The 57,671-nt window shown below is 40.6% G+C and carries 52 protein-coding genes (1 of these 52 cut by a window edge); 5 read left to right on the top strand and 47 right to left on the bottom strand.

Annotated elements, in window-relative coordinates:
- Nucleotides 1-21: 21 nt before the first annotated feature.
- The 5 genes from BN1080_RS04830 to abc-f form a co-directional block, all read right to left on the bottom strand.
- Complete coding sequence (locus BN1080_RS04830) at nucleotides 22-786, bottom strand: IclR family transcriptional regulator (protein ID WP_052650809.1); 765 nt, start codon at nucleotides 784-786, stop codon at nucleotides 22-24.
- A gap of 87 nt (nucleotides 787-873) precedes the next feature.
- Complete coding sequence (locus tag BN1080_RS04825) at nucleotides 874-1,776, bottom strand: sugar phosphate isomerase/epimerase family protein (RefSeq protein WP_052650808.1); 903 nt, start codon at nucleotides 1,774-1,776, stop codon at nucleotides 874-876.
- A 1-nt stretch (nucleotide 1,777) separates the two neighbouring features.
- Complete coding sequence (locus tag BN1080_RS04820) at nucleotides 1,778-2,602, bottom strand: sugar phosphate isomerase/epimerase family protein (RefSeq protein WP_052650807.1); 825 nt, start codon at nucleotides 2,600-2,602, stop codon at nucleotides 1,778-1,780.
- A 184-nt stretch (nucleotides 2,603-2,786) separates the two neighbouring features.
- Complete coding sequence (locus tag BN1080_RS04815) at nucleotides 2,787-3,782, bottom strand: GNAT family N-acetyltransferase (RefSeq protein ID WP_052650806.1); 996 nt, start codon at nucleotides 3,780-3,782, stop codon at nucleotides 2,787-2,789.
- 280 nt (nucleotides 3,783-4,062) lie between these two features.
- The gene (abc-f, locus tag BN1080_RS04810) at nucleotides 4,063-5,691 is read right to left on the bottom strand and encodes a ribosomal protection-like ABC-F family protein (RefSeq protein WP_052650805.1); all 1,629 of its coding nucleotides are present in this window, start codon (nucleotides 5,689-5,691) and stop codon (nucleotides 4,063-4,065) included.
- 372 nt (nucleotides 5,692-6,063) lie between these two features.
- Between abc-f and BN1080_RS04805 the strand changes: the two genes are divergently transcribed.
- The 4 genes from BN1080_RS04805 to BN1080_RS04790 all read left to right on the top strand — a co-directional run bounded on the left by BN1080_RS04805 (nucleotide 6,064) and on the right by BN1080_RS04790 (nucleotide 9,380).
- Nucleotides 6,064-7,041, top strand: coding sequence for an ATP-binding cassette domain-containing protein (locus tag BN1080_RS04805; protein WP_052650804.1), 978 nt, complete (start codon nucleotides 6,064-6,066; stop codon nucleotides 7,039-7,041).
- A 15-nt stretch (nucleotides 7,042-7,056) separates the two neighbouring features.
- Nucleotides 7,057-7,899 (top strand): ABC transporter permease, encoded by an 843-nt coding sequence (locus BN1080_RS04800; protein WP_052650803.1) that lies wholly within the window; start codon nucleotides 7,057-7,059, stop codon nucleotides 7,897-7,899.
- Nucleotides 7,900-7,999: 100 nt separating this feature from the next.
- Entirely contained in the window at nucleotides 8,000-8,398 is a 399-nt protein-coding gene (locus BN1080_RS04795; protein WP_052650802.1) for a DUF2512 family protein, read from the top strand.
- Nucleotides 8,399-8,555: 157 nt separating this feature from the next.
- Nucleotides 8,556-9,380 carry an aldo/keto reductase gene (locus tag BN1080_RS04790; protein ID WP_052650801.1) on the top strand — a complete coding sequence of 275 codons (825 nt, stop codon included), beginning with the start codon at nucleotides 8,556-8,558 and terminating at the stop codon, nucleotides 9,378-9,380.
- A gap of 51 nt (nucleotides 9,381-9,431) precedes the next feature.
- Here BN1080_RS04790 and BN1080_RS04785 read toward each other — a convergent pair whose 3' ends face one another.
- The 8 genes from BN1080_RS04785 to BN1080_RS04750 all read right to left on the bottom strand — a co-directional run bounded on the left by BN1080_RS04785 (nucleotide 9,432) and on the right by BN1080_RS04750 (nucleotide 18,118).
- Nucleotides 9,432-10,883, bottom strand: coding sequence for an amidase family protein (locus BN1080_RS04785; protein ID WP_052650800.1), 1,452 nt, complete (start codon nucleotides 10,881-10,883; stop codon nucleotides 9,432-9,434).
- Between the two features lie 485 nt (nucleotides 10,884-11,368).
- On the bottom strand, nucleotides 11,369-13,744 hold the full coding sequence (locus BN1080_RS04780) for a UvrD-helicase domain-containing protein (protein WP_234398930.1): 2,376 nt from the start codon (nucleotides 13,742-13,744) through the stop codon (nucleotides 11,369-11,371).
- 418 nt (nucleotides 13,745-14,162) lie between these two features.
- On the bottom strand, nucleotides 14,163-14,705 hold the full coding sequence (locus tag BN1080_RS04775; RefSeq protein WP_110925574.1) for a DUF2179 domain-containing protein: 543 nt from the start codon (nucleotides 14,703-14,705) through the stop codon (nucleotides 14,163-14,165).
- Nucleotides 14,706-14,884: 179 nt separating this feature from the next.
- Nucleotides 14,885-15,217 (bottom strand): hypothetical protein, encoded by a 333-nt coding sequence (locus BN1080_RS04770; RefSeq protein WP_052650799.1) that lies wholly within the window; start codon nucleotides 15,215-15,217, stop codon nucleotides 14,885-14,887.
- Between the two features lie 165 nt (nucleotides 15,218-15,382).
- A complete protein-coding gene (locus BN1080_RS04765) occupies nucleotides 15,383-16,105 on the bottom strand; it encodes an amino acid ABC transporter ATP-binding protein (RefSeq protein ID WP_052650798.1) in 723 nt (240 codons plus the stop codon).
- On the bottom strand, nucleotides 16,102-16,758 hold the full coding sequence (locus tag BN1080_RS04760) for an amino acid ABC transporter permease (RefSeq protein ID WP_052650797.1): 657 nt from the start codon (nucleotides 16,756-16,758) through the stop codon (nucleotides 16,102-16,104). The genes BN1080_RS04765 and BN1080_RS04760 overlap by 4 nt, the downstream gene beginning before the upstream one ends.
- Nucleotides 16,759-16,851: 93 nt before the next feature.
- Nucleotides 16,852-17,673, bottom strand: coding sequence for a transporter substrate-binding domain-containing protein (locus BN1080_RS04755; RefSeq protein WP_052650796.1), 822 nt, complete (start codon nucleotides 17,671-17,673; stop codon nucleotides 16,852-16,854).
- Nucleotides 17,674-17,908: 235 nt separating this feature from the next.
- Nucleotides 17,909-18,118 (bottom strand): hypothetical protein, encoded by a 210-nt coding sequence (locus BN1080_RS04750; RefSeq protein ID WP_052650795.1) that lies wholly within the window; start codon nucleotides 18,116-18,118, stop codon nucleotides 17,909-17,911.
- 222 nt (nucleotides 18,119-18,340) lie between these two features.
- Here BN1080_RS04750 and BN1080_RS04745 point away from each other — a divergent pair, with 222 nt between their 5' ends.
- Nucleotides 18,341-19,030 (top strand): SDR family NAD(P)-dependent oxidoreductase, encoded by a 690-nt coding sequence (locus BN1080_RS04745; protein WP_324607151.1) that lies wholly within the window; start codon nucleotides 18,341-18,343, stop codon nucleotides 19,028-19,030.
- 75 nt (nucleotides 19,031-19,105) lie between these two features.
- On the opposite strand, the gene BN1080_RS04740 is transcribed toward BN1080_RS04745, so the two are convergent.
- The 34 genes from BN1080_RS04740 to BN1080_RS04585 all read right to left on the bottom strand — a co-directional run.
- Nucleotides 19,106-19,483 carry a hypothetical protein gene (locus BN1080_RS04740; RefSeq protein WP_052650794.1) on the bottom strand — a complete coding sequence of 126 codons (378 nt, stop codon included), beginning with the start codon at nucleotides 19,481-19,483 and terminating at the stop codon, nucleotides 19,106-19,108.
- A gap of 85 nt (nucleotides 19,484-19,568) precedes the next feature.
- On the bottom strand, nucleotides 19,569-20,630 hold the full coding sequence (locus tag BN1080_RS04735; protein ID WP_052650793.1) for an S-layer homology domain-containing protein: 1,062 nt from the start codon (nucleotides 20,628-20,630) through the stop codon (nucleotides 19,569-19,571).
- A 259-nt stretch (nucleotides 20,631-20,889) separates the two neighbouring features.
- On the bottom strand, nucleotides 20,890-21,801 hold the full coding sequence (locus BN1080_RS04730) for an aminopeptidase (protein WP_052650792.1): 912 nt from the start codon (nucleotides 21,799-21,801) through the stop codon (nucleotides 20,890-20,892).
- Complete coding sequence (locus BN1080_RS04725) at nucleotides 21,798-22,658, bottom strand: DMT family transporter (RefSeq protein WP_052650791.1); 861 nt, start codon at nucleotides 22,656-22,658, stop codon at nucleotides 21,798-21,800. Before BN1080_RS04725 ends, BN1080_RS04730 begins: the two co-directional genes overlap by 4 nt.
- Before the next feature lie 41 nt (nucleotides 22,659-22,699).
- Nucleotides 22,700-23,368, bottom strand: a complete 669-nt coding sequence (locus tag BN1080_RS04720; RefSeq protein ID WP_052650790.1) for an AroM family protein — start codon at nucleotides 23,366-23,368, stop codon at nucleotides 22,700-22,702.
- Nucleotides 23,365-24,306, bottom strand: a complete 942-nt coding sequence (locus BN1080_RS04715; RefSeq protein WP_052650789.1) for a DUF1177 domain-containing protein — start codon at nucleotides 24,304-24,306, stop codon at nucleotides 23,365-23,367. The genes BN1080_RS04720 and BN1080_RS04715 overlap by 4 nt, the downstream gene beginning before the upstream one ends.
- Before the next feature lie 13 nt (nucleotides 24,307-24,319).
- Nucleotides 24,320-25,369: a DUF917 domain-containing protein gene (locus tag BN1080_RS04710; RefSeq protein ID WP_052650788.1), complete on the bottom strand. Its 1,050-nt coding sequence runs from the start codon at nucleotides 25,367-25,369 to the stop codon at nucleotides 24,320-24,322.
- Nucleotides 25,370-25,381: 12 nt separating this feature from the next.
- On the bottom strand, nucleotides 25,382-26,944 hold the full coding sequence (locus BN1080_RS04705; protein WP_052650787.1) for an OPT/YSL family transporter: 1,563 nt from the start codon (nucleotides 26,942-26,944) through the stop codon (nucleotides 25,382-25,384).
- Nucleotides 26,941-27,588: an aspartate/glutamate racemase family protein gene (locus tag BN1080_RS04700; protein WP_052650786.1), complete on the bottom strand. Its 648-nt coding sequence runs from the start codon at nucleotides 27,586-27,588 to the stop codon at nucleotides 26,941-26,943. Before BN1080_RS04700 ends, BN1080_RS04705 begins: the two co-directional genes overlap by 4 nt.
- Nucleotides 27,589-27,715: 127 nt before the next feature.
- The gene (locus tag BN1080_RS04695) at nucleotides 27,716-29,308 is read right to left on the bottom strand and encodes a PucR family transcriptional regulator (RefSeq protein ID WP_052650785.1); all 1,593 of its coding nucleotides are present in this window, start codon (nucleotides 29,306-29,308) and stop codon (nucleotides 27,716-27,718) included.
- Nucleotides 29,309-29,548: 240 nt separating this feature from the next.
- Nucleotides 29,549-29,683: a hypothetical protein gene (locus tag BN1080_RS17445; protein ID WP_267882904.1), complete on the bottom strand. Its 135-nt coding sequence runs from the start codon at nucleotides 29,681-29,683 to the stop codon at nucleotides 29,549-29,551.
- A gap of 91 nt (nucleotides 29,684-29,774) precedes the next feature.
- The gene (locus tag BN1080_RS04690) at nucleotides 29,775-30,380 is read right to left on the bottom strand and encodes a competence protein ComK (protein WP_199876589.1); all 606 of its coding nucleotides are present in this window, start codon (nucleotides 30,378-30,380) and stop codon (nucleotides 29,775-29,777) included.
- Between the two features lie 503 nt (nucleotides 30,381-30,883).
- A complete protein-coding gene (locus BN1080_RS04685) occupies nucleotides 30,884-31,090 on the bottom strand; it encodes a hypothetical protein (RefSeq protein ID WP_052650783.1) in 207 nt (68 codons plus the stop codon).
- 628 nt (nucleotides 31,091-31,718) lie between these two features.
- Complete coding sequence (locus BN1080_RS04675; protein WP_052650781.1) at nucleotides 31,719-32,789, bottom strand: M42 family metallopeptidase; 1,071 nt, start codon at nucleotides 32,787-32,789, stop codon at nucleotides 31,719-31,721.
- A gap of 17 nt (nucleotides 32,790-32,806) precedes the next feature.
- On the bottom strand, nucleotides 32,807-34,444 hold the full coding sequence (locus BN1080_RS04670; RefSeq protein WP_052650780.1) for an ABC transporter substrate-binding protein: 1,638 nt from the start codon (nucleotides 34,442-34,444) through the stop codon (nucleotides 32,807-32,809).
- A 409-nt stretch (nucleotides 34,445-34,853) separates the two neighbouring features.
- On the bottom strand, nucleotides 34,854-35,003 hold the full coding sequence (locus BN1080_RS17165; RefSeq protein WP_199876588.1) for a hypothetical protein: 150 nt from the start codon (nucleotides 35,001-35,003) through the stop codon (nucleotides 34,854-34,856).
- A gap of 235 nt (nucleotides 35,004-35,238) precedes the next feature.
- Nucleotides 35,239-37,143: a dynamin family protein gene (locus BN1080_RS04665; RefSeq protein ID WP_199876587.1), complete on the bottom strand. Its 1,905-nt coding sequence runs from the start codon at nucleotides 37,141-37,143 to the stop codon at nucleotides 35,239-35,241.
- Between the two features lie 172 nt (nucleotides 37,144-37,315).
- Entirely contained in the window at nucleotides 37,316-37,711 is a 396-nt protein-coding gene (locus tag BN1080_RS04660) for a hypothetical protein (protein ID WP_052650778.1), read from the bottom strand.
- Nucleotides 37,704-39,485: a dynamin family protein gene (locus tag BN1080_RS04655; RefSeq protein WP_052650777.1), complete on the bottom strand. Its 1,782-nt coding sequence runs from the start codon at nucleotides 39,483-39,485 to the stop codon at nucleotides 37,704-37,706. The genes BN1080_RS04660 and BN1080_RS04655 overlap by 8 nt, the downstream gene beginning before the upstream one ends.
- Entirely contained in the window at nucleotides 39,485-41,431 is a 1,947-nt protein-coding gene (locus tag BN1080_RS04650; protein WP_052650776.1) for a dynamin family protein, read from the bottom strand. Before BN1080_RS04650 ends, BN1080_RS04655 begins: the two co-directional genes overlap by 1 nt.
- Nucleotides 41,432-41,446: 15 nt before the next feature.
- Nucleotides 41,447-44,356 carry a TcaA NTF2-like domain-containing protein gene (locus tag BN1080_RS04645; protein ID WP_052650775.1) on the bottom strand — a complete coding sequence of 970 codons (2,910 nt, stop codon included), beginning with the start codon at nucleotides 44,354-44,356 and terminating at the stop codon, nucleotides 41,447-41,449.
- A 251-nt stretch (nucleotides 44,357-44,607) separates the two neighbouring features.
- Nucleotides 44,608-44,862: a DUF7713 domain-containing protein gene (locus BN1080_RS17360; protein WP_456107063.1), complete on the bottom strand. Its 255-nt coding sequence runs from the start codon at nucleotides 44,860-44,862 to the stop codon at nucleotides 44,608-44,610.
- Nucleotides 44,814-45,206, bottom strand: coding sequence for a DUF7686 domain-containing protein (locus BN1080_RS17355; protein WP_456107068.1), 393 nt, complete (start codon nucleotides 45,204-45,206; stop codon nucleotides 44,814-44,816). The genes BN1080_RS17360 and BN1080_RS17355 overlap by 49 nt, the downstream gene beginning before the upstream one ends.
- An 853-nt stretch (nucleotides 45,207-46,059) precedes the next feature.
- Nucleotides 46,060-46,944: a UTP--glucose-1-phosphate uridylyltransferase GalU gene (gene galU, locus BN1080_RS04635; protein WP_052650774.1), complete on the bottom strand. Its 885-nt coding sequence runs from the start codon at nucleotides 46,942-46,944 to the stop codon at nucleotides 46,060-46,062.
- 76 nt (nucleotides 46,945-47,020) lie between these two features.
- Complete coding sequence (locus tag BN1080_RS04630; protein ID WP_052650773.1) at nucleotides 47,021-48,052, bottom strand: SDR family NAD(P)-dependent oxidoreductase; 1,032 nt, start codon at nucleotides 48,050-48,052, stop codon at nucleotides 47,021-47,023.
- A complete protein-coding gene (locus tag BN1080_RS04625; protein WP_052650772.1) occupies nucleotides 48,027-49,403 on the bottom strand; it encodes a UDP-glucose dehydrogenase family protein in 1,377 nt (458 codons plus the stop codon). The genes BN1080_RS04630 and BN1080_RS04625 overlap by 26 nt, the downstream gene beginning before the upstream one ends.
- A 30-nt stretch (nucleotides 49,404-49,433) precedes the next feature.
- A complete protein-coding gene (locus BN1080_RS04620; RefSeq protein ID WP_052650771.1) occupies nucleotides 49,434-50,756 on the bottom strand; it encodes a nucleotide sugar dehydrogenase in 1,323 nt (440 codons plus the stop codon).
- Nucleotides 50,757-50,784: 28 nt separating this feature from the next.
- Nucleotides 50,785-52,299 (bottom strand): lipopolysaccharide biosynthesis protein, encoded by a 1,515-nt coding sequence (locus tag BN1080_RS04615; protein ID WP_052650770.1) that lies wholly within the window; start codon nucleotides 52,297-52,299, stop codon nucleotides 50,785-50,787.
- A gap of 63 nt (nucleotides 52,300-52,362) precedes the next feature.
- Nucleotides 52,363-53,778: a hypothetical protein gene (locus BN1080_RS04610; RefSeq protein WP_052650769.1), complete on the bottom strand. Its 1,416-nt coding sequence runs from the start codon at nucleotides 53,776-53,778 to the stop codon at nucleotides 52,363-52,365.
- Entirely contained in the window at nucleotides 53,779-54,306 is a 528-nt protein-coding gene (locus BN1080_RS04605) for an acyltransferase (protein ID WP_199876586.1), read from the bottom strand. It lies immediately after the preceding gene.
- Nucleotides 54,299-55,474 (bottom strand): glycosyltransferase family 4 protein, encoded by a 1,176-nt coding sequence (locus BN1080_RS04600; RefSeq protein WP_052650767.1) that lies wholly within the window; start codon nucleotides 55,472-55,474, stop codon nucleotides 54,299-54,301. Before BN1080_RS04600 ends, BN1080_RS04605 begins: the two co-directional genes overlap by 8 nt.
- A 90-nt stretch (nucleotides 55,475-55,564) precedes the next feature.
- The gene (locus BN1080_RS04595) at nucleotides 55,565-56,677 is read right to left on the bottom strand and encodes a glycosyltransferase family 4 protein (RefSeq protein ID WP_052650766.1); all 1,113 of its coding nucleotides are present in this window, start codon (nucleotides 56,675-56,677) and stop codon (nucleotides 55,565-55,567) included.
- Nucleotides 56,652-57,308, bottom strand: a complete 657-nt coding sequence (locus BN1080_RS04590) for an acetyltransferase (protein WP_052650765.1) — start codon at nucleotides 57,306-57,308, stop codon at nucleotides 56,652-56,654. The genes BN1080_RS04595 and BN1080_RS04590 overlap by 26 nt, the downstream gene beginning before the upstream one ends.
- Nucleotides 57,301-57,671, bottom strand: partial view of a sugar transferase gene (locus BN1080_RS04585; RefSeq protein WP_052650764.1) — the 3' portion only. The gene runs 265 nt beyond the window's last position; the window shows 371 of its 636 coding nt (coding positions 266-636); its start codon lies beyond the right edge, outside the window; its stop codon occupies nucleotides 57,301-57,303. Before BN1080_RS04585 ends, BN1080_RS04590 begins: the two co-directional genes overlap by 8 nt.

The raw sequence follows: 57,671 nt of genomic DNA, 5'->3' as shown, positions 1-57,671 counted from the left end.
AATGAATATTTTGAATTTTCTTTATGCCCCTAATAATTTTGAAAGTTCATTAGAAACGCGCAGTACTTCTCTAGCCATCATCTCTAATTTTTCTTCTGTTACCCTCATGATCGGACCAGCCACACTAATTCCGGCAATCACTTCTCCATGATGGTTAAATATCGGTGCTGCAGCGCATTTAATGCCCGCCTCATGTTCTTCGTCATCAATCGAGTAGCCTCTTTTGCGAATCAGTTGAATATTTTCTAACATTTTTTCTTTGGTCGTTAAAGTCTTTTCCGTAAATTGGCGAAGGCCGGCTTCATTGATAACTTCTTCGATTTTCTCATCAGGCAGAAAAGCAAAAATGGATTTGCCGATCCCCGTACAATGAATCGGGGCTCGCTTGCCAATATTTGAAAACATGCGTATTGTCGCGTTGCTTTCCAACTTATCAATATAAACGATTTCGTATTTGTCCATAATTGCCAAATGGGCAGTTTCTCCTGTGATTTCAGTCAATTGATGCAAATACGGAGAAGCAAGTTTTCGAATATCCAAATTATCCGTGACCACTTGCCCGACCTCAATAAACTTCAAACCAAGCATATACTTTTCCGTCTGATGATCTTGTTGGACAAACCCTTTGTTGTATAAAGACATTAACAAACGGTGTGCTGTACTCTTAGAAACGTCCAGGCGATGTGATAATTCAGTTACCCCGATCCCTTGTGGAATTTGCTGCAAAATCTCAATAATTTGTAAAGCCCGGTCAACAGACTGAACGGTAATTGCCTCTTTTTTCATATATTTTCCTCCTGCAATATAACAATCATCTAATAAAGATTCTTCCTAAATTCTATAGGATAGCCTCCTAAATTCATACAATAAACTCTATCCGTTTGTTTCGGTAAGTAACCTCTTTAAAAATTGTTTAGCTTGCAGCTCGGTAGAATGGGCATTTTCATTCTCGTTTGTCCGTACTTCTATAGAAATCCGAAATGGCTTTGCAACAAAAAGCCCCTGCATTTTTACTTTTTCGAGAATGCTTACAGCTCGTTCATAAGTTAAAAAACCAGGTGCCCCTAAAGGAATATGATGATCTCCATAAAGCGGATCTACCGGATTTAAAACAGCATTCGATAGATGCAACTGGTTAATAAGCGGACCAGCCAACTCAATTGCTGTTTCAATTTCTTCTTCATTTAATGCGGCATGGGCCGTATCAAATGCGTAGCCAATATTGGGATGATTTTTTTTAACAGTTGATAAAATGTTATAAGTGTCTTCTGTAGGGCCAAGAAACATTTTTTTATGGGCATGCCGGTCCAAAGGTTCTACAAGCACTTCTATGCCATAAGATTTCGCTTCTACACAAATTGATGAAAGGCTTTTTATCAAGTTTTCTCCTGCCTTTTTTCGCAGTTCCTCTCCTGGATCCGGTCCAGTTACCAATGCGATATTCGAGGCTCCCGCTTCATTAGCCCATTCAATATTTTTTATGATTTCTTCCACCGCATACTGTCTTTCTTTTTCATCAACAGCAGATAAGTTCAATCCTTGCTCCGTAATAATAGCCGTCATCCATTGCGTAACAATTAATTGTGAAGCAGAAGTGACTTCACGAATTTGCTTTCTTTTTTCTTTATCATGAATGCTTGCAATTTCAATTCCTCGATAGAAACCTTCTTCTGCAATCTCCTCGATTTTTGAAACGAAAAAACTTTCATCTCCAGTAAATGGGCGATAAATTTCTGGCATAAGAATGGTTGGCAAAAAATTCATCGACTTTTCCATATTATTTCTCTCCTCGGCTTATCGGTTTTAGATTCGACTTTACGTATTTGCTGATATCGACTACTGCCTGTTTCGGGTTTGCAGTAGATTCTTCAGTTTCTTCTTCAACCATGATCCATCCGTCATATTCCGAATCCGTTAGCAGTTGGACAATGGCCGGAAAATCAATGTCCCCAGTCCCCATCTTTTTCCATTGAAAATCTTTAGCAGCATCTTTGAAATGGACATGCTTGATGAAAGGCAAATACTTTTTAAAAATTTCCAATGCATCCATCCCGCCGAATACAATATGTCCGGCATCAGGCGTATAGCCAATATAATTAGTATCCAGCCCTTCAAATAGAATTTCATAATCTTCCTTTAAACGGAATACAGAGCCTGCTGGTGAATTTGGGTGAAACGAACAAAGCACTCCTTGTTCATGCGCTCTCTTAGCTAACTGATTTGCACAACGAATGATGTTTTGCTGCCGCGCCACTAAGTTTTCCCTCAAGTTCCCTGTTCTTGGCGCCACATTTAATAAGGCATTAGGAAAATGTTTTATGTATTCGATATAATAATCGGCCAATTCTTTTTCATCATCTGTTTCTTGCGGTTCCAACCAACTAAACGGAATCGTTAAAGCAGCCAATTGAAGGCCACGCTGATCTAGTTCTTTTTTTAATGCACTTGGATTCTCTTTAAATCTCCCCAGTAAAGAGACTTGAATGTCCACTCCCTGAAATCCCGCATATTCAACTACATCTGCTATTTCAGGGAAATAATCCGATTCTTTATCGTAGTCCAATTCCCAAGTTGATCCATGACAACCATATTTAATAGCCATTATTTCGCCTCCTAAATTTTCAGCATTGTTCCGCTATAAGGAACGATGTTTCATTAATTGAATCTTTCATCAATTGTAGGCAAAAAAGAAAGCGTTGTCAATTTCATTTAATTATTATTTTTCTCTTAATGCTTTCATAAAAATAAAAAAACCAGACACAAAGTGCCTGGCAAAGAACGACAGATTAACTTGTAGTAGGGGCAAATCGATAGGCCGGAAAGGATTCGGCCGTTTCTTCCACGTGCAGCATACGGCATAAGCGGCGGTAAATTTCCGGATTCCAAATTTTGCGGCTGACATAATAGCGGAAATCCGTATTCCTGCCGAACTGTTTTTTCAACAAGTAGAGAGGATCATCCAAACCTTGGCCTTTTCCACCGCCTTCGTGGATCAGTTCCGTTCCCTGCTCTTTTGCCCATAATGCCAGTGCATACCGCATAACAAAGGCAGGAGAAAGATGGCGGTAGTCAAAATCCATTCCGGACAAATGCGTATGAATCAGCTTGCCATAGACAAAATTCAAACTCATTCCAATCACTTGGCCATCGTAGAGAACTTCAACAAGCAAAATGTGTTCGCCCAAGTCCCGGAGCAGCTGGTCAAAATACGCCTCGTCAAAATAATAGACGGCGTCCGCTTCTTTCCGATCCATCGTCCGTTCATAAATCGCTTTAAAACCTGTCAAGCTCGAAGGGTTTTGAGTGATGCGGTATTCTACACCGGCAGCTAAAGCCTTCTGAATGCTTTTCTGTTTGGATTTCGAGAACTCGGCTTGGATCGGGTTTTCAAAATCCCGTAAATTGGTGCCGGTCGTATAGCGCTGCAGGGTCAACTCATAACAATTGCAAAAATCCTCGGCATTCATTAAAATCGGATGGAAACGGACGAACTCACAAATGATGTTCTGGTCCAGGCAATGCTCCTGGAAGGCACGTTGAAAAGCCTCCACAAGACGTGCTTTTCCCGCTTCTTTTACTCGGATGATCAGCGGCCCGCCATACCCGTAGGGGGTTACCAAATCATAGTAAACTTCACCCTCCAACCGAAATGGAATTTCCTTTTTGATATACAGATGCCGAACTTCCCCTTCTTCTCCTATATAATGAAAGACTTCACATTTGCCATTTTCAATTTTCTCGTATAACTGGCCGTAAGCTGTTTCAAAATAGATATCACTCAACTGGAAAACCTCTTTTCGTAAACTGGAGCGTCCTTTGGAAAGCATTTTTAAATTTTTGCCGTGTATTTCATTACTAAATGCAGTACGGTTGTACCTGAATTAAAGTATTCTAATAATTCAGATTATAATTATTTATTTTAGCTGTTAATCTACGAGGCGTCTAGTGATTTCTCGCATAAAATGTAAATTTGATGGAAATAAAATTAAAAACGTTCCTCTATATAAAAAACCTGAAATCCTGACTTAACAGGATTTCAGACCATCAAATTTTATTCCAGTGTTACAAACTTTTAATTTCTCTCGTCAGCTCATTGAATCTGCCATCCAACAAGGCATACTCCTTATCGTTCGGCGTCATGAAACTCAATTTCCCCAGCACCGCTTGGCGTTCTGTTTCTAGTTTCAGCCGCAATTCGTCGATAGCTCCCCGCTCCGGCGCCATTTGCTCCAATTGTTTATGGATCGCGCCTTCTTGAATGACCAGTTTGGCAGACGTCGTCTCTTCGATAAAGGTTTTGTCGTGCGATACCACTAACATCGTTCCTGAGTATTCCGCTAGCGTCGCTTCCAATTGCTCACGCGATTGCAAATCCAGATGGTTGGTCGGTTCATCCAAAATCAATACGTCTTTTTCTTTCAATATATATACCATCAATTTGCATTTGATGCGCTCACCCATGCTCATCAATCCGATCGGCTCCGTCCACTGCGCTGCGGTAAACCCGAGATGCTTCATTAAGTTTTGAACTTTGCCTCGCGCTGCGAATGTCTCTTTATAGAACAATTCCTCCGGTGTCTTCTCTAGCGGCAAGTCGAATACTTCTTGAGTCAGATAGCCGATATCTGCTGAAGGAGAAAGCCAAATCTCGCCTTCCGTTTCCTCTTCTCCCATAATTATTTTCAGTAAAGTCGTTTTGCCGCTGCCGTTGGGCCCTTCGATGGAAACCTTTTCACCATGCTGAACGGTGAAGCTAGCGCCTTCGAATAGCGTGCGATGTCCAAATGCCTTCGATAAGTTCTTTGCTTCCAAAAAGCGCTTGCCAACTTTTTCATTGGCCTTCATGGAAAACGCGACTTCGTATTCCGCTTCCGGCGGCGCTGCTTGATGCTTCTCCAATTCTTTTTCAAGGCGTTTCTGCTTCGACTTCACTTGTTTGTCCATGCGCTTCGCTTTCTTCCGGTAATATTCTTTTGCCCCTTCCTGCTTCGTGGATTCCGCATGCGCTTTCTGGGACCAGGACGTGAGCTCTGCCATCTGCCCTTCAATCCGCTCCACCATTTTCTGCTGCTTTTCGTAATCGCGCTGCTGCGATAACCGCTTTTGCTTTCTTTCTTCTACATAACTCGTGTAATTCCCAATATGCTCAATCAGTTTTTCGTGTTCAATCGACCAAATTTTTGTCGCAATCGCATCCAGGAATGTCCGGTTATGCGAAACTAAAATGATCGTTCCTGGGTAGTGTTTGAGCTGCTCCAGCAATAATTCGATGCCTGGCTGGTCAAGATGGTTGGTCGGTTCATCTAGCAATAGCAAATGGGCCCCTTTGGCAATTCCCGCCGAAAGCCGGGCCTTCAATTTCTCGCCGCCGCTCAAAGAAGAATAATCGTGTGCCGGTACTTTCCATTTCTTTAGTAGAACCGTTTCCGCTGAATCAATCTGATTCACTTCATGCGATTCCGCTTCCTGTTCGACATATGCGATTTCCAGGCGATCCGCCATGTGGTGAATCCGCCCTTTGCTTGGTGCCAATTTGCCAGCTATCAATTCAAGCAATGTCGATTTTCCTGCGCCGTTCTTGCCGATGATCCCAATAACCTCCCCTTGGCGAGCACTCGCATTTACATCTTCAAAAATCACTGTATCTTCTATTTCATAACTCACTTGCTGCAATTCCATCAATTCTTTCATCTAACCATTCCCTTCTGAATAAGGGAGAATTAAAAAATCCTCCCAAAAATTTCTTGGAAGGATTAGCCGATATTTGCCTACCTTAAATAAGCCATTTCGATAAATGAATAGCTCGACAGTTTTATAAGTGGGCAGACTAATCCTATTTCACGTGATTTGAAATATCCATTTCAAATGAAGAAAATAAGATTAGTTACGCATTGTCCACCCATCAGCCTTTCTGTCGCTTAGTTGAGATGATTATAGCATAAAAGGATAATTAAATAAAAGAAAATCGAAAAAACAGAACATTTGTTCTTTTATTTTTCTTCAAATGGGAGTATACTCTTTTCAAGAGCTGCACAATAATCCAAACGAAAGGTGAGGATTTTAGTGGATGCAAATCGGACGAGGGAAACAACATCATGGGCCATTGAAGCGAAAGGGCTCGTGAAAGTATTTGGGAAGCACCGGGCCGTCGATGGTGTGGATTTAACGATTCAGGAAGGGACTGTCTATGGATTTTTAGGGCCAAACGGCGCAGGCAAAACGACAACGATCCGCATGCTGGCGACTCTTTCTAAGCCAGACGCAGGAACCGCACGGATATTCGGATACGACCTCGCCACTGAAGGAGACCGCATCCGAAGCCGCATCTCATTGACGGGACAATACGCCTCTTTGGATGAAGATTTGACAGGAATGGAAAATCTGGTGATGATGGCCGGCTTGATGGGCTATGGCCGAAGGGAAGCCAAAACGCGCGCCAAAAAATTGCTCGCTGCTTTTGGCTTGGAAGATGCGGCGAAACGTCAAGTGAAGAATTATTCTGGAGGTATGAGAAGACGCATCGATATTGCCGCAAGCTTAGTGGTTACGCCCGATCTGCTATTTTTGGACGAGCCGACTGCCGGACTGGATCCCCGGAGCCGCAACCAAGTTTGGGATATCATCCGTACATTAGTGGCTACAGGAACCACCGTCCTTTTGACCACACAATATTTAGAGGAAGCTGACCAGCTGGCAGACCGCATCGCTGTGATCAACCAAGGGAAAATCATCGCTGAAGGCACAAGCAGCGAATTGAAAGCTTCGGTCGGCACAGGAACGCTCACGGTCCAACTCGTAAACGCCGAAGACCGTGGCCGGACCATTGAATTGCTGAAGCGCAAGCTTGGGGTCGGCATCCATACCGGTACCGATCCAACGATGCTGACAGCTCAAGTAAGCGATCCTTCATTAGTTGCAGAAGCTTTAGGTGACATTGCACAAGAACGGATTGCCATCAGTGACTTTTCACTCGGGCGCCCTAGCCTAGACGAAGTCTTTTTGACTCTTACCGGACAAGCCGCAGAAACAGAAAACGTGTAACGAGGAGGAGAACACATGATTGACTCCACGGAACTTCGCAGACAAGTTACAGTAGATGAACGGTTGCAAGACGCCATTTCTTCCACTAGCCGACCAAAACGCCCGAGCGCGGTTTCGTCAACTATGGTATTTGCCACCCGCGCCTTATTGCGCATCCGCCATGTCCCTGAGCAAATGTTCGATGTGACGCTTTTCCCGATCATCTTTTTATTAATGTTCACGTACCTGTTCGGCGGTGCGATTGCCGGATCGACTGCGGATTATCTCCAGTTCCTGCTACCTGGAATTTTGGTCATGACCGTTGCGCAGATTACGATGTATACCGGGATCGATTTGAATAACGATATCCGCAAAGGCATTTTCGACCGTTTCCGGACCTTGCCAATCTGGCTGCCGTCTGCATTGATCGGCGCTCTTTTGGTCGATGTCATCCGCTATTCCATGGCTTCTTTCATCATGATTGGACTGGGACTCGCGCTTGGCTTCCGTCCGGAAGGCGGACTTTCTGGTGTTCTAATGGCCATTGGAATGATTTTAATCTTTTCATTCAGCCTTTCTTGGATTTGGACAACCTTAGGATTAATCGTCCGTTCAGAAAAATCTTTAATGATGCTTAGCTTTTTGGTCATGATGCCGCTGACTTTTGTCAGCAACGTTTTCGTGGATCCGCGCACATTGCCTTCTTGGCTGCAAGGATTTGTGGAAATCAATCCGATTTCCATTTTAGCCACTGCGGTCCGCGGATTCATGCACGGCACGGCCACCTTTGAACAAGTGATGTGGGTGCTGATTGTTTCGCTCCTATTCGCTGCGATTTTCGCACCGCTTACGATGTATTTGTACCGGAATAAGAAATAATGCTAGCCTCCGAAATCGCTTTATGCCAGATACTGCTTATTTTCCTGGAAATTCGGGTAGAGTGTCTTTAACTAAATCTTTTTTCGGAGGAGAGTTGAGAATGAATCATGTGATTGCGTTTCTTATTAAATTTGTTATGAATACAGCTGTTTTACTTATCGTATTGACGTGGATCTTTGATGTGTCATTTGTTGACACCCTAATTATCAGTTTGGGATTGACGGCGATCGCTTATTTGATGGGCGATTTGCTGATTTTCCTGAACGCCGGCAAGCCGGATGACCAATCCACCCGCAATACGATTGCGACCGTTTGTGATTTTGTTTTAGCGTTCCTCGTTATCTGGTTCGTTGGGCAATTGATCAGCGGCACAATGGCAGAAATGGTGGCGCCTGCCCTAGTCTCCGCTTTGATTCTCGCTGCGGGCGAATGGTTTTTCCACCTGTACATGGACCGCGGCGTCATGCCTGGGTATAACGATTACAAAGCTGCAAAATAAGAAATGCACCTGCTCTCGTCTTTATCCGGCGAGAACAGGTGCATTTTTTATTGATTATTTCGCAAGTCAAAGTAAATGCGTTTTAAAAGATTATTCATTACACTAAAAGGGTAACGAATAAAGCGCTTGAATTTATTTTGAAATGGGGTAATGGACAATGGAATACGTAACATTAAACAACGGTTTGAAAATGCCGCAGCTTGGCTTCGGCGTGTGGCAGGTTCCGGATGATGAAGCGACTGCCGCAGTAGCAAATGCATTGAAAGCGGGCTACCGCTCAATCGATACAGCAATGATTTACCAAAACGAAAAAGGCGTCGGCAAAGCGATCAAAGACGCTGGCCTTCCGCGCGAAGAATTGTTCATCACGACGAAAGTCTGGAACAGCGACCAAGGCTATGAAAACACGTTGCGTGCTTTCGACGAAAGCTTGGAACGTTTAGGGTTGGATTACGTGGACTTGTACTTGATCCACTGGCCGACTCCGCAATTCGACGAGTATGTGGATACATACAAAGCGTTGGAGAAACTGTACAACGACGGCCGCGTTAAAGCGATCGGCGTCTGCAACTTTGAAATCGAACATTTGGAGCGCTTGCTTTCGGAATGCGACGTGAAGCCCGTGTTGAACCAAGTGGAATGCCATCCGTACTTGGCTCAAACCGAATTGAAAGCGTTCTGTGAAAAGCACGACATCTTTGTTGAAGCGTGGAGTCCGCTTGACCAAGGCGGCGAAGTGCTGCAAGACGAAACCGTCCAAAAAATCGCAGAAGCGCACCAGAAATCACCGGCACAAGTTGTGCTGCGCTGGCACCTGCAAAACCAAACGATCGTGATTCCAAAATCCGTGACGCCTTCCCGCATCGAAGAAAACTTCCAAGTCTTCGATTTCGAGTTGTCTTCCGATGAAATGGAACAGATCCATGCGTTGAATAAGAACCGCCGCAAAGGCTCTCATCCAAATGAAATGAACGTACGCTAAACAATAAACAGCCGCTGGAAGGAATGCGATTCCTCCAGCGGCTGTTTTGTTTTATTCGAATACCGGCGCTTTGCGCTTTTTCGTCGCTTGTTCATACGAATAGGCAAGTTCAATCAATCTTGGTTCGCTGTATGCTTTTGCCGAAAAGGTTGCGCCTAGCGGCAAACCGGTGCTCGTGTAGCCAGCCGGCACCGTAATTGACGGGTAGCCCGCTTTAGCCGGAAGTGCCGCCCCGCGGTTATTTTCAAATAATAAGGCGTCCAAGTTGTGTTCCGCCATTACGGCATCGATGCCTTCGCGGCGGGAAATCCGGATATCCGTTTCACGGTGGAAGACGTATGTCGGATCTTTCGGATCGTCACTCAGCGCTTGTGCTTTCTCCAATTCCACTTGGCCGTACTTCATCCGCTCTTCCGGCTTTTCCTTATTGAACGCAATGACGTCTTCCAAAGACTTCACGGGCACATCGCTTGGAACTTTGCTCAAGTAAGCATTGACGCCGCGCTTGAATTCGTACCAAAGCACCTCGGATCTCGCATCGACCTGCGGAATTTCGACATCGATTATTTCTGCGCCAAGTTCCGCGAGTTCAATCACGACGCGTTCCATCAAGTCGCGCTCTTCTTTTCCGATTTCGCTAAGGAATGCGCGGTCCACACCAATACGTGCACCTTGCAGGCCATCCGCTTTTAAATGCGGCGTGTAATCAGCCAATGCGTTTGTGTCATTTAGCAAGGTCGCTGGATCTTCCTCGTCGACGCCTGTCAAAACGCCAAGCGTAATCGCTGCATCTGCAACCGTGCGCGCCATCGGTCCAGCGGTATCCTGGCTTTCAGCAATGGGGATAATGCCCGTGCGGCTGATCAAGCCGACGGTCGGTTTGATGCCTACAAGTGAATTGGCACTGGACGGACTCAAAATCGAACCGGATGTTTCCGTGCCGATGCCGACCACCGCAAAGTTCGAAGCGATGGCTGCACCCGTCCCTGAACTCGAGCCGCCGACGCTTCCCGCTTCAAATACACCGACACCGTAAGGATTCAACACTTGGCCGCTGAGGTTGCTGAAGCCGCTCGGCACATTTTCCGTCATGAAATACGCCCATTCGCTCATGTTCACTTTGCCTAAGATGATCGCTCCGGCATTCCGGAGCTGCGCCGCAACAAACGCATCTTTCCGCGCAAAATTTTCTTTGAGCGCAACGGTTCCAGCCGTCGTCGGCATCGCATCCACGGTATCGATATTGTCTTTCAATAGGACCGGAATGCCGTAAAGCGGCCCTTGCCCCTCTTGCCCGCGCATTTCATCGAGCTCCGCCGCAATTTTGAGCGCATTTGGATTGATCGACAACACCGAATTGATCTTCGGGCCGTTCTTGTCGAATTGCTCAATGCGGTCCAAGTATGCTTGCACCAGTTCCACCGAAGTCAGCTCGCCGTTTTTGAATGCTTGCTGAATATCGCTGATGGTAATTTCCTCTATTTCATAAGCTGTTTTTTCCATGATGCCATCCCCTTTGCCTAATAAAATCGTCAATCTTCTTCTATTATATAAATATCCAGAAAAATTAGTCTAGATTTGTCCCTTTATTTTTATTTTGAAGGTATATTTTGCCTCGTGGATAGTATTTATTCTCGAACGGACAGTATTTACATGATTTTGGACAGTAAATGCACGATTTTAGACAGTATTTGCGCGATTCTGGACAGTATTTGGCTTTTCATGAGAACTAAATTCAATAATTAGAAGAGTTGATAAAAATTTTTACTTTATTTCCCTAAAATTCACTTCTCCGAGATAAGTTCCTTATCAACTTACGTTTATCTGAATGAGTCTGCGCTTTATTTAGTTTATAGAAGTTTGAGGACACCATTCAAGTTGGCTACCCAATAAACAGAAAAGCGGACTGCACGTATGCAATCCGCTTCTCATTTATTTTTTCAAGATTCCAATCACCCGGCCATTAATATGCACATCTTCGCTCCGCATCATAATGGGTTCGTACGCAGGTTCTCAGACATTAAGAGAATATTGCTGCCCATCGGCATGTATTTTTTCATGGTTGCTTCCTGGTCAATGACAGCGATGACAATATCACCGCTTGAAGCTGTCGTTTGCTGATGGACGATGACTTGGTCGCCCTTTTCAATGCCTGCCCCGGTCATGCTGTCGCCTGTGACTGTGAGTGCAAATGTTTCGTTCGGCGAAACCACCCAATCACGCGGCAAATAGATTTCGGCCTCGAAGGATTCGGCTGCGAGAATCGGAATCCCAGCAGCGACATTGCCGAGCAAAGGGACTCTCACTTTCTCATGTACTTGCATAATGACTTCCTGTCCCGATTCTTTCACTTCGATTTGATCTGCTTCGTCATGGTCCACGGCGTATTCGTATTGACGGTTATTCTTCAGGTTTAAATACTGTTGTTTATTTTTCGTTTCCGGCAAGAACTGCGCGCGGCATTTTGGCAAGTCTTGGACTTCTTCGCCATTTCGATCGATGATTTTAAGTTCAAGCCCATCTGTTGCGATGCCGTAAAACGCTCTTCCATCAGCTTCAAGATAAGACTTCAACTGTTTTAGCGCTTCGTCGGTTCCACTGCCGAAACGCTTAACTTCTGCAATGATATACGGACTGGCTTGCCCTCCGGAATAAACCAATACAGCTATATCGCAATAGCCTTTTTTCGAGAATTGTTGGACTGGAAACTCCAGTTCCAATAATTCTAACGGGTAGCCGTAAGTCTCCTTTAATTCCCGGATCAGCCATTGCCTGATGACTTCTTCCTTGGAGTGGAGATCCACTAACTGATTCGTTAATTGATATTCTGCCATGCTGATCGATTGAAACGGCCGAAGAGCAGCATCTTTTTTCATCCGCAGATGCTTTCGGTCGATCTCCTTGATAAATTTTGAAGGCTTTTTAACCGAGGACATATACAATAATTCATTTGCACGCGTCATGCCGACATACATCAGCTTTCTTTCATCCGAATCCACCGTTTTTTGATCCTCTTCATCTGCATATACTTCCATCGGAATCAATCCACTATTCAAATCAATTAAGAAAATGACTTTGAACTCAAGCCCTTTTATGGAATGCATCGTGACAAGTTTGACGTTATCGCTCTCGAAATCCGGCTCGCTGCGTTGAAGGACTGTATTAGGAATCCCCGCCTGCTCCAAACCGACTGCAACATTTTCGATATAACGGTTCCCTTTCGCCACAATGCAAATTTCTGATAACGCATAATCATTCTTCAAGATATTGATTTCATTTATCAAAAACTGCAGTTGTTGATCCGAGGTAAGGAAAAAACGGTAAATTGGCGGGTGGCCATGCCGATCAATTAAAGCCGGCTTGACAAAGTCGACATTCGAGCGGATATGTTCATCTGCTTCGATCAAATGAAAAGCAGCGGTTGAAATTTCCGTTGTCGTCCGGTAGTTCTTGCTCAACGTCCGTGATTTTCCACTCATATCATAACCGATGGTCGTGTAAGGTCTGCCTTTCCCAAGCCATGATTGTGTATAAATACTCTGCGTGTTATCCGCCACAAACATTAGCGAAGAATATTCTTTTTCCTTATACAGCTCCTTCAGAAATTCCAGCTGGACACGCGTCAAGTCTTGGCTTTCATCAATGAGGATATGCGTGTATTTGCCCGTTTGTCTGCGCCCGATTTCTTCTAATGCCAATAAATTCATCTGTTTGTAAGTAATTAAATTTTCTTTTTCTAACAGATTTTTATATAGCATGCACACTTCAAAAATAGCTTCTCGAAGCTTTGAATTCTTTAATAGCTTCTGTGGAGTGCTGCCATCACCGGAAGCTCTTCCAATCCGATCAGCCGATTGATACGTCTCCAGCTCCCTTATGGCACAAGCTTGCATCCATTCCTCTTCTTCTAAAAGAAACTTACTATTTTTGGGCGACAATAGTTTTATCTCTGGATATGATTTCTTTGCCAGGTGAATCGCCTGGACCATCATCTTATGCATTTGATCGGGTGGTGCAATTTCTATTTTCTTGTGCAGCCGATTTTGATAGCGCATAAATTCTTTGTACATTAAACTATCAATTGTGGAAATGTCCACTTCTGCGTCCGAAGCGAAAAGCTGCAGTCCAGACTCAGCATCAGAATCGGCCATACGGGCATATTGATGGCGTATGTAATTGAGCAGCGTTTTATTGTAAGTGACCATCAAAATCTTATCGTCAGATTCGTGGCAATAATGTTCTTTTAAAAAATTGATACGGCGGATTGCAACCGTGGTTTTTCCAGACCCTGCTACCCCTTTTACAAGCATCGGCCCAGACGGTTCCAGTTCGACAATCCTGCGTTGTTCAACATTCAGCTTCAATCTTCGCACCCCCTTGTCATTTACAAGTTCTCCCTATAGTTTATGAATATTGTCATAAAATAGCAAGTTCTTGGATAATTCAAAATGCCGGCAAAAGAAGAAAATATCGAACCGTTAAATTGGTGATCAAGCAGGTTCCTTATCTATCGCTTAGTCATCTAAACCCCTTATTTGACCTGGCGTGGTTTAATAGTAAGAAGAAACTGATATAGTGTCAGTATAAATGAAATTAGTGCTGATTATAATAGAATGAATGTCGAAAGAAATGGGAATAGTGCAAGAAGGAAACGATAAACTTTGCCACAAAAAACGGGCCGCCCAATCGGAAGTCCGCTACGTTCTTTCTATTTAACTGAAAGCTGGAATCGCATCAAAGAACGCAAAAAACCATTCTCGATTTAAAACCGAGAATGGTTTTTTAATTAAATAATCTTCCGCGGCGAACGGTGCGGATCCAGAAACCACCATGGATCGTCTTGGAATCATTCGCTACGACAAATGCCTGCGGCTCCAATTCCTTAATGGTCTGATAGAGCTTCAGCTCCCGTTTTTTCGGAGTCAAGATTTGAAGCGAGCGGCGCGGCCCCTCATGTCCGTTGGTTTCCCAATCTGTGACACCGTAGCCTTCTTCACGCAATTGCTTGGCAAGGTGATCCGAGTTATCCGGCGAAACGACAGTTGCCGTCACATAGCCCAAGGTCAATTTATCTTCGATAATGGAGCCGACCACGATTCCGGCACCGAAACCGACCGCATAGGAAATCAAGTTTTGGATTTGTGAAATGTTCTCCAATACCAAGCCTAGACCGAGAATGTTAATAATGACCTCAACGATAGACAAGGCAGCCGCCAAATAACGGTAGCCTTTCATCATCAAAATCATGCGGACCGTCGACAACGTGACATAGACAATGCTGATCATGAAAATAACAATGACTAATACAATCGGATTTAAGCCCAACTAGAAACCCTTCTTTCGAATAGTTTATATTTTCCATTCTTATTTTTTAGTTATGTTTCTTTTCCCGCTTGCCTGCGCGTTAAACGTGAAATGGCAAAAAGCAGGGAAACCAATATAATCGTAAAATATCTTCTAAAATTAAAAACCGCCTTCCCAGTTAGGAAGGCGGCTCTATTCGCTTAGACGGTGACGTTGCGTTTTGGATGCGGTTTTGTCACATCAACTGCATAGACTTTAATCTTATTGACCATCAAATCACGGATTCCGTAGATCGGACGATTGTTTTTTTCAATCGCTTCGATGTAGGCATTCATATGCTCTTGGACCAAAACCCCAACCGGTTTGTCCTTGTAAGCATCGTTCATTTGAACTTGGAATGATTTTTCAAAATAAAGATTGGACACTTCAAGTGCTTTCAAGGTGTCCCCCTCTATATGTGTGCCGACGACTTCGTAGTAATTTCCATATTCGTCGCGCACCAAATCAGAAGCAACAATATGCTGCATGCTCATCGATTCCAGCTCCTTTAATCTATAAGTATCGGAAGAATTAGCGGCTTACCAAACCCGTCTAAATCTATCTATCCTTTATTTACGTTCCCATCCTTCCTTGCCGTTAAACGTTTTCTTGGTAATCCAAAAACAAAAGCTCCCGGATTTCTCCAAGAGCTTTTCTGTTTACAGCACCTTGCTCAAAAACGACTTTGTGCGTGCATGCTGCGGCCGGGCGAATAATTCAGACGGCACATTCTCTTCGACGATGTAGCCGCCGTCCATGAACAAGACGCGGTCGCCCACTTCCCGGGCAAAGCCCATTTCGTGCGTGACGACGATCATCGTCATGCCTTCAAGCGCGAGCTGCTTCATCACTTCCAGCACTTCCCCGACCATTTCCGGGTCGAGTGCGGACGTCGGTTCATCAAACAGCATAACACGCGGTTCGAGCGCTAGGGCGCGTGCAATCGCGACGCGCTGCTTTTGGCCGCCGGACAGGGAATCCGGGTAGGCATTGGCTTTTTCGACAAGCCCGACTTTCTTCAATAAAACCAAGGCCTTCTCTTTCGCGACCTTCGGGCTTTCCTTTTTCACCTTGATCGGCGACATCGTGATATTCTCTAAAACCGTGCGATGCGGAAACAGGTTGAATTGCTGGAACACCATGCCGACATCGGTCCGGATTTTATTGATATTCGTCTTTTTATCCGTGATGTCAACGCCTTCGATGTAGACGTGTCCGTCCGTGATGCTCTCAAGCAAATTGATGCAGCGGAGGAACGTGGATTTTCCCGAACCGGAAGGGCCGATGACAACGACCACTTCTTTCGGCTGAATATCCACAGAAATGTCTTTTAGGACTTCGTTGTCTCCGAATGTTTTCTTTAAATTGACGACTTTGATCATTCTGTAGCCAACCTCTTTTCTAAACGGCCCAACAGATAGCTCATCGACAGCGTCAAGATGAGGTAGATGAGCGCTGCCGTCAAGTAAGGCTCCCAAATTTTATAATATTGCCCCTGAAACGCGCGTCCCCAGTACATCAATTCCGGTACGGTGATGACGGCGAGGAGCGAAGAATCTTTCAATAACACGATGAATTCATTGCCAAGCGGCGGGACCATCCGCTTGAACGCCTGCGGCAAAATGACGTAGCGCATCGCCTGGACATGCGTTTGCCCAAGCGACCGCGCCGCTTCCATTTGGCCCCGGTCGATCGACTGGATGCCCGCACGGAAAATCTCAGCGATATAGGCGGCCGCGTTCAGCGTCAACGCCACAATTCCGGCGACAATGGCATTGGTCTGTCCGAGAACGAGCGGGATCAACCCGAAGTGAATCAATAAGATTTGAACGAATAACGGCGTCCCTCTAAAAAAGGTGATATAGAGGATAAATGGCAGCGCCAGCAATTTGTTGCGCATGATTTTCCCCATGCCGATTAAAAGCCCTAAAATGGTGCCAAGCAAGATGCCGACAAGTGAAACGCCAATCGTGTATAGTGCGCCTTTCAGGAAAAAAGGCATGTAATCGATGATCAAATCCATCCGAAAATCCATAAATCGCCCTCTCTTTCTTTATTCCGCGCCTGCAAAACTTCCTGACAAAAATTGCGCAACACCGGCAATCGGAGCTGCGCAATTGGAGCGTTTCTATTCTTGCTGCGCTTTTAAGGCTTCAAGATCCGGTTCATTGCCGAACCATTCCTGATAGATTTCCGTATAGGTGCCATTATCGATAATGGCTTTGATCGCTTCGTCGAAATCCGCTTTCAGCTCGCTGCCTTTCGGGAACAGAATGCCGTAGAACTCCTCCGCAAAATCGTCGTCCGGAACGACTTTCAGCTTCTGCTCAGGGTTCATTTGCGTATAATATTCAACAATCGTATTGTCGGCAATTACAGCATCCGCTCCTCCAGCTAAAAGTTCCTGGATCGCCAAGTTATTGTCCGCGAATTTTAAGACGTCGGTGCTGTTTTCACCGGCAATCGTCTCAGCCGCTTCCTGGCCAGTCGAACCGTTCAACACCGCGATTTTCTTGCCTTTCAAATCTTCGCCGCTTTGTACGTCACTGTCTTCCGGCACCATGATCATGTTCGTAGACAAGTAGTAAGGAACGGAGAAATCGTACGTTTCCTTCCGTTCATCATTAATTGTGATGGACGATACGGCAAGGTCTGCTGTTTTCCCTTCAATCTCCACAAAAATCGGTTCCCAGCCGATGACTTCAATATCCGCTTCATAGCCGGCTTCTTCCACCACCGCTTCTGCGAAGTCAATCCCAAAGCCCGTAATTTCACCGTTGTCCAAGTATTCCATTGGAGCATACGCGCCGTCTGTGACCAGGCGCAGCTTTTCTTTCTCGCCGCCGGAATCCCCTGAACTGCCATTTGCCGTGTCCTCTTCCCCACATCCCGCCAGTGCGAGCGAAAGTGCGCCCATCAATACGAAACTGATCATCGACCTTTTCTTCATTTGTTTTCCCCCTTTATCTCTATACATTTCTCCCACCCATTAAAACCATTACTTAATCCCTTGCAAAACCGTCTAAAAGAAAGACGAAATTACTATATTAAATGAAAATTTTTAATTATTAAAATATTATCAATCGAACGGGATTCCGTCAAGCCTATCTTTTGCTAGCGGTTTTTGCGCTAAAAAAGCATGAACCTCCATCGGTCCATGCTTCTCAATTATTATTGTGGAGAGCCTATCGTTTCGTTTCATTCTTCACAAAAGTCTTTTCCCCGGTGCGGTGGTCTTCAATGATCTTGTCTTCTGTCGGCACGTCTTCCGACCCTTCATCCGGTGCATTCTGGAAATTTTTATCCGTCAACGCATCCGGATCTTTATCGCCCCGAACCATTTGCTTCGCCTTCTTCGCAAATTTGTCGATGCCTGATTCTCCGTGTTCAGCCATATCGGATTCCTCCTCGCACGTTTTTACTTCTTTACCCGGGCTGGCAAGTTAAAAACGCATCCCGCAGGCTTTCCATTTGAATAAATAAATGAAAGGGATAGAATGAAAGACGGAGTACATATTTTTTATGAATTCCGACAAATCAGAGGAGGGATGATCCATGGGAAGATTGGAGAATAAAGTAGCAGTGATTACCGGGGGGGTGCTGGCGGCATCGGCAAAGTGACAGCCAAGCGCTTTTTAGACGAAGGGGCTTCTGTTGTATTGGTCGATCTTTTTGAAGACGCTTTAGCGGACGCGAAAAGTGAATTAGGCGAAAATGTCTTAACGGTCCAAGCCGATGTTTCGAAAGAAGAAGACGTGAAAAACTATGTCGCAAAAGCGCTCGAATCGTTCAATAAAATCGATATCTTCTTTAACAATGCCGGCATCGAAGGAAAAGTCGCGCCGATTACTGAACAGAAAGTAGAAGATTTTGACCAAGTCATTTCAGTAAACGTTCGCGGCGTATTTCTCGGTTTGAAACACATCCTGCCGGTCATGACGGCACAAAAATCCGGCAGCATCATCAATACATCCTCGGTCGCGGGGCTCGGCGGCTCCCCAAACGTTTCGCCGTACATCACATCGAAGCATGCCGTGGTCGGACTGACGAAAGCGGCCGCTGTCGAAAGCGCACCGCACGGCATCCGCGTCAATTCGATCCACCCTTCTCCAGTCAACACCCGGATGATGCGGTCGCTTGAAACCGGACTCGGCGCAGACGAAGCGACGATGGCGAAAAGCATTCCGCTTGGCCGCTACGGCGAGTCCAGCGATATTGCAAGCCTGGTTGTCTTCCTGGTATCAGACGAAAGCACATTTATCACCGGCTCGCAGTACCGCATTGACGGCGGGATGGCTGCGCTGTAAAAACGAATGAACGAAACAAACTGTTCAAGCAGCCAGCGAATCCATGATGCTGGCTGCTTTTTTCATTTGAGCTGTTCAAAAAGGCAAATCCCCGAGCCGCTTGTTCTTCGCTTCCCGCTCCTGCTCGGTCAGGAATTCGCTGAAATGTTCCCACGTCGAATATTTGGGATCAGCCGCTTCATGCGATGTGAACATTTCGGCCAGAAATTTGCCGAAAGCATCGGGCCTCGCTTCGTGGTCCCAGACCTTTTGAAAGTTCTTGCTGTAGGTGACGCGGTTGAAGTTGCCGAAAATCTGTGTGAGTGCGCTGACCAATGAACGGATTTTTGACAGCGACGGCTTCTCCATGAAACGGTTGTCGCTGTAGACGAGCCCGTCCCGGTCCATGAGCCGTACACTGAACGACAAGTCGTAATCCTCCAACACGAGCACCAAATTATTCTTTCCGAACATCTCCTCACCTCCTGTATCTTCACCATACAAAAGAGTCCAGCTCCGCGCAACTGCCGAAGCTGGACTCTTTTGCATCTATAAACCCTTACCGCACATTCACGAGCTCCAATTCCACGCGGCCTTGTGCGTTGACCGATTTGACGGTTCCATAGCCTTCGACCATATAGTATCTCAGGCCATTTTGCGTCATCACTTCTGTTGCATTCTTGAAAGTCCGGTACTTGGTGACAACGGTTTTATTCACTCCGGTAATGGTGTTTTTAATGATTTCATCGCCGAGTCCAGTATCAAAAGTTTTGCCGACGCGAACCGGGTAAGCGAGGGCAACGTCGTATTCGGAATACGGATAGCCGAATGCAAAGATGTTGTAGTTTTCGAGCTCCAGGTATTCGTAGGAACCACCGTCGATCTGTGCTGTCCACATAAACCCGTAAACGAGGCCGTCGCGGTTCGGCACATTCTGAAAACGATGGACCGCGGTCGTGCCGTCAGACATTTGGTACGTATAGGTTTTCGTTTTGTCTTTCATATAGGAATCGGGAATCGCCGCATCGTTTTTAAATTTCGGTTCAAGTGCCCGTGCGAGAAACGCAGAAAATTGGCCTCGCGTGACCGCTTGGCGCGGACGGAAGGTATTGTCCGGATAGCCGATCGTAATGTTGGCGGCCAGGATCTTGCGGATCGCTTCGGAATAGACTGCATTTGGCCCGACGTCTTTGAAAGAAGAATTGAACGTGAACGCCAGATCAAAGACCCGCTCGACGATCATGGCCATGTCTCCGCGGATAATGGGCGCGTTCGGACGGAACGTGCCGTCCCCGTAGCCTTTCAAATAGCCCGCTTTTGCCGCTTCTGCAATATAGCCGCTCGCATAATGGGTGCTCGGCACATCGTTGAACGGTGTCGCCTGCTTCGCACCGCTAAAGCCTTTCAAGCGGCCGATCATGACTGCCGCCTGCGCCCGCGTCACTTCCGTATCCGGCTTCACGGTGCCGTCCGAATAACCGCTGACGACGCCTTTTTCCATTAAATACGTCATTTCATCATAGAATGCATGCGATTTCGGCAAGTCGGGAGCCGCTGCCGCTGCAGGCAAAGCCAGGAATAAAGAAAGCAAAACGATAACGAGAGACAAGAGCTTTTTCATAGCGCCACTCCTTTACTGGATCGATTGGTTGTTAGTTCCATTCTACAAGCGAAAGTTAGTAAAATCTATAATATTTATTAAAAATTCAGAAAACATCAATCACAGAATTCTTTCTTAGTATTTTTTAAGAAATGGAATGAAAGTAAACTATCAAAAGACCTTGTGCAATCGCTAACCTAAACTGGAAAAACCCATGACTCTGATTGCTTAACTTTAGGGCAGAGTCATGGGTTTCTCTTTGATTATTGAAGCAATATTCTTATACCCAATCCAGTTTAGGATTTCGTGTCACACAATCAATATGGACGTTTGTTTTGATCACTCCGCCAAACGTGTGGTTGGAGCCGAATGCGACATGAATCGTATTATAGGCTTTTTCATCTTCGAGGATATTTCCAATGACACGAGCGGCATGATTCGTTCCGATGCCAAGTTCACAAAGAAGACGGCCATCGCCATCTCCCAGCAGTTCCAGCAACTTTCCTCCTTGTTCACCGGTCGCTTTTATCAGACGCCCTTTGTCAATGGTCAGTATGATAGGTTCCTGCACCAAGCCTATTCCAGCTATAGAGCCATTGATTTCAATTTCCCCTTCCGACTTCCCTTCTACTGGAGCAATATATGCCTCCCCTGAAGGAAGGTTGCCGGAAGCGCCTTTTTCTTTAAATACGCCGGTACTCGGCACCCCATCGCGGCCATCCATTTCAATTTTCAGCCTCAGTCCGTTGCCCGTCTGGATAGACAAAGATCCAGCTTTTGTTAATTTTTCCGTCATATCTATCGTCTCTTTTTCCACCTTGCTGTAATCGGCACTCATCGCCCCGTTTAAAAACATATCTTCCGTTATGCCTGGCATCGTGATGACGCTGATTCCTTTTGCATTTGCTGTTTTTCTGGCGACTGTATGCGTTAAGGAATGTTTGGTCAGACAAAATACCGCATCAAAATTCAACATGAGATTTGCCGTTTCCTCTGGAGGTTCTTCACCCGATTTCGTTCGATCTTCCATAATATGAATTTCGATATTCCATTCATCTTTTTTCAACGCCTCGGCAAATTTAATGCCTAGAGACATCGTACTTTGGTCAGCCAGCACCAATATCGAGCTTTTCTTGTTCAATGAAAAATTACCGTTCATCAACTTTTTAACTGTCGTATTAAAATCCGTCATGTTCGTTTGCCCCTTTTTGAAAGATATAGTCCACCCAACACAAAAAACAATGCGATAAGCGTTCCTCCGCCAAGTGGTTCATGTAACAGGAATACACCTAAAATCAACGTAGTGAAAGGCATCAAATAAGTAATCAGCAGAGCGAAAACCGCCCCGCCATTTTTGACTAAATAATAAAAAAGAATATTGCCGAGACCTGAATTGAAAACCCCTAATATGAAAAAGAGCATTAAATTTGTCGAATTGAATAGGCCTTTATAGCTTGACGGGTCTATTGAAAGCATAAAAAAACTAGTGAAAACGGTCCCAACCGCCATCGCAACAAAGGAAATGGTGACAACAGAGTATCCCTTTAAATATTTCCCTGCCAAAACAGCTGATAGCGCATACATATTAACCGAAAATAATAAGAGCATTGCACTGCTCATTTGAAAATCGATCGCTTCTTCGGAACCGATAAGAAAAGCAATGGCAATGCCGGCGAAGCCAATCATTACACTTAAAACTTCTTGCCTGCTCACCTTTACTTTAAAAACCAGGCTGCTCAGCAAAATCCCAAAAATCGGTCCAGTAGCATTCAAAACAGAACTCACGGTGGTATCAAGTCCACCCATACTGATACTCATGAAAGTCCATGGAACACCTGCACTGATAAGGGAAATAAAAATCAGCAGGGGAACTCTTTTAAATTCATCTTTTCTTTTTTGCCATATGAAAAAAGGAAGCAAAGCAAGACCGCCAAATAGACATCTAAAAAAGACAATTGATACAGGATGGAAATCGGGCAGCAGCATCTTCGTCAAATAGAAAGTGGAACCCCACAACAAACTCAAACTCAGCAAAGCGATTATTGGCATCTAACTCCTCCTACCAAAAAAGATCCGGCACGCCGGATCTACTAACTTAAATATTCTGCAGCGATGCGAGCCACTAAAGTCCTCGGCAATAGGACAGACAAGCCGCTTCCTTTTACCGCTTCTTCTTTATGAAATTCGTTGTAGCCCATGCAATCCATGACAATGACGGAAGCGCCCTGTTCTTTCAGTTTTTGAGCTGCTCCACGTATGTCGCTTTCCTCATAGGGCGAAGCCACTTCAGTTTTCAGTTCTATATTAGGTTGATGCCATTTTTCCAACAAGCTTCCCCGTTGTTCTTCCAACGGGATAATCAGTCCAAGCGTACCATTGTCCATCAAAGATTGTACGGTCGCATTTAAAATTTTATCCGGATAAATAATCGGCTTAGCAGCTGTAAGGCTCGGGAAATCGCCCGTACACAGCATGATTGTGACCTCTGTTTGCTCTTCTAATCGACTCAGTTCATCTTGCAGCAAAGGCAACAGTTTCGATTTCCCAATTTTAATCGATGCGCCGTTTCTTAATTTAGAGATATAGGTCGTGTCTACAGTTCCCGGGGAAACCAAATGCATTTCATCGTCCTTTAAAATGTCCAATCCTCCTGCTTCGATGATGCCAACTCCCTCACCTAAAATACGCTGAATAGAAGGCGTTACATCAGTACGCGGTGACTGTCCAATCGTCAAAACACCAACTTTTGAGCGTGTCATGATTCAGCTTCTCCGTATGTTTGGAGATGGCGCATAGAACCGTATAAGCTTTCAAGATGATTAAATTCATTCCTATCATAGAAATCAATCTGGCCTTGGGTAAATTCTTTTGCCGTTTCAATTGCAAAACGGACTGCCTGAGCAATATCCACTTCATGCGTTGCCCCTGTTCCTGACCCTGGAACCGCTGATTTTGCCGTTATCGCAAGGCCGACCACTGGGGCCTGGGTTGCGACAGCTGGCTGAAGGATGCTATTAATATGATAGACATCATTACCGTATGGCGTTATATCCTGCATCGTCACTGCAAAAGTTACAGGCAGTTCGCCGGTTGTCATTTCCATGATGCGTAGCAATTCATTATTGAACTTCAGGATATAGCCCGATTTTACAGTCGGGGATAAGGCAATGCCCCGGTGATTGATGACTTTATTGCCTTTTGTCGTATCTATGGACAGCACAGCTTCCATTTCAGGCAATACTTCGTACTTGTTCATGCTTAAGATATCTACGGGAGATCCCATGAAATCGACAGGTTCATGCGGCTGAGTCGGCGCATCCGGACAAATATGCGTTGTAATATAGACATCTCCCGGTAACCGGTCGCCTCTTACAGACATTTTCGCCAATTTCAAAGCAGTGGTTACAGCGGCGGCTGCGCCATCGCCGTCTGATACAAAACCGATTCGTGCCGGCCTTGCACCTAGCCCGCCTAATCTCCCGACCACTCCAAAAGTAGGAGCATTTCCTCCATCCGCTTTACCTTCCGTTCCTTTAATAAGAATTTTCACAAAGTCTGTGTTCCCTTTTTCTCCTGTAACTGTCTGGTATGTTGCTTCGGCAAATTCGAAGTCTTTGAATAATTCCACTACATTTTTTCCGCTTGCTTTTGAATCGTCCAATAGTTCCAAGACGTCCATTGTGTCTTTTAAAGCCATGAGCTCCACTCCCTTAGATGATTTTCTTTTCGACGATCGGTTCGATTGCTTTCAATAATTTTAAGTTGAACATTGTAGAGCTTAACTTCAAATTTTCCTTAGGCACTGAGATTACAGCGATATTCATATTATCTTCAATTTCTGCACTGACGATCGGCATTCCCGTATCCGCATTAAACGTCATGATCAAATCCGGGAAAGTCCCTCTGCGTTCACCATTCATTTCAACGGTCATATATTCATTCCAGAAGGTCAGTTCTAAATCGTCAATTTGGACAAAACCGACATCAAAGCCGTTAATTGCTTTCAGTTCAAATTTACTTACTTTGCCCGAATGGATGATGCGTCCTTTCAAATAGGAAGCTGCCGTTTCAATTCGCTCCGGCCCTTCAGGAGCTCCCAAGAATGCGGCTCCTAATTCAATAGCTTGTGTAATCCCGCCAATGGCGGCATTTTCTTTAATGTAAGCAACATCAACCGGATTGCGACATACGCCAACCATCCCCCCCGCTTGAACGGATAGCGAGCGGATAGCACTCGATGATAAATCAAGGGAAGCAGTAACGACCCCTTCCACTTTTTTCGCTCCGGCACCACCTGAAAAGGTTTGGATCGATTCATAACCTTCCAGTTCCGATAAGTTCAACGATCCCATCGAACCTGTTGGATGAGCGCGCCCATTGCATGGCGCATCCAGAAAAGGCAATCCAGTCATGGCAGCTTGCAGCCATCCGTTAATCGTTGTTGCCGCACCATTTTCGTTTGTCATCAAGGCTTTTAATGGTTTAGGGAATTCCTTTTGCATACGGAGCACCGTATCCACCATTTGCTCAGCACTCACAAACTGCTCTTTAGCGGAAGGTGCTCCGACAAGAGAAACGCACGCGATGAAATCATCATCATTCAGCTCTTCTACTGATACTAAGTGTGGAGAGCCCGATTCAAAAATCAGTTCCGCTTTTTCAAGGCCGTCTTTGATCCAGCCTCCACCTCCACCGCCAAGGATACATCCTCCGTACACCGCGTTTACTGCATCTTCAATCGTTAAAATTTTGGTTGCCATTTCTTCTCCCCCTTATCTTGCTTTCCAAATCGACGTAAAGAAGCTGTAAATAGCATCTCCGGCGATAAATCCTGCTGCTGTTGTATACATGGCATTTTCCGCTTCCGGCCCTTTGACTTTCAAAATCGTAATGCGGATAAGAATTCCGATTATTACTGCCCAACCGGCAATCGGATTGACAATTAATAGACCTGTGGATAACATGATTCCCAATTGCCTTTTCGGCCCGCCGATTAATTGAATGATGGCACCTGGAATAGCCCATAGGAGCAACAGCATGCCGATATCACCCGTCAACCCCACTTCAATAGTTGCCGCATATACACGGTCGACCGGCGGTACGAGATCCTGCTCGAAAAAGGATTGGGCAAAGAGGCTGACCATTGCCACTGCGACGGCAAAACCGATCAGGGAACTTTTCAATTGCTGGCGTCGGCCGTGCAGTTCGGCGGCGATATCAGCGCCTTTACGGATGATGACACCGGATTTGAAGTCATAGCCTAAATCAGCAAATGCTGGACCTGTGGCTGCTGTAAATCCTGTTAACAATGCTAAAGCCACTGGCGGGAAGCCTAACATCATTCCAATCAGCAAAGCGATCAAAGTCACGGCAAAGGCCGGGAACCAGCCTGAATGCATTGCCGCAATTCCGACGATGATTTCACTGATAAGCGCTGCGAATGCTGCGAATAGGACAAACAAAAGCGTTTGCCATAACGGCATATCCGCTACGATGCCGCCCAGGACCGCCACCAAAGCGGCACCGCCAAGGTAAAGCGCAAAACCGATGCCGAAACCTCTTTTCGCATCTGCTTCAGAACGTGTATAGACATGGTCTCCTTCGACATGCTGTTTCACTTTTTCTTTGTTTGACCGCACCAACGTCATGACGAACTGCAAAAGGGCCACAATCCCAGCGCCAATCATCATGCCATGAGGAATATACAATTCGTTCAAATCGATTCCAAATAATTGCACAGAATAGCCTCGCAGCAATAAACCGATGCCGAACATCGCCAACGCCCAAATGTTTCCGATAAAAGCTACTCCGAAAGCGGACATCGCAATCCCGAAATGAGAACCAATCATCCCCCCTAAAATCCCGAGACCCAAGTACTTTGCTTTTGTTCCGCCTTCATCTCCGGCTTTCAAAGCTTCGGCTGTCGCGATTCCAGGCGGCCAAGGCTCATTTGAACCAAATAATTTCGAATCGAAAACTTTGTAAAGAATGAATACATCAATGAATAAGGCAATTCCTGCACCGATTAGCATCGGAACCATTAGTTCCGGCATTCCCATGACATAAGGCAGTCCAATCGGTATCAGTAAACTATTTGCCGCACCGAACGTCGCTGCTGAAATGGTCGTCTGAACCAAGTTCTGGTTTTCCAGTGAACGATATTTATAAAACATCTGCATTGGAATTCGAGCAATCATCATCGCAATTAATGCTCCAATGATCGAAGTATTCGGCGTAATCCCAAGCGAAGTAATCAACTGCATCCCGATGATGGCCCCGAAAGCGGCAATCACAATTGAAAATAAGATAAATGGCAAATCAAAGGTTTTTTTCATTTAGAATCCTCCTTGCCTATCAATTGATAGGCGATAGCCTGCGCTTCAACTAAATCGATAACCGGGATTTTAATATGCAGAGTCAAATAATCCTTTAAGCGAATGGTCGAAAATCCTGTACAAGCGAATAAAATAACATCTGCACCTTCATCTATTAGACTTTTTACAATACGCAATAACTCTTCTTTCGCTCCGTCATTAAATAAATCAGTGGTTTTCCGCAATTCTGATGAAAATCGATGCTTGAAAAACCGCTGGCCAAGCTCTTCTTTCATCCTGCTTGGCGGTTCATCTGTGATGCCGACGATCCCCACTTTGCTGCCGACCATTGCAGCAGCATGGGCACCGCTGACCCCCGCTCCAAGTATCGGCAAATCGACTTGCGCTCTTGTTTCCTCCAACGCCGGGTCGGCAGCACAGCTTATGGTAATGGCATCCAATTTATACTTTCTGCTCATTTCCTTCGCAAGCTCGACTATTTTCGGTATCGCTTCCCGTTCAGAAGCATCGTCAAAAATGCCATTCGGCTGACTTCCGATACAGTGGGTCACCGTCTTGGCGAAGGATTTTTCTTCGATTTTTTTCCCATGTTCTTGTAAGACCTCTTCATTATCTGTTGTAAGTACACGTATAATCCCTAACATGATTTCATCCCCCTTTTGAAAAATTATAAATAGTGACACTACTTATTTATATGCAAAAGATAGGAAAAGTATTCAATTGTCTATTGCTCACTTTTTCACCAAATCAAAAAGGCGGAATCGTCCGCCTTTAGTTTAACTCTTTCAATTTGATGCAAAACTGTAAAATAAACCGATGTTCTGCATTATCTAAATCCATCATCAACAGTTCCTGAATTTTTTGGAGGCGATAGGTCATCGTCCGCCTATGGATAAATAGTTTTTCCGCCGTGCGTGATACGTTTCCGTTTTCCTCTAAATATGTCTTCAAGGAAATAAATAATTCATTATCGGCCTGGCTGATTTCTCCAAGAACCGATTCAATATAATTCCTCACTTGAGGTTCCTCATTCAATTGAAAAAGTATTTCATACACGCCCAGTTTGTCTTGCGAATAAACGGGTTCTTTCGGCTGGATTTTCAATCCAATTTCCATGGTTTTAACAGCTGAACGGAGATTGCCGTTAAATTTCTTGGAATGGTTAAACGGCTGGCTGATAGCAAGCCGAAAGCCGTTATCTGGAAATGCTTCGTTGCTCTTCACTGCAATTTCAATCCATTGCTGGATGATTTTTTGGTAGTGTTCTTCTTTACAGACGATTAATGCATAATACTGCTGATATTTTTCAAAAATGAGAGTCGAGGCATTTTCCGCTTTTCTGCTACAGAATTGAAGCCAGTGCCGACACAGGCAGGAATAATCCAGCAGCGACATCACCGGGTAATTGCTGGCATCCATTGTCCGGCCCCTAAAGCAAAGCACCAACGCCCGTTCATCTGGCTGGATGCTGTTTTCTCCATTCGTAAACTTCTCTAAAGCTTCTAAATCCTGCATCCGATCTTTTTGAAAATTCAACTGTTCTTTCAGTATCAGTTCTGCCATGCTTACGCCCACTTGAGCAATGTGATGGGAAGTTAATGCCTCAAAGGCAGTCTGTCCCTTGTGCAATAAATGGAGGGTTCCAAAGACATTGTTTTTTGAAACCAACGGAATTATATAACGGCTTCGCTGCCCCTCCATTTTGAATTCAATAATTTTCTTCGTCTGAAATTCAATTCGCCATTGTTCCAGTACTTTAGGGTACTGTTCATAGCGAGGCTCCGAAAACAATAATACTGAATTACGCCACTTATCTGGCTGGAATCCATTGCATATATATAATAACTTTCCTTCCATGTCTTCGATATACACGGGTGAGTCTGTCAGTTTCTCTAAAAAGTTAAGTGCTTTCTTTACCGTAGGAAAATCAGTATCATCAAACTCACTAAACGGGTTGGCCGACTGGTCGATTTTCATTTTCTTTTCTTCGTACAGCCGCTCATATAATGGCGTTAATACATTGATATAAGACACATTTTTAGGCAAAGCAATAATCGGAAACGAAGATTCATCAGCTAGCCGAATCATTTCTTCCGGCAATTCATTCACGAACCTCCCGATTTTGATGACAATTCCCGCTGCTTTCTTGTCAATTAATGTTCGAAGCACCTCTACCTGCTTGTCTGGATTTTCACTGATGGAGTAAAAAGCAGTCATCACCAGAATCCCTTCATTAATCCAAGAAACCACTTCCGGCACTTCCATCACTTCAATCGACCTTATTTCTCTGGACCCTCCAGCTTTCCCAGCAATCAAAACCCCTTTCGCCAGCTCCCCAATCCGTAAGGCTTCTTCTATGATCATCGGAACCCCTCCTCTATATTTATATAATTTTATCAGAATATAAAAAGTAGTATATATAGTTAATCGATTTAATACTCATCCCTTTCTAGATTCAGACTAGTTGTTTATTTTGTTCAAATAAGGCCAACCTTTCAATCCATCTAAAAAATCCATTTCCAGAGAGGCCTCTTCTCCGGAAATGGACTTTAAGATTTCTTATTTGCTTGTAAACCACTAAACAAAGATTCCCCATACCGCCCCTTAAAAGCGGCATTCCATATCAAAGATCCGGCCCCGGCAATTACTGCCGCCGCAATCACCTGATGCTTCCCAGCCGTTGCATACAAACTCTTCGAGCGGACGCGATGTTGCCGGAGCTGAAGTTTTTTCATTCATGCTAATCCCTCCCGAAATTTGTATGGTCGTCTAATACCCGATCAGGAGGAGGTTATGCACTTAATCCGGCATTCATTTATTTGCCCAAAGTTTATTTCTTCGACCGCGATTTCTTATAATCCATTTTCGTCGAAAAAGACAGCGTCAGTCCCGCTTTCTCTTCATAGTTGACGCCATTCGTTGCCTTGAATAAATGATACGGCGTGTCCATCGCCAGCTCGTCCAGCAGCCCCAGTTCCCGCCGGACATCCATTTTGAAACGGAGCTCGTACGCTTTTCGCAGCTTATTTTCAAACGTCTCCAGGCTGATGTCGACGACAATCGTGCTGCCGTTGCTCAACGTGACAAGGGTTTGCTTGTTCTTCAACCCTTCCGTTGCATAAACGTGCCGCAGCGAAAACCAGATACAGTCTTTCCGGAACGGCGATTTGCACGGAAACAGAATAATTTCATGATCATAGTCGATAATGATCGGGTGCATGGTGATTTTGCCCAACACATCATTCGATCCTTCCATCGCCCCGCGCAGACTCGTTCCACGGTAAAGCAAATTGTAGTCGATCAATTGATACGGAGGTTTGGCCACTTCCACATATTTGTCTGTTCTGCAGACGAGCGAACGCAGCTCCCCGTTCGTGTAATTCGGCAAAATCATCATCGTCTCCCGCGTAATCGCGAAGTCTCTATTCATTCTCATTTCTTCAATTTCCCCCTTTTGAATTAAATGCTTTTTCAATCCAATAAAAAAGGAGTATACTAACACGTAGTTGGTATACTCCAGCTAACAGCCTCCGGGTGATGGTCCGCACAGACTTTCACACCCGGAGGTTTCTTTCGGTTTTCCTCTTCTCTTTCACTTCCCACCCCTTTCTGGAAATACAAGGAAGCAACGGAATCGAAACCTCATAGCTTCCTATCATTTCCTATTTCTGAAATAATTATATAGGCAATTCGAGATATTGCGCAACTATTTTTAATTTTTATACAACTTTATTTTTCAGTATTTTTCATACCAAAAATTACTTTAGGTTTTATACAGAAATTGTACGGTTTTGAGCCTTCTATTTTCACAAATACCGCTCTTTTGAATAAATTCAGCCAAGTTTTATGTTGTGAAAATCTCTACTTCTTTTTAAGAAATCCTTCTATATAATAAAGCGATCCGGCACCTCTTTTTAAAAGAAGTGCCGGATTTTTTTGTTATACAGCAATAGTCATAAATGTTTTATAGGCTAAATACAAAAAGGCAAAAGATGCTAAAACACCGGCGAAATCATCCGAAAGCTTTAATTTTCCTAAAATGTATTTTAAAACGATCGCCCCAATTAAAGGCAATCCAATAACAATCAATAGATTCATCAGCAAGTCATCCATGAACGGCTGCATCGGACTAAAATCCAATTCCATAATATCCCTCCTACTCTTCATAAGAACTATCGGCAAGAACGGCTTTTTGTTTACCGATTTATCGCAGAATAGGTGAATTCACTCTATTCCATGTTGAAATCCCTCTTGCTTCATTGTTAACTTCAATCGACACTAACTTGTTTTCTTTCGACACTATTTCCTTTTCTACTTGCACTATTCCAATTTGTACTTGAACTATTTCGATTTCTTCTGACACTAATCGACGTTCTTCTTGCATTAGCCTAACGCTACCCATCATTCGATCCATTCTACATAAATAAACGCTGCAGAATCCGGTACTCGCTATGAACTCCTGCCTTATTCGCCGAATTCACCCCATTTCCATTCGAAATCACCCTTTCGGCTTGCGAAATCACCCTTTAGACACCCGAAATTACCCCTCCGCTCCACGAAGTCACCCCTCCCCCGGAAAATCACAACCAAACAGCACCAAATTCCACCGTCCTTCGCCCTTTTCGCTTTTCGCAAAGCGGAAAGCCGGTTTTGGGCAATTAGGTTTTGTGGAGTGCTACTCTAAAAGTCGTATGGATTACCCGTAAACCCCAGCCCACAACAAAAAGCCGTCCCCAAAACCCAAATGGGTTCCAGAAACGGCTCTCCTATCTACTCACGTATCCAAAAAGCCCTTTCCAACTAATTCCCCAGCATGGAAAATAAATTCCGCTGCCAGCTTCACGCCATTTTCCAAATCACCCAGATCCGCAATCTCCACCGGCGAATGCGTATAGCGGGACGGAATCGAAATGACGCCGGACGAAACGCCGGTTCCCGTCATATGAATCGCGCCTGCATCGGTGCCAATGCCCATGAAGATTTCCTTCTGATAAGGAATCTCTTTTTCCACAGCCACCCGCTCCAATAACCCTGTCACAAGCGGATGCGCAATCAACGACTTGTCCGCAATCTTGATGCACGGGCCGGCACCAAGTGTCCGCGTGCCGGTCATCAGCACATCGTACGTGTCGCTCGTCGGCGTCGTATCGACTGCCAGCGCAAAGTCCGGCTGGAACGCCGGCGACAAGACGGACGCGCCGCGGAGCCCGACTTCCTCTTGCACTGTGAAGACGCAGTAGACGTCGCCGTGTGCGCGGTCCGTACTCTCCTTCAACACCGAAATGAGCTCAATCAACGTCGCACAGCCCGCCCGGTCATCCAGCGCTTTCCCGACGACGCGATTGCGCCCGATCCGTTTCAATTCAGCGCCGTAGCTGATTGGCTGGCCGACTGCCACACCCATCTCCGCTACTTCTTCGGGATTTGCCGCACCGATATCAATATACAGCTCCCGGTGGTTCGCCACGCGTTTCGGGTCGTCCCATTTCATGTAATGGGTCGAAAGTGTCCCGATGACACCGTCCACGTAGCCAGCCGTCCCTTTGATCTTCACCTGCTGCGCATGCAGAATGCGCGGGTCGAATCCGCCCAGCAATTCAAAACGAAGCGTGCCGTTCGGCTCAACCTTTTTGACAATAAACCCGATTTCATCGGCATGCGCCGCAAGCAAGACAGACGGCATGTTCGCATCCGTCGCATTGAGTTTCGCAATGACATTGCCTAACGCGTCGACTTCCACTGAATCTACCTGATCTTTGACTTTATTCCAAATGTAGCGCTGGACGTCCTGCTCAAATCCGCTCGGCCCAACGAGTTCGCATAATTCCTTCAACAATTGATACACAAAACCACTCCAAGCTCTTAGTTGTTCGTCAAGTACACATCTGTCAGTAAATCATTGCTCATCGGATGCGGCTCATAGCCTTCCACGTAATCCGCCTGCGCAAGCGGCGGCGTCGTATAGGCGAGCATCATCCACGGCGCGTCTTTCTGGAAGAGTTGCTGCGCTTGTTTGTAAAGCTCCGTACGTTTATCCTGGTCAATCGTTTCGCGCGCTTCAGTAATCAACGCGGTAAACTCTTCGCTGTCGTAGAACGCGATGTTCTGCGCCGGTTTCTTGATGTTCGTGTTGCTCAAGTTCGGGTACAGGAAGTTGTCCGGATCGGCCATAACGCCGGTCCAGCCGTAAAGCGCCATGTCGTGCTTCCCGGCACTCGTATCATCCAAATACGTCGCCCATTCCATTGAGACGATTTCCGCTTCGATGCCCACTTCCGCTAGATCCGCTTGAATCGCTTCCGCAATCTTCATCGGCTCCGGCAAGTACGGGCGCGGGTTGCTCATCGTATACAGCTTCGTCTTGAAGCCATTTTCAAGGCCGGCTTCTTTCAATAATTTCTTCGCTTCTTCCACGTTATAATCATACTTCTCTAACGAGTCGTCATAGCTCCAAAGTGACGGAGGCAGCGGGCTTGTCGCCGTATCTGCGAGTCCGCTATAGAACGCTTCAACGATTTCTTCTTTATCGACCGCCATATTGATCGCCTGTCTCACCAATGGATCGTCAAACGGCTCTTTCTCCATATTGAACGCCATGTAGCCGATGTTGAAACTTGGACGCTTCAAGAGTTCAAACCCTTCTGCCTCTTCCACGACCGTCGTATCGCCTGCATTCATGCCGTCCAAGACATCGATTTCACCCGTCTGCAAAGCATTCAAGCGCGCCGAGTTTTCCGGGATGACACGGTAGATGATGCTATCCAAATACGGTTTGCCTTCCATCCAATAGTCTTCATTTTTCACGAGTGTGATCGTATCGTTGCGGTTCCAGCTTTCAAACTTGAACGGGCCAGTTCCAACCGGGTGCTCATTTAAGGTATCGCCGTATTCCTCAATCGCAGCGGGACTTGCAATCCCGAACATTGAAATCGCCAGGTAGCTCAAGAAAGGAGCGGTTTTCCGCTTCAATTTAATCTCCAGCTCGTAATCGCCATTCGCTTTCACATATTCGATCAAATGATTCTCATCGCCTTTAAATCCGCCGTACAAGAACGGATAGTAAGCAAAATCCCCTTGGTGGTACGGGTTTTCCGGATCCATCCAGCGTTCAAAGTTGAACACCACCGCATCCGCATTAAAATCCGTGCCGTCATGGAACTTCACGCCTTCACGCAATTGGAACGTCCACGTCAAGCCATCTTCGCTCGACTCATATTCCGTCGCAAGCTTCGGCTGCAGCTCCAAATTCTGATCGTACTCAAGCAAAGTCTCAAACACATTGTGCGTAACCCGGATCGACTCGCCGTCCGTCACATTGATCGGATCCAGTCCCACCGAATCCGCACCGCGGCCATACACCAGCGTGCCGCCATTCTTATCTCCTTCAGCCGGCTCTCCACCGCTGTCCGATTCGCCCGCTCCGTCATTTCCGGAACAAGCCGCCAACAATAAAACCAAGATCAATCCGATTAAAAATGAACTATGTACCCTTTTCTTCATCTTGTCTGCCCCTTTCTTTGCTGTGAATGTTTATAATAATACAATAATTACGAATAATTAACCACATATTTTCTGAAAATAATTCGTTTTTCGAATTAAATATTTTCGTAAATCGTATTCTTATTTCCTTCTTCCGCTACCTTTTCCATTTTAATTACAGTAAAGGCGAATATTCTCACCTTAAAGAATACTATCGTTCACTTTCTTATGAAAAGCGAAATGCAGTATTTATGTATATTCCGATGATAACGAGATAATATACCGGACTGAGTAAAAGCAAAAATCCATGTATGAGAACGTTTCGTTCTCATACATGGATTTCAATCAGTTCTATAGAGCTTCCCATTTTGGCTACAAGAAATGTTTCCTTAAAATAAAAAAGCGCTCCCGATAGGAGCTGCATCTTTCATTATTCTTCAGTTAGTTCAACTGCAAGACCATTTTCTTCAGCTGATCCAGTGCCTTCTCGCAACGCTTTGGCGAAATCTTCTTGGCTCTTAAAGAAAATCACATCGTGGATACGTGTTTCCATAACTTGTGCTTGTGTTGTAGGGTTCATAATATTACCTCCGTGATTGAATATTCTCGGGTGAATATGCTTCGAATGAATGGCATATTTTGTTCCTACATTATATATTCCCTATATATTATTTGCTAAACCTTTCTATTTTCGCTTTTAGGAAAGATCTTGCTCATTCTTTGCCTACCTATCAATATTATCCTTCCATTGAATATTTTGTTCACTGGAAGGATATTTTTTCTATTCACTTTGTTTTTATAAAAGCTATCACTTGTTAGAAAATACTCATTAATAGTGCTACTCCTGCTGCAATAACTGTAGGATCTTTTACTAATTGAGGAGTTAATCCTCGTAATTCTTCTGTTATTGGAAATTTACTAGAGTCAATTAAGTTAAAATTAAAGTATTCTTCCGTCTTTTTATTTGTTTCAAGCATTTTAATGTCGAAGTTGTATTGATTATCCTTTCCCATTACCTCAAATTCCATCAAGTTTTTAAATAATTCTTCCTCAGTTTCTTCTTTATAAAACTCTTTTATAGTCCTAGACAAAACTTCTACCTCTTTATAGGATTTTAAATAACTGTACTTTCTTTCATCAAGCGATAATAGTGGCAGTACATCTGTTTGGAATCTTTTTATTTCTTGAACATATAATTCTGTGCCTATTAAGTCTTTAAAATCTAAATCACCATATTGTAAAGTACGTTGAGAAAAAACATCTTTCCATTTTTCTTTATATTGGTTTATTTTTTCATCAAAAATTTCGAACTCTTGTGTTACTGCATTTTTTAATATCTTTTTATATTTATCCAATGCTTTATCAACTTCCTGATGGTCTGCTTTTAAAAATTTCATATTTAGCTGCAATTGCTCTAAATGCAGTTTATATTCCTTGTCGGCTCTTATGAATTTATAAGTTTGAAAGAACTTTAAATATACTGTACTTATATCCTCGTAATGTTCTTCTCTTACTTTTTGTTTTAAAGGTAACATTCTCCCTTCTATTTTTACTTCTTCAAATCTTTTAAAGTATTGATTTAACGGAGGCAACACTATCTGTTTCCATTCTTCAAGTAATCCTTTGGAATCTCTAAATTTGTTTATGAATGGGGATGGATCAATTGGATTTAAAATATTTCTTTCCAAAAATAAATTCCACTCGATAAAAACCTGTTCCTTTTCAATTTGTTCGTTCAAAAGTTGCTTTTCAATTACTGAAGCATCTTTTGATGCTCTCTTTAACTCTATAAGTATTCTATCTCGATTACCTAAAATTAAGGATTTGCTTTTATGTCTTTCTAGGCTACCGCTTAGGTTTAACAAAAGACTCTTTAAACCTTGAAAATATTCATCCATTTTTTTCTCTTCAAATTTTGTAAACATTTCTTGTAAAACATTCGAATTTCCCCATTCGATCAATTGATTATTGTTTGCCAATTTTCCTTCGAGAATATCCTTTGCGGAAATACCGCTTAGCTGAGTTATCAGGGGACTAAGCCTTCTTAAATTATATTCATAAAAAGCTTCAAGATCTTCATCTTCGTCTAACCTATCAATGCTATTAATAAGGCCAAGAATTGGGATTTTTAAATTTTGTAGTTTTTTTAGCCATTCCACTTCTGAAGAAGTACCTACATTCAATGAGTTGAATAACCAAATGGCTATATCTGCTTGATTAAAAAACTGAGTTGTCGTATCCGTATGCCGCTGATGTAATGAAGTAAGACCAGGACTATCAATTAAAGTGTAATAATTCAGTAACTCAAACGGAAGTTGTATCTCTACAAATTCTATATTTAACCTCAACTCTTCAATTAGCGGATTGCCTTCTACTGTTAACTTTTTAAGTGATAAAATATCAAATTCTTTTTTTGTGTTATTACGAAAATGAACAATAACTTTCCTTTCAACACCATAGGTTAATTTAGTAATCATCGCTGTGGCGGGTGTAATATCACTGATTAAAATTTTCTCTCCTAATAAAGCATTAATGAATGTAGACTTGCCAGCATTAAATTCACCACAAATCAATATTGTTGACTTCTTTTTTAAACCTTTAGATATCTCTTCTAACTCTTTTACTGAATTTTCTCTTTCATCATAGCTTAAAAATTTCATATCGGCTTGAACTTTAAGCCAATGGTCAATTGTTTGAATAGCTTTTTTCGTACTTTCCACAAGATTACCTACTTCCAAGTTTTCAGAATGAGACCTATAGAAATCCACTAAAAAACACTTCATTTTAATGTTACTTAATTTGAAGAATTCACCTTTATAATAGAAAGACACGGATCAGAAAATCAGATCCATGTCACAATAAGAATGTTGCTTCTTCACTCATTTTGCTTAGTTATTTCAAATTGTTAAAAGGGTTTCCATCAGGATTAGATCTTACATAACCTCCGCCTTGATCAATTGTAGTATCGATATTAGGATTTCCATCTCCATCTCTGTAGTACCCCTCAACAAACGTTCCGTCAGAACGAACATACGAGTCAACATAATGAGGCTGTACAAAATGCGTGTTGGGAATATCTAAATTTAATGGTTCAAATTCAAATTGATAAACATGCTTTAGTGGATCATTAAAGTGGAAAATGTCTTGCCCATGGTATTGCGCAAATGATGTATCAAAATAATCAACTGGAGTATAATCAGCAGTCACCAACTCTCCTGTTCCCGAAAAATCATTATCAAAAGCATTTGATGTATCTGTTCCTGAAAATCCATCTGTCCAATTATCCATTTATCTCTACACCCCTTTTGTGATTTTCAATCCATTCCTCAAGTGTAATAAGCATATTAAAATCCGAATCTATATTAGTTGTTTCATTTTGATGTTTCAATACTTCTTGTTGTAGAATCATTTGATAGGAACGGAGCAGCCGATCGAACTCTTCTAACGTATTGTTTTTTATCTCCTCAACGGCCCTATTAATGTACCTCTTCAAATAGAACCCAAAGTCTTGCAATACAACATCTAGTTGCTTATGAACTTCTCTAATTAAATCGGGCTTAACGTTTTCTAATTGTTTTTCAGCAATTTTTTGCTGGACGAATGGTAGTCCCCCCATCGCAAAAATTGGTAAAAACAGAGGAGCTCCTAACACGAGAGCAACTGAACCCACCCCACCTAAAATCAGTCCTGCTTTAACATTGGCGTTTCCGCTTTTAGCATTTAAAATTGGTGCTTCAGTCTGGTAATGCAAATTTTCTCCTTGATGAGTTTGAACTTGCACTTGTTTTTGAAAAGAGCGAGATAGCCCAGTCGATACTTCCTTCTCTAATTTAAACAAGAGTTGTTGAATATTGCTTTCATATTGATCAATCCACTTAGTAAATTGACTCCGAATCGTGTAAGGAATTTGCTTTTCCACAAGGCCCTTAATATCAGCTCCTTGGAAAAGAAAAATTTGATTTTCAATATCTTCAATTAACTTATTGCCAAAATAGATTAATGACTTTCCGACTAAAAAGTTAATTTCTTCTTCTCTTTCGAGTAAATATTTCTGCAATTCCACTTCTTGACTGGCTATTTCTTTAAACCAAGAATCAACGGCTTTCATTTCTCGGTTTAATTGCTCAACCGATTTTGTTGATGCTATTTTCGCTGTTTCAATTTCTCGTCTAATTACTTCCATGATTGCCTCTAAACGCTCTTCAAAACGTTCTATTTTTTCTTGGCTTCTTGTACCTGACTCGATTTTCTGATAAATTTCACTTTCTATTTCAAGTAAGCCTGAATAAAGAAGCATTTCTTTATCATTCTGTAATCGGCCCATAAGTGCCTCTTTTGCTGAAACTGGATAAACCTTTGATAAGTTCTTGCCAACAATATTTTCTAACCGTCTTTCAACAAAATTAGTAACTTCTTCGATCTCTTCTTCATCAATAGAATCGGCAAAATTTGCTGCAAATATTGTTCTTTCAATGCCATTTTTCATTAACTGTTCTTCAATAAAAATTTGTTCGGAATGTTTAATAGGCGAAGTCAGGGAACACATAAAAATGACAACATCTGCCCTCGGTAGGAATTGATGTGTCACTTCCGTCCGCTGATCGCTCAAATCATTCACACCTGGAGTATCAATAAGAACTACTCTTTTTTTGAGAATTTCTGCATCCATAAATAACTTAATATACTTTATTTCATCCGAATCAAAGTCTTGTGCAGCTGTAAATTGATTTAGTACATTAATAGAATCAAATTTTTCGATAGACCCATTTTTCTTTATTACCTGCACTTCCTGTTGATTGCTATGGAAGACAGTATTTATGGTGGCAGTTGTGGGTGTAACTCCTCGCGGCATTACGTCTTTTCCTAAAAGTGCATTAACAAATGTCGACTTGCCATGTTTAAATTCTCCGACTACCATAATCGTATAGTAGTCATCTGCAATATCTTCTGCTAACTCTATCAAGGGGGCAATTTGAGAACTAATTGGCATTGCAACTTTAAGATGCTGCAGCGTTTCTTTTACTCTTTGACCAATTCTTATCTTCTCCTCCAAATAGTTCATTAAGATACCCCAACTTTCCCTTTAGATTGTTGATTTACTTTGTCATTAAGTGATTCAAGTGTGGAAGAGATATCTCTTAGCCTATACTCTCTTCTTTTTATTATTTCTAGTCTTTTCTTAATTTCATTTTCTTCTAATCCCGTTGTTTTCAGAAGCTGTTCAAGCTGTAATTCTACTTGTTTAACTTGCTGCTTGACTATGGCTTTGTATTTTTTTTGAATTCCAAGACTTATACTCTCATATTCCACTTTTGCTGAAATGGCTTTTTGTTTATTGGATAAGTTAAATTGATTAGACAAGTCAGCTCGGAATCGAGACTTCTCATCATCTCCAGTCCATATTGATAATCCCCATTTAAAGAGAGAAGTAATTCCATATGCTAAGGTGTTTGCCACATAGCCGATGCCTATACCTACTTGCCCTAATAAACTATTGCTATTAGTCCAAGCTTGGCCTAATTCATCATATATTTCATCGAAAATACTTGGTTGGTTTGATTTTTCTTTATAAATTTTAGGATAAAGGCTTTCATCATCCGTAGGTTCAGTCAAATTGAGCAAATCGTCTTCTAAAATACCCCATTGTTCACTGAAATCTTTCGTTCCTCTTTTCACACTATTAATAGCTATATCCATTATTTTTGTCTTTTTTGATTCAAAAATCGCTTTTTCTAACGGTGCTATGGCCGCCTCAATCCGGCTGCTAATTTCATGAATTTCTATATGTCGGAACTGATCGAAAGTTTCCATTGCTGTTTCAGTAATTTTTTGAAGTTCTCTCCTATACCATTCAATAAAACTGTCTTCTTCTTTTTTTATCTCCCGAGAGATTTTCTTTAAAGTTTCAGCCCCGCTTTTTTCTGCTTGTTTAACTTTAGGACGAAAGTTCTTAACTTTTTCCTTTAAGTTAACTACTTTCGCGTTTAAAACTTTTTTTTCAAAAGCTATATGCTTATTGTTTAACTCATTAATACTCATTGATAACCGTTGAAGAGGCTTTAATAGTTTAATTGCACCGCGCTCATATTGAAGAAATTCCTCTAAACTTTTTTCTAATTCCATAAAGCCTGTCTCTTCGAAATCCCACACAGTTATGGGTCTTCCGCGAGGTGATTTAACTTGCTCACCTTTTTCTTTTCTTCTAGCATTTAGTGCCTGTTTTGCAGAAACCATGTAAATTCTTGGATCGTTTAAAATATCTTTTAAATGTTCATAAGCAAACGTTCTTACCTTTTCTTCATCTTCTTTACTTTCTAATGCATCTTTAAAATTAACTACAATAAAAATTTTCTGGATATCATTCGCTAAGAGTCTATCTCGCAATAGACTTAATTCTGATTCGGATAGAATTTTCACTGCACTTAGCAATAGAATTGCCGCATCTGATTTTGGAATAATGGTGTTTGTAATTTGTTCTCTTACAGGATCGAGATCGTTTGTTCCAGGGGTATCAATGATTTCTACTCCACTTTTACAAATTTCTAAATCTCTTCCGATTTCTGCGTATTGAATAGTTTTTAGATAATCGACTCGTGTCTCATATTCCTTCTCTGAGAAAGAATCTCCTTGAACCGGGTCCATCGGAGCGATTAACGATGCAAAATCTGAATCTGTTATAATTTGAGCGGGTGATTTCTCATAATGAAAATGTAATTTAATGAGCGAATCTGCATTGTAGACAATCTTATTTAAAATTGTAGTAGTTGGTTTTGCTGACGAAGGAAGTATTTTTTCTCCTAAGAGTGCATTTATAAATGTCGACTTGCCTCTCGAAAACTCTCCGACAACCACTAATTGAAAATTATTCGTGAGAACTTCTCTTTTATAATTTGTCATTTTTTCATATTCATCTTCAAGTTTCATCTCGGAAAGAATTTCAGTATATTCATCTATTTGGTTGATTAATATTGTACGATTTTTTTTGTACTCATCTAATGAAATTCCCATCATATACCCCTTTTACTAAAACTCTATTTTTTCTACTATATTCAGATTTAGAATTTCATCTATTTTCATTTCAGCTTCTTCCGTTACTCTTATTAAATATTCTGCCTGGATTTTTTTAATGTCACTATTTCCTTCTTGATAGCGATATTCATCTTCCATTTCTAATGTTGCGATGTAATGGTTAGTATCGTAAATTTCAACACTTGTAACACTTACGTAGTGGTTTTTCATTGTCATGTTTTCGTTATTAGCTTTTTCAATATAGGCGACGGTCGGACTATATTCCTTTCCATCATAAGCGTAATATTCTTCAATGTAGTAGAAGCCATATTCATTAAAAGCGAGCTCTAAATCTGCGTAATATTTTGTCATCATCTGCGAAATGTCTTCAGGAGAAACAAAGTCGACTGTTTCTGTAAGTGAATAACCTTCATTAGTTAATTCACTGGACTTATCTAAAGTAATGATATCTTCGATAAGAAGTGTGTCTGCAGAAAGTGTTTTAACAATATATTCTTTCTCCCTTTGATTATATGACTCGACACCATCATCTCTGTCTAATAAGTTGAATTCTTCTTCAACCAGTACACTAAAACTGCCTTGCCCTAAATCTTCAACTTCTAAAACCGATGAGGATATAAATTCGAAAGTAAGACCTTCTCCTTTAATTGAATTTATGTAATCAGAAATACTATTGTAAATAGGCTGAGCAGGATCGTAATAAGAAGATACTGTTGAAAAATCCTCCATATTCAGCGCCTCTTCATACACTGCTCTATACTTTTCAATAAAAGATTGAAGTTCAAATTCACTAATGGCATAAACAGGCTCTTCATTTACCGGCTCTGTCGATTCTTCAATTAGTAATTCTTCATCCAAATCCGAATCAACTTCAGTTTCTTCTACTTCATAAATATAATCGGATGAATCGCTTTCATTCGTCATTATCTCCTCTTCAAATTCAGAATTCATTTCACTGCTCAATGAGTTGTAGTCTAGACTTTCATTATATTTTTCATTCTCTTTAAAGTAGTCACTTCCATAAGCAATGCCGACAAAGAGTAAAGTGCCGATAACGCTTAAGAATTCTTTATTAAAAAATAACTTGAACGATTTAGAAAAATGTTTAGAAGAATTTAAGGAAAGCTGCAGTTTTGGTAAGGGATTTTTTTTATACCTATATCTTGGTATCGCACTAATATCGATTGCTTCTAAATTTGCTATTGGAATTTTGTAAGATAAAAACTGGATGTAATTGTCAATGAACTTCAAAAAATCAAAATTCCCATATAAGTTGTTTACATCAGTAGATAACATTATTTCTTTTTGATAAAAAGATGATTTTTCTATCTCGACTATATCTGTCTTAAAATAATTTAGAACTTTATTTTTAAAACCTTCAGTAAATATAAGATGATTTTTGAAATTAGTTGCAGTAGATAAATCTGTATTAGCTATGCTATCGCTGATAGAGCTTTGAATTTCTTTCAGTCTTTTTTTAAGAGAATTCATATCTTCCTGATAAATTAAAATTTTTTTGTTAACAATTCTTTCTACACTTTGATTGAACGGAACAACCAATTTTCTAATATCATCTTGGCCTTCATTAAATTCTTGATATTGAATGTGCCAATTTTCAACTGATTCATTATACTTTTTTTCTTTCAAAAAAATGATATTCTTTTTTACGATATGTCTTATAGAAGAATTAGCCCGCTGCCATTCCACAAATAAGTTATGGTGGGCTTCTTCAAGTTCCTCGGCCTTCTGTTTAAGTTTTTTATATTCTTTTTCTCTCTTTAAAAGAACTGGTTCTATTTCAGAAGACCATTTTCTTTCCAAATAATTTAACTCGGCTAAATTGAAAATCACCTTTTTTGTAAAGCCTTCTTTATAATAATTTTCATTTACAAATTCATTCCACTCATGACCGATCTTTTTTCCATCATGGTAAAGCGTTTGATATTTTAAAGCCATTTCCTCAAATTTAGGATAGTTCGTATTCTGAAAAGCTTTTAACTTAAAAAGATTATCAGCAAACTCAAATGTAGCCTTCTTTTCTTTTAAAAGTTGAACTTGTTCTTCGAGTACCGGGTTTAGCTTGCGATAGAATTCTTCAATTTTCCGAATATGAGCGGGTTCAAATTGTTTAAAAAGCTCTATAAGATCTTTCGCATTTCCCCATTCAAATTCTTCCGGATTGTTGTTGATCTGCCCATTTAAAATATCTCTTGCTGATATGCCATAAAGTTTCTTTATAAATGGTTGAACTCTCCTCAAATTAAATTCAAGAAACGATTCCAAGTCTTCATCTTCTATTCGATCTATAGCATTGACTACTCCGTAAATAGGTACTTCGAGTGAGTACATTTTTTTAAGCCAAGTCAATTCTGTAGCTGTACCAACACTCAAAGAATTAAACAACCAAATAGCTATATCTGCTCTTTTCATAAAACTTTCTGCAACTCTTGAATGGTGTTCATGCAAAGCAGTGAATCCTGGGCTATCAATCAAGGTATAAGTTTTCAACACTTCATTAGGCAGCTGATACTCAACATAGGAAAGTTGACTCCTAATTTGTGCCCCCGCTCCTTCGCGCTCTGCAGTTAATTGTTCAACCCATGCTGTTTCATACTCTTTACTTGTACCGTCGGTATAGTGAGCTATTACTTTTCTTTCTTCACCATAGACTAACATAGTTATGATAGCTGTAGCTGGCGTAATGTCAGTTGTTAAAATCTCTTCTCCGAGAATGGCATTAATAAAAGTAGACTTCCCTGCATTAAATTCTCCGCTGATCATAATCATCAGATTGTCTTTTAAATCCGTAGCTAAGTTGCTAATTTTCTTACTTAATTCTGAACTATTTCTTTCATCGATTAAAGCATGCCAGTTTTCTAAACCTCTAATTGCTCTATCTTTCATAGTTTGCAGACCTGCCCTTTAGTAGTAATATAGTTACTAAAATTATAATTTATATAGACAATTTTTACTACTATTTTTTGGTAAAATACTACATTTTTTGAGTAAGCATCCAATACAAAGTATCTTAATCCTTTTCTTAGAAACCATGCATATATCTCTGGATACTTAGAGTATCAATACTGTAAATAAGAAAACAGCAGCCGGACGTCGTTAGACATTCCGGCTGCTGTTTTATCATTGCATCAATCTACTCATTTTTCTTCTCCTAGATCTAAAAAAGAGCCAACCCCCTCATCTTCCCACCCGATCTCATCATATGAATCCACCATCTCAAGCTTCAGCTGAAATCCCTCATAATGCATTAGCATCTTACCGACTTCCTCCCACGTATAAGTGGTACCATCAATGACAACCAACGGCACATCATCTCCCATAGGATTCCATTCGATTCTACCAGCTAACCGGCCGTTTCGAAGAGAATGATAGCTTTGGCCATTCGGAAACATTTCCTGACCACATAGTTTTCCGCCATTCCCCGTTCGGCTTTGGCAATCAACTCCAGCAGCAACTCCCCCTGATCACCATACAAATCACCTTGTATCTTAAATTCATAGCCGCTTTCCACCATTTCGATCGCTTCCATGAAAATGCCCAACGGATCAATCCTCTTTCTCAAAAGGAACTGATGGACTTTCCCTTCCCCATCACGAATCATGATGCCTTCGGGATAACTGGTTGCAGCTACTCCAACCTGCTTTTCCATCCGCCCATTATAGCAATCCAAACAAAGCTTTTCCTCATCAAACTGAACATATACATTGTTCTTTTGACACTTTTGACATTTTGTCATTTCATCCACCTCTTTTCTCTCCGTCCTATAATAAAACAACTCAATCTAAAACATTCTCTCTTCGCCTCTATCAACTGTGTTGCAAAATAGTAGTACAAAGAAATGCAACGAACATTTGCAGATATTCACAATAAAAATACATGTTGATTTAGCCGGAATTTATACAGAAGAGGGATGTTATAACTTGATTGGGAAGGGCAAAATTCTTTAGGCAACTGGCTTCTGGCTCATGAGTCCTTTCCGCAGAAACCCATGTCAAATCAACTTTGAGTCTGTATTATCTATTACAAAACCATATATCTTCTCTTTTTCAACTCTCTGTATTCTTCCATTGCAAAATATAGAATTTTTAAGGCCATTATATCCATCAATTCCTGACCAAACAATACCGTCTATATTTGAATATGTTGAATGCCATTAACAATATGCTTAGATAAATTTTAGAGTTTCCAAAATAAGTATTTTATGATATTATATTTTCAACTTCATCACTGAAGCCAATCGGATAACTCCTCATAACAAAAATTATGAGGTGATTTTAGATGATTGAATTCGTTTACGATGTAATTATGTTTCTTATTTTTTCTTTGGATTTGTACCTAATCAACTTCCAGATGTTAAAGCACTGGATCATCTACATCATAATGAAGTTGCGCCCCAAAGATTGACAGATCGATATATTCAACTGCATTATCCAGACCAACGAGGAAGTTAACCGATGGTTTTCGAAGCATAAATACTTGTTTCGAAAATCGTCGTTTAACTAAACTATAATAATATACAAAGAAGAGCTCACCTTTACATCTCAAAGGTGAGCTCTTTCTAATCTACTAGCATACTTCTAACGAAAAACTTACAACTTCTCTTTAACCTTCGCCTCTTCCAACTTCTCCTCAAACAACTGCAACATCTTCTCTCTCAACTCCGGACGCTTCAACGCAAACTCAATCGTCGTCTCGATAAATCCGAACTTCTCTCCCACATCAAAACGCTGCCCTTCAAATTCATAGGCATAAACCGATTGCACTTCGTTCAGCTTTTGAATGGCATCCGTTAACTGAATTTCTCCGCCTGCACCCAGTTCATGTTGCCCCAGGTATTCGAAGATCTCCGGTGTTAAGACATAGCGGCCCATGATCGCGTAGTTTGATGGTGCCGTTCCCGCTGCCGGCTTCTCGACAAACTGGTTCACTTCAATCAATTTTCCATCTGCACGGAGCGGATCGATGATACCGTAGCGATCGGTTTCATCGTCTTTTACTTTCTGCACTCCAATGACACTCTTGCCTGTCACTTCAAACTGGTTCATCAATTGCGCCAAGCATGGCTCATCATTTTCGACAATGTCATCCCCTAACAACACAGCAAATGGCTCGTCTCCGATAAACTTGCGCGCCGTCCAGATGGCATGTCCAAGTCCCAAAGCTTCTTTTTGGCGGATGTAATGGATGTCCACTTTCGAAGAGGCATGAACCGAATCCAGCATGTCCAACTTCCCTTTTTTCAATAAATTCTCTTCCAGCTCAAACGCATGGTCGAAATGATCTTCAATCGCTCGCTTGCCTTTTCCGGTAACAATGATGATATCTTCAATTCCGGAAGCAATGGCTTCTTCCACTATGTATTGAATCGTCGGCTTATCCACAATTGGCAGCATTTCTTTCGGCATGGCTTTTGTGGCGGGAAGAAAACGTGTGCCTAATCCGGCAGCCGGAATAATCGCTTTTTTCACTTGCATAGAGCATCCTTCTTTCCTGATAACTTGAATAAATTCTAAAATTTACCTTTAGAGGTTCAAAAAAATAAGATGGCGATTAAACCACCTTATAATAATCACAATACCAATCTACGAACTTTTGTAAACCTTCTTCAATCGAAGTCTTGGGCTTAAACCCAACCGCTTCTTCTAAAAGCTTCGTTGAAGCATAGGTTGCCGGCACATCTCCCAGTTTGATTGGTTCGAACTTCTTCTTGAACTCCGCTGTTCTGCCCAAAGTTTTGCTTAAGCATTTCTCAAGCGTTTCAATGAACACCATCAGCTTTTCAGGATTGCTGTTACCGATATTAAAGATCCGGTGAGGAACTTCTCCTTCTTCAATTTGCGGATTGGATAAAAGACGTTCAATCCCTTCCACAATATCATCAATATAAGTGAAGTCACGATATAAGTCGTTCTCGAAATCGCCGTTATTGAAAATCTTGATTTCTTCACCTGCAAAGAATTTATCCGTGAACCCGTAATACGCCATATCAGGTCTTCCCATAGGCCCATATACTGTAAAGAAGCGCAATCCGGTAGCTGGAATTTGATAAAGGTGGCTATACGTATGAGCCATCAGCTCATTGGATTTTTTCGTTGAAGCATAAAGAGACACTGGATGGTCAACGGAATCGGACTCTTCAAATGGAACTTTCTTATTCGCTCCATAGACAGAGCTTGATGAAGCATAAACAAGATGATCCACCGGATGGAATCTGCACGCTTCCAGTATGTTATAAAAACCAGTGATATTGCTTTGTATGTAGACATCCGGATTCTCAATTGAATAACGGACTCCTGCTTGAGCTGCAAGATTCATCACAATATTCGGCTTATGCTCTTCAAAAAGGTTCAAGATTAATTCTTTATCCGAGATATCGCCTTTTATAAAAGTGAAATTTTCATATGGCTCTAATCGCTGCAAACGCTCCACCTTAAGATTCACATCATAATAATCGTTTACATTATCGATTCCAATGACTTGGCATCCTTGCTCCAGCAAATTTTTAGCCAGATGATAGCCAATAAATCCTGCGGCTCCTGTGATGAAATAAGTCTTTTTAACGTCTAGAGGATTGTAAGTCATTCTTTGTTAGCTCCTTCAGTCCGCCTTTGTTGGCAGGGGCACGTCCAACTGAGTAATACTCAACTCCTGCTTCTTCCATTACCTGAATGCTGTGGAGATTCCGGCCATCATATACCAACGGTGTTCTCATCAGCATTTTATAGCCTTCAGGAGTGACAGCTTTCACTTCGCCCCATTCCGTGAAGATAAAGCAAACATTTGCGCCTTCTAGCGCGGCTTCTGCAGTATCTACATAAGTGATAGTTCCTTTAGAACTCTTGCCTTCCGGATAAACACGAGCGAAATTAGCAGCCCCCACAGGATCATAAGCATAGATATCTGCTCCTTGATCCAATAACAAAGGAACATTTTCCAATGACGGAGCTTCTCTTAAATCATCCGTTCCAGGTTTGAACGTCAAACCAAGAATTGCCACTTTAAGACCGTTAAAAGTAATCAAGCGATTGCTTGCTTTTTTATACAATAAAGTCTTCTGATCTTTGTTCACATCAATAGCAGCTTTCACTGTTTTCAGCACATAGCCGTTTTGAGATGCTAAGTATTCTAATGCTTTTGTATCTTTCGGGAAACAAGATCCTCCGTAACCGATACCTGCGTTCAGGAACTTGCTGCCAATACGATCATCGAAACTCATGCCTTCAGCTACATCTTGAACATCCGCTCCAACTAACTCGCAAAGGTTCGCAATATCGTTCATATAAGATATTTTCAACGCAAGAAAGTCGTTTGAAGCATACTTGATCATTTCTGCAGATTTCCGGTTAACCGAAACAATCGGAAGTTTAAATGGCTCATAAATCTTCTTCAATAATTCTTCAGCCCATTTACTTTCAGTTCCTATAATAATTCTCTTCGCATGTAAAGTATCATGGACTGCAGATCCTTGAGCTAAAAACTCGGGGTTTGAAGCTACTTCCACTCTTACATCATTAACTAAGAAATCATGGATGAATTGCTCTACCTTGTCATTTGTCCCTACAGGAACTGTGGATTTCACTACTACTAAACAATCTTTCTCAATATTCTCAGCAATTTGTCTAGCGACAGTTGCAATGTAAGAAAGATTAGCAGATCCATCTGCATTTTCTGGAGTACCTACTCCAATAAATACAGCATCCGCTTCTCTGTAGGCAGATTGGTAATCAGTTGTGTATTCGATTCTGCCAGCAGCATAGTTTTTCTGCATTAAATCTTCTAAATCAGTTTCATAGATTGGAGAGATCCCTGATTTCATCATTTCTACTTTTTTTTCATCTATATCAACACACGTTACTTGATGACCCATTTCGGCGAAAGCTACACCAGCTACTAGACCCACGTAACCTGTGCCTGCTACTGCTATTTTAAACATAATTATAGATTCTCCTATCACTAAGAATTACTAGAGTCTCCAAACAAGATATCCTTTCTCTTCTAATTCTGATTTGTTGAATATAGATTTTATATCAATAATTATCTTTTCGCTATTATTTTTAAAATCGCCAAACATTTTATTAATTTTTTCTATACTTAAATCTTTAAATTGAGTATGGGCTACTGCAAAAACTAAGCAATCTGCACCTTGAATATCTTCTATATTGCCTAAGCTAAATCCATACTCGCTCTCTACTTGATTATTTGTTACATTCGGGTCGACAATTATAGGTTCTATTCCGTATTCTTTCAATGTATTAATTATATCAATAACTTTTGAATTTCTAATATCAGGACAATCTTCTTTAAAAGTTACACCCATTATGACTACTTTGGATTTTTTTACAACCTTATCTGCTAGAATTAATTTCTTTATTATAGATTCACCAATAAATTTACCCATTCCATCATTAATTTTACGCCCTGATAAAATTATTTGACTATGATACCCTAAGCGCTCTGCTTCGTATAAAAAATAATAGGGATCTACTCCGATACAATGTCCTCCAACAAGTCCTGGATAAAATTTAAGGGCATTCCATTTAGTATTCATGGCTTCAATTACTTCTTGAGTATCAATATTCATACTATTAAATACCATAGCTAGTTCATTCATAAAGGCTATATTTATATCTCTTTGGCTGTTTTCAACAACTTTAGCTGCCTCTGCTACTTTTATTGAATTCGCTTTATATACACCTGCTTCAATAATTAATTCATAAACTTTTGAAATTATTTCTAAGCTTTCTTGATCAATCCCAGATACAATCTTAACTATTTTATCTAATGTATTTTTTCTATCTCCAGGGTTAATTCTTTCTGGAGAATAACCTACTTTAAAATCTACTCCACATTTCAAACCTGACGCCTTTTCTAAAATAGGAATACAAAAATCTTCAGTAATTCCCGGATAGACTGTAGATTCATATACTACAATTGAGCCCTTAGTTAAGTGGCGCCCAATTGTTTGACTAGCTCCTTCTACAGGTTTAAGATCTGGAGTTTTATCTGAATTAATAGGAGTGGGAACTGCTACGATATAAAATTTCGCTTCTTTTAAGTCTTCCTCGTTAGAAGTAAATTTTATAGTTGAACGCTTGATTTCTTGCCCGCCTACTTCATTAGTCGGATCTATTCCAGAATTGTATAAATCAATTTTACTTTGGTTTACATCAAACCCAATTACATTTACTTTTTTAGCGAATGCTATTGCTAATGGCATTCCAACATATCCCATACCAATGATAGCAATATTTTCTTTTTTTTCTTTAATATCTTTATAAAGAAGCATTATCATTCCTCCAAATTTCTAATGTTTATTACCTAATATTCTTAGAAGTCCCTCGTATATTAAAAACTGCAAAAGTATACAAGATATTTTTTTTAAAAAAGATTAGGCTCATTATTAATGTAATAATTAATGTCGATACACCTATTAGGAGTGCATATAATATCCAATCTACATAAGACAGGATTTTAAATTCAATTTGATTAAGTGTTAATATGCTAATAGTTATTGCAATTATATACACAAAAAGATTTTTAAATAATTCATTGAAAGATATACTTAATATTTTTTTTCTGCAATACCAAGTTATATATATTGTTCTTATTAGCGAAGCCACTATAGATCCAAAGAGAGCACCTTGAAATCCAAAAAAGTAGCATGCAAATGGTGTAAGAATTATAGCTGCGAATACTTCTAAAACTGCACTTCTACTTGTTTCTTTATATTTTCCTGTGGCTCTTATCAATAAGTTTGGTGTAAAATTCAAATTACTAAGAGATTCATTAACAATTAAAGATATGACAAGTAATGGCGCGTAATAACTAATGTCAGAAGCCTCACCTATGTAAACATCGATAAATGGAAGCGTCAAAAACCAAAAGCAAACAAAAAATATACTTGTTATAATAAATATCATATTACTCGAGTATAAATATATTCTTTCGTTTTTTTTCGCATCTCCTTCAATTACAATATTCCCCATAGTCGCTGAGATCCCATTACATGAAATGTCAACAATTGATCTACCAATATGAAATACCATACTATATATAGTAAAAATACTAGCATATTCAAATCCAAACATTATTGTAATAAAAATAATAGGAACTATAGTTTTAAGCATGTTTGACACGTTAATAGTTAAAGAATTCCACTTTTGCTTAATAGCAATATAATTTGGAGGTGCATTCTCGTCTAAAAATCTATAATACTTAATAACATGATTTTTCATCCACATTAATCTTATAATTGAAAAAAGCGGAGTCATAAGAACTACAAAAACTACATTTGTTTCATTTAAAATAAGAATAATCTGTATTATTGTAGTAACTATTCTTGTAATCGAGTTAGAAACAAGAGATATATACTGTTTTTGATCGGAAAATAAGATGAGATTATATTTAAAATATTTAAAATACCCTAAAGCCGTTATTATGCTACTCAGCATAATTATAAGAACCCCAGTTAAATAAGAGGTATTATTGGAAAGTGATAAGGGAAAAAGGAAAGACCAGACTATCACAAAAACCAACAGTACTAATCCTACTTTAACAAAGAATTTATTAACAGCTGAAAAAACACCATTTATCTCTGAAAAATCATTATTCTTTAGAGCTTTAAACAGAGGGTAGCTCGCTGCTGCAGCTACTCCACCTTCAAATAATGCAAAGTATTGAATTATAAGCAAAGAAGAAGACATTAAACCATTAATTTCTGAGCCGTAATAAGTAATAACTAATCTAGGTATAACTAATGCGATTGCTATAGATACAACCTGAGTAATTAAGCTGGCTAGTATATTATTCATAACTCTTTTTTTATTCATAAATTTTAGCACCGAAAGATTATTTCGTTACTTTTACACCGCCCTTATCAAACCATTCTTTAACTAATTACTCTTTTTCAATACTATTTTTTTATTTAACCAATACAATATTAGTGGAACAAATATTGAAAATGACATATCATTCATTTGTATACTCGCATTTTGCCCCATTAAAAATCCTAATCTAGCACAAGTTATTGTTAGAAAATAAATTAGCAACGTTTCATTTGTAGACTGTTGGATACCACTTAATGAATCACCTAATTTGACAAATAACAAGGTTAACATTGGAGCTAAAAACAATCCAAAGTAAAAATATCCTTCTCCAACCATTGGTATGATTTGGAACACTCTATCATCCATATACATCCTTGCATTAAAAAATTCATTCGAGTAATTTAATGGCAAGTCTTTAACCAAAAAATTCAGACCAAAAGTAGGTCTGGCAAAATCATAAAGAAGATTTAAAAGGTGTCTATGTTCTTCAAACATTTCAGAAGCTTCCACAGCTATCGCAACATTATAAGGGCTGCCTAAATATTGTTGCATTGTTCTGGCTAAGTTAATTAATGGATTTTCTCCATTTAGAATTCCATTCATTTGTCGAGTTGCAGTTATAGCAGGTATAACAATCGCAAATGCAGAACTCACGATAATAGTTATTAGTTTAAGATGTTGTGGAAATAAACGATAAAATAAATAGCTAGAGGCTACTGCCATCATTATAAAATCTGATCTATTCAGTCCAGAATAGATTGTGATATTGAAAAACATGGCAATTAAAGCAACATAAATCCAGACTTTATTATTATTTTTAGTATATAATTTATAAATTTTTGAAATTATCAATACAAATAAGATTTGTTTAGACACTGAAATACATAAGACTGCCGCTAACTCTAATGTTGATAATTCTAATGCATGCGAGTCATTACTATTTGGAATTACAAAATTAAAGTGATTAAGGGCATTAGGAAAGCCCAAAGCCATTAAAATTGTAAAAAGAAAAAATAAAATAAATATAAAATAATTGTTAGATATCACGATATCTTTATTTTTAGGACGGCTTATAATTTCTTTTTGCTTTCTATGTTTTAAATATAGCAGTAAAAAAGTTACTGCTATGAGCTCGTACAAGACTAAAAAAAAGGATATATCAAAAGCTTCAGCAGATGGCTGTACAGCAGATCTCCCCTCATATAAACCTGTAAACACCGTAAGCACAGGACTAATTAAATATCTAAAAGTCATTAATATAGCTAAAACTAAGTAAAAAACATTTAGTCCTTTGAATAAAGCTTTTGAAATAACCAAAGGAAAGCTAAAAGCAAATAGTAAGGGCATTAAAAATAACAGTTTGTAAGAAGGGTCTACATTATTAGATAAAATGTAGAGGCTAGCTATAATACTAAGCGTGAAAATAAAAAAATTAAAAAATACTTCACTGATTTCCTTATTACTTTTCTTATATCTTTTCACTTAAATCACCTTTCCAATGGCTTTACCTGGTACTCCCCCTATTATTGTATTTCCTTCAACATTACTAGTTACAACAGCTCCAGAAGCTATTAAACATCCTTTCCCAATTTCTACACCGTCAGTAATAACTACATGACTTGCTAACCATGTGCCCTCACCTAAAATAATTGGATTAGAATCTGCCTGATTGGAAGCTACTCCGTTTATAAACTTATGCTTTGATGTTGCTAGTACACTAAATGGACCGATTATGGTATTGTCTTGAATATTCAATCCTCCATTAGCATTAATCCAAGCGTTATGAGCTATATAAACATTTTTACCAATTACTATTTTTTCCGGCTTATTAATAATGACACCTGAAGCAATTTTAAATCCTTTCCCACAACTTTTAAAAAATGGTCTCATTAGAAACCCTCTAATTTTTGTAGTTAAGGAATGATTTGGCAATAAATTCGTCAATAAACTTATTATATGCAAAGGGATATTTCGGAAAACAAAGTGAAGTCCAGGTTTTATTTTATTCACTAATACTTACTTCCCTTCTGAATATTTTTTGAAAAATTTCAGTTCTTTTAGAATCGATCAGGTTAACATCAAATTGTTTTGAAAACTCAAAGTTCCTAGTACTTATTTCTTTTAAATCTTTATTTAAAATTTCTTCGATTTTTTCACTTATCGCTCTTGAATCAGCTTTTTTAACAATAAATTCCTTTGCTAGCAATTCAGGCATTCCCCCAACATCTGTGCAAATACACGGACAGCCTCTACTCATTGCTTCTATCAAAGATCTCCCTTGAGCTTCTGCTAAACTTGGTTGAATGTATAAATCAATCTCATCAAGAATGTCAAAAATCTCTTGATGCTTTACTGCTCCCATAAATTCCACTTTTTTTTCAACACCATATCTTTTTGCTACTTCCTGAAGCTTTGAATGATTACCACCACCAATTACTTTGTACTCGATATCATATCCTCTTTTTATTAATAGATTGATAGCTTTAATTACATACCTATGCCCTTTATATCGCATATTAGTTGCTCCAATAGAAGCAATCGTAATTTTCTTTTTATTCATACTGTCAATTTTTTCATGTCTATTAAGAATTATTTTTTCATCTACTGGTTGGAGCATTACGTTTGGACAAACATACTCTTTACCTAAGGTAGGATATCTTTTCTGTAAAAATTTCTCTGTTATATACATCACATTAGAAGCAGATTGAATTTCCCTTTTTGTCTTTGGAACTTTTAAAATAGCCATAACTTTCCCTAATATACTATGGTTCCATAAGCTATCCCACTCACAAGCAACCACCTCAATTAAATAAGGTTTGTTGAATTTTTTTGCATATTTCAATGCATTAGATCCAATAGTGCTTGGTAATCTAATTACTATAAAATCTGCCTTATACACTGCTTCCTTAATAATATGATTGGCTTCTTTACTTTGGGTTAATATTCCTTTTACACTAATTATATTTGGACATTCAATCACTTCCAAAGGTGACAATGTCAATTGAGACATTTTTTTTTCTAATTTTTTTTCTTTAACTTTATTAACTCTCATAAGTAAAGACAAAGTATCTGCAATAGCGTAGTACCTTATTAAAGATTGGTTATTATGTGATATCCCAAAATAATTATTCCGGTCATTCCTGTAAATTGGTCCATTGTGACAAAATAAAACTTTCATAAATTCAACTCTCTTCTTACACTAAATGTAATATAACAATTAATAAAAATTATTTAAATATTAGTGATATAATTTGTAAAAAAGTATTTTTCATTCTTTTTTTGCTTGTTTCGAGATTAGAACCTCATTAATTTCTTCTATATATGCATGTATAATAATAGAGCGATTAAATTCTTTTTCCACTTTTTTTCTTCCTTCAATTCCCATTTTCATTTTCATATCAATACTCAATTTTAAAAACTCTTCAATTTTTTTTATTAAATCTTCCGTGCTTTTCTGTTCAATAATATAGCCGCTGACTTTATTATCTACTATTTCTCGACATCCGTTCCTATCCGTAGTAATAATCGGCCTTCCGCTAGCTGCAGCTTCAAGCAAAACATTCGACATACCTTCTGGATAATAAGAGGGGTGAATAGTACAATGCGATATTGCATGAAATTTACGAACGTTTTTTTGCATACCGTGATATTTTATTATTCCTAATTCTTCCATTCTTTCTAACTTATTTGTATATTCTTGTTCGCAAAAACCTAAGACATGGAAAACAGTTTGAGAATATTTTTTTTTAATGTACTTTGCCGCTTCTAGATACTGGTCAATACCTTTTTCTTTCATAACACGAGCAATGAATAAAAAATTAATTTCTTTATCTGAGGGGTATTTTAATAGAGAATATTCTTCAAGGTTTACACCTGATCCTGGGATCAGCCTTGAATTATCTCTTATAATTCTTTTTTCTTTAAAAAAATCTTCATTTTCTTTATTCTGCATAAAAACGCAACTAGCTTTTTTTAGAGCTGACTTATACAAATTTAAAGTGATTTTTTGTAGAATTCCTTCTTTTTCTACTGCAGTACCTAAACCAGTAACATTGGCAATATAAGGAATTTTAGCAAGCCGGCAAGCCACTCCTCCATACACATTTGGTTTTATAGTATATGTCAGAACTACATCCGGTTTAACATTTTTAATTATTTGTCTATATTTCATCAGTAACTTTAAATCAGTTACCGGATTTGTTCCTCTCCTACTAATTGATGTGTTAATAAATATACAACCTAGCTCTTCTAGTTGTGGAATATAATCTCCATAAGGAAGTGAAATATAAACTTCATTTTCTTCGACTAATTCTATAAGAAGTTCTTTTCTAAATTTATATAAGCCTACATCATTATTAGCTAGTATTAAAATCTTTGCCATAGTTAATTCTCCTCGCTGGAACACCAACATAAACTCCAGTTTCATTTATATCCTTAAGTACTACTGCTCCAGCCCCTAGAATAGCACCACTTATTATTTCTAGATTATTACTTACTATGCTACCAATTCCTATCCAGGTTCCTTTACCAATTATCACTGTCCCCGCCAAGTGAACTCCCGGAGAAATATGCGCAAAATCCTCAATCAAATTATCATGATCTACTGTAGCACTAGTATTAATAATGCAACCTCTCCCAATCTTAGTCGAAGAGTTAATAACAACTCCTGCCATTATTACTGTACCTTCAGCAATCTCGACTTCTTTCCCAATAGCTGCACTGGGATGAATCAATATTGGAAAAGTTGCTCCTTGAGCCTGCAATTCAACTTGAATTTTCTCTCTGATAGTATTATTACCAATAGCAACAAAAATATCCCAATCATTAATATAGGCTTCGATATCTTTCGATGTTCCGATAATATCAAAACCAAGAGAAACTTTTAAGCTTTCATCATCATCTAAAAAAGCAATCCTCTGCCACTTGTTCATTTTAAGAGCAGTATCAGCTACTACTTTCCCATGGCCGCTGGCACCTATTATAAGAAGATTTTGTTTCGCAGATTCATTCATGTTTTTCAGTCCCTTTAAAAGCTTCCATAGTAACCGTAGTGTCCGAACTAATGCCATCTCTAACAAAAACCTTCCTAAAAGTAAGAAAGATGATCTTCCAATCTCCGATAAAACTAACTTGATCCACGTATTTAACATCTAAATTGAATTTTTCTTCCCAACTAATTGCGTTTCTGCCATTTGCTTGAGCTAAACCAGACAACCCTGGTCTAACTTCATGACGGCGTTTTTGATGTTCATTATAAAGTGGTAAGTATTGTACCAATAATGGTCTTGGCCCAATAATAGACATATCCCCTCTTAAAATATTAAAAAGGCCAGGAAGCTCGTCTAAAGAAGTAGATCTTAAAAACTGACCAAATT

Source organism: Planococcus massiliensis (assembly GCF_000821325.1).
In the GTDB taxonomy this organism is placed as follows: domain Bacteria; phylum Bacillota; class Bacilli; order Bacillales_A; family Planococcaceae; genus Planococcus; species Planococcus ruber.
The sequence above is the reverse complement of the archived record's forward strand: the minus strand, read 5'-3'. Positions and strand labels throughout refer to the sequence as shown.

Excerpts from the sequence above, each read along its gene's own strand:
- BN1080_RS04650 (WP_052650776.1), bottom strand. The coding sequence starts at position 41,431 with ATGGGAATTTCATTAGATGAGTACAAAAAAAATCGTACAATATTAATC.
- BN1080_RS04800 (WP_052650803.1), top strand. The coding sequence starts at position 7,057 with ATGATTGACTCCACGGAACTTCGCAGACAAGTTACAGTAGATGAACGG.
- BN1080_RS17355 (WP_456107068.1), bottom strand. The coding sequence starts at position 45,206 with ATGACAAAATGTCAAAAGTGTCAAAAGAACAATGTATATGTTCAGTTT.
- BN1080_RS04690 (WP_199876589.1), bottom strand. The coding sequence starts at position 30,380 with ATGAGAATGAATAGAGACTTCGCGATTACGCGGGAGACGATGATGATT.
- BN1080_RS04645 (WP_052650775.1), bottom strand. The coding sequence starts at position 44,356 with ATGAAAGATAGAGCAATTAGAGGTTTAGAAAACTGGCATGCTTTAATC.
- BN1080_RS04750 (WP_052650795.1), bottom strand. The coding sequence starts at position 18,118 with ATGGCTGAACACGGAGAATCAGGCATCGACAAATTTGCGAAGAAGGCG.
- BN1080_RS17445 (WP_267882904.1), bottom strand. The coding sequence starts at position 29,683 with ATGAATGAAAAAACTTCAGCTCCGGCAACATCGCGTCCGCTCGAAGAG.
- BN1080_RS04760 (WP_052650797.1), bottom strand. The coding sequence starts at position 16,758 with ATGGATTTTCGGATGGATTTGATCATCGATTACATGCCTTTTTTCCTG.
- BN1080_RS04735 (WP_052650793.1), bottom strand. The coding sequence starts at position 20,630 with ATGAAAAAGCTCTTGTCTCTCGTTATCGTTTTGCTTTCTTTATTCCTG.
- BN1080_RS04765 (WP_052650798.1), bottom strand. The coding sequence starts at position 16,105 with ATGATCAAAGTCGTCAATTTAAAGAAAACATTCGGAGACAACGAAGTC.
- abc-f (WP_052650805.1), bottom strand. The coding sequence starts at position 5,691 with ATGAAAGAATTGATGGAATTGCAGCAAGTGAGTTATGAAATAGAAGAT.
- BN1080_RS04830 (WP_052650809.1), bottom strand. The coding sequence starts at position 786 with ATGAAAAAAGAGGCAATTACCGTTCAGTCTGTTGACCGGGCTTTACAA.
- BN1080_RS04785 (WP_052650800.1), bottom strand. The coding sequence starts at position 10,883 with ATGGAAAAAACAGCTTATGAAATAGAGGAAATTACCATCAGCGATATT.
- BN1080_RS04600 (WP_052650767.1), bottom strand. The coding sequence starts at position 55,474 with ATGAAAGTTTTATTTTGTCACAATGGACCAATTTACAGGAATGACCGG.
- BN1080_RS04670 (WP_052650780.1), bottom strand. The coding sequence starts at position 34,444 with ATGAAGAAAAGGGTACATAGTTCATTTTTAATCGGATTGATCTTGGTT.
- BN1080_RS04715 (WP_052650789.1), bottom strand. The coding sequence starts at position 24,306 with ATGGCTTTAAAAGACACAATGGACGTCTTGGAACTATTGGACGATTCA.
- BN1080_RS04630 (WP_052650773.1), bottom strand. The coding sequence starts at position 48,052 with ATGACTTACAATCCTCTAGACGTTAAAAAGACTTATTTCATCACAGGA.
- BN1080_RS04625 (WP_052650772.1), bottom strand. The coding sequence starts at position 49,403 with ATGTTTAAAATAGCAGTAGCAGGCACAGGTTACGTGGGTCTAGTAGCT.
- BN1080_RS04770 (WP_052650799.1), bottom strand. The coding sequence starts at position 15,217 with ATGAGCATGCAGCATATTGTTGCTTCTGATTTGGTGCGCGACGAATAT.
- BN1080_RS04695 (WP_052650785.1), bottom strand. The coding sequence starts at position 29,308 with ATGATCATAGAAGAAGCCTTACGGATTGGGGAGCTGGCGAAAGGGGTT.
- BN1080_RS04825 (WP_052650808.1), bottom strand. The coding sequence starts at position 1,776 with ATGGAAAAGTCGATGAATTTTTTGCCAACCATTCTTATGCCAGAAATT.
- BN1080_RS04820 (WP_052650807.1), bottom strand. The coding sequence starts at position 2,602 with ATGGCTATTAAATATGGTTGTCATGGATCAACTTGGGAATTGGACTAC.
- BN1080_RS04740 (WP_052650794.1), bottom strand. The coding sequence starts at position 19,483 with ATGTTCGGAAAGAATAATTTGGTGCTCGTGTTGGAGGATTACGACTTG.
- BN1080_RS17165 (WP_199876588.1), bottom strand. The coding sequence starts at position 35,003 with ATGAACCCTACAACACAAGCACAAGTTATGGAAACACGTATCCACGAT.
- BN1080_RS04685 (WP_052650783.1), bottom strand. The coding sequence starts at position 31,090 with ATGGAATTGGATTTTAGTCCGATGCAGCCGTTCATGGATGACTTGCTG.
- BN1080_RS04795 (WP_052650802.1), top strand. The coding sequence starts at position 8,000 with ATGAATCATGTGATTGCGTTTCTTATTAAATTTGTTATGAATACAGCT.
- BN1080_RS04660 (WP_052650778.1), bottom strand. The coding sequence starts at position 37,711 with ATGGATAATTGGACAGATGGATTTTCAGGAACAGATACATCAAATGCT.
- BN1080_RS04755 (WP_052650796.1), bottom strand. The coding sequence starts at position 17,673 with ATGAAGAAAAGGTCGATGATCAGTTTCGTATTGATGGGCGCACTTTCG.
- BN1080_RS17360 (WP_456107063.1), bottom strand. The coding sequence starts at position 44,862 with ATGTTTCCGAATGGCCAAAGCTATCATTCTCTTCGAAACGGCCGGTTA.
- BN1080_RS04620 (WP_052650771.1), bottom strand. The coding sequence starts at position 50,756 with ATGCTTCTTTATAAAGATATTAAAGAAAAAAAAGAAAATATTGCTATC.
- galU (WP_052650774.1), bottom strand. The coding sequence starts at position 46,944 with ATGCAAGTGAAAAAAGCGATTATTCCGGCTGCCGGATTAGGCACACGT.
- BN1080_RS04590 (WP_052650765.1), bottom strand. The coding sequence starts at position 57,308 with ATGAATGAATCTGCGAAACAAAATCTTCTTATAATAGGTGCCAGCGGC.
- BN1080_RS04700 (WP_052650786.1), bottom strand. The coding sequence starts at position 27,588 with ATGTTAGGGATTATACGTGTACTTACAACAGATAATGAAGAGGTCTTA.
- BN1080_RS04710 (WP_052650788.1), bottom strand. The coding sequence starts at position 25,369 with ATGGCAACCAAAATTTTAACGATTGAAGATGCAGTAAACGCGGTGTAC.
- BN1080_RS04615 (WP_052650770.1), bottom strand. The coding sequence starts at position 52,299 with ATGAATAAAAAAAGAGTTATGAATAATATACTAGCCAGCTTAATTACT.
- BN1080_RS04595 (WP_052650766.1), bottom strand. The coding sequence starts at position 56,677 with ATGGCAAAGATTTTAATACTAGCTAATAATGATGTAGGCTTATATAAA.
- BN1080_RS04790 (WP_052650801.1), top strand. The coding sequence starts at position 8,556 with ATGGAATACGTAACATTAAACAACGGTTTGAAAATGCCGCAGCTTGGC.
- BN1080_RS04725 (WP_052650791.1), bottom strand. The coding sequence starts at position 22,658 with ATGCCAATAATCGCTTTGCTGAGTTTGAGTTTGTTGTGGGGTTCCACT.
- BN1080_RS04705 (WP_052650787.1), bottom strand. The coding sequence starts at position 26,944 with ATGAAAAAAACCTTTGATTTGCCATTTATCTTATTTTCAATTGTGATT.
- BN1080_RS04655 (WP_052650777.1), bottom strand. The coding sequence starts at position 39,485 with ATGAACTATTTGGAGGAGAAGATAAGAATTGGTCAAAGAGTAAAAGAA.
- BN1080_RS04730 (WP_052650792.1), bottom strand. The coding sequence starts at position 21,801 with ATGACGGATTTTAATACGACAGTTAAAAAGTTGATGAACGGTAATTTT.
- BN1080_RS04720 (WP_052650790.1), bottom strand. The coding sequence starts at position 23,368 with ATGACACGCTCAAAAGTTGGTGTTTTGACGATTGGACAGTCACCGCGT.